The sequence below is a fragment of the Burkholderiales bacterium genome (genome assembly GCA_023511995.1).
Taxonomy (GTDB): domain Bacteria; phylum Pseudomonadota; class Gammaproteobacteria; order Burkholderiales; family Thiobacteraceae; genus Thiobacter.
In genome coordinates this window covers 1-41,528 of record JAIMAL010000022.1, presented here as the reverse complement: position 1 = coordinate 41,528, position 41,528 = coordinate 1, and the positions used below count along the sequence as shown (strand labels likewise).

Annotated in this window: 40 protein-coding genes; 14 read left to right on the top strand and 26 right to left on the bottom strand. The window is 64.9% G+C overall.

From position 1 onward, the window contains the following. Positions 1–66: 66 nt before the first annotated feature. From K6T56_10835 to smc, 13 genes are all read right to left on the bottom strand, one after another. Positions 67–798: a cytochrome c biogenesis protein CcdA gene (locus K6T56_10835; GenBank protein ID MCL6556847.1), complete on the bottom strand. Its 732-nt coding sequence runs from the start codon at positions 796–798 to the stop codon at positions 67–69. Further along, entirely contained in the window at positions 795–4,031 is a 3,237-nt protein-coding gene (locus K6T56_10830) for a glycosyltransferase (GenBank protein ID MCL6556846.1), read from the bottom strand. Before K6T56_10830 ends, K6T56_10835 begins: the two co-directional genes overlap by 4 nt. After that, the gene (locus K6T56_10825) at positions 4,028–4,612 is read right to left on the bottom strand and encodes an acyltransferase (protein ID MCL6556845.1); all 585 of its coding nucleotides are present in this window, start codon (positions 4,610–4,612) and stop codon (positions 4,028–4,030) included. The genes K6T56_10830 and K6T56_10825 overlap by 4 nt, the downstream gene beginning before the upstream one ends. A gap of 332 nt (positions 4,613–4,944) precedes the next feature. After that, complete coding sequence (locus K6T56_10820) at positions 4,945–6,060, bottom strand: DegT/DnrJ/EryC1/StrS family aminotransferase (protein MCL6556844.1); 1,116 nt, start codon at positions 6,058–6,060, stop codon at positions 4,945–4,947. Positions 6,061–6,331: 271 nt separating this feature from the next. Beyond that, positions 6,332–6,874, bottom strand: a complete 543-nt coding sequence (gene gmhB / locus K6T56_10815; GenBank protein ID MCL6556843.1) for a D-glycero-beta-D-manno-heptose 1,7-bisphosphate 7-phosphatase — start codon at positions 6,872–6,874, stop codon at positions 6,332–6,334. Beyond that, entirely contained in the window at positions 6,874–7,407 is a 534-nt protein-coding gene (gene def, locus K6T56_10810; GenBank protein MCL6556842.1) for a peptide deformylase, read from the bottom strand. Before def ends, gmhB begins: the two co-directional genes overlap by 1 nt. Before the next feature lie 2 nt (positions 7,408–7,409). Beyond that, complete coding sequence (locus K6T56_10805; protein MCL6556841.1) at positions 7,410–8,156, bottom strand: S-methyl-5'-thioinosine phosphorylase; 747 nt, start codon at positions 8,154–8,156, stop codon at positions 7,410–7,412. 122 nt (positions 8,157–8,278) lie between these two features. Then, positions 8,279–8,839, bottom strand: a complete 561-nt coding sequence (locus K6T56_10800) for a hypoxanthine-guanine phosphoribosyltransferase (GenBank protein MCL6556840.1) — start codon at positions 8,837–8,839, stop codon at positions 8,279–8,281. A gap of 83 nt (positions 8,840–8,922) precedes the next feature. Next, on the bottom strand, positions 8,923–9,291 hold the full coding sequence (locus K6T56_10795) for a DsrE/DsrF/DrsH-like family protein (protein ID MCL6556839.1): 369 nt from the start codon (positions 9,289–9,291) through the stop codon (positions 8,923–8,925). A gap of 21 nt (positions 9,292–9,312) precedes the next feature. Next, positions 9,313–10,203: a UTP--glucose-1-phosphate uridylyltransferase GalU gene (gene galU / locus K6T56_10790; GenBank protein MCL6556838.1), complete on the bottom strand. Its 891-nt coding sequence runs from the start codon at positions 10,201–10,203 to the stop codon at positions 9,313–9,315. 25 nt (positions 10,204–10,228) lie between these two features. Continuing rightward, positions 10,229–12,253, bottom strand: a complete 2,025-nt coding sequence (gene ligA, locus K6T56_10785) for an NAD-dependent DNA ligase LigA (GenBank protein ID MCL6556837.1) — start codon at positions 12,251–12,253, stop codon at positions 10,229–10,231. Positions 12,254–12,259: 6 nt separating this feature from the next. Continuing rightward, positions 12,260–13,342, bottom strand: coding sequence for a cell division protein ZipA C-terminal FtsZ-binding domain-containing protein (locus tag K6T56_10780; protein MCL6556836.1), 1,083 nt, complete (start codon positions 13,340–13,342; stop codon positions 12,260–12,262). A 12-nt stretch (positions 13,343–13,354) separates the two neighbouring features. Then, complete coding sequence (smc, locus tag K6T56_10775; GenBank protein MCL6556835.1) at positions 13,355–16,873, bottom strand: chromosome segregation protein SMC; 3,519 nt, start codon at positions 16,871–16,873, stop codon at positions 13,355–13,357. Positions 16,874–17,228: 355 nt separating this feature from the next. Here smc and queF point away from each other — a divergent pair, with 355 nt between their 5' ends. From queF to K6T56_10760, 3 genes are all read left to right on the top strand, one after another. Then, positions 17,229–17,648, top strand: coding sequence for a preQ(1) synthase (gene queF, locus K6T56_10770; protein MCL6556834.1), 420 nt, complete (start codon positions 17,229–17,231; stop codon positions 17,646–17,648). A gap of 90 nt (positions 17,649–17,738) precedes the next feature. Continuing rightward, positions 17,739–18,995 (top strand): FGGY-family carbohydrate kinase, encoded by a 1,257-nt coding sequence (locus K6T56_10765; protein MCL6556833.1) that lies wholly within the window; start codon positions 17,739–17,741, stop codon positions 18,993–18,995. 8 nt (positions 18,996–19,003) lie between these two features. Next, positions 19,004–19,519: a PilZ domain-containing protein gene (locus K6T56_10760; protein ID MCL6556832.1), complete on the top strand. Its 516-nt coding sequence runs from the start codon at positions 19,004–19,006 to the stop codon at positions 19,517–19,519. 132 nt (positions 19,520–19,651) lie between these two features. Here the strand turns inward: K6T56_10760 and K6T56_10755 are convergent, their stop codons facing one another. Beyond that, positions 19,652–20,032: a VOC family protein gene (locus K6T56_10755; protein MCL6556831.1), complete on the bottom strand. Its 381-nt coding sequence runs from the start codon at positions 20,030–20,032 to the stop codon at positions 19,652–19,654. Then, complete coding sequence (locus K6T56_10750; protein ID MCL6556830.1) at positions 20,029–20,505, bottom strand: DMT family transporter; 477 nt, start codon at positions 20,503–20,505, stop codon at positions 20,029–20,031. Before K6T56_10750 ends, K6T56_10755 begins: the two co-directional genes overlap by 4 nt. On the opposite strand from K6T56_10750, the gene dapC reads away from it, so the two are divergent. Genes dapC through prmB form a run of 5 tightly spaced genes read left to right on the top strand, consistent with a single transcriptional unit; the run spans position 20,488 to position 25,423 of the window. Next, complete coding sequence (gene dapC, locus K6T56_10745) at positions 20,488–22,140, top strand: succinyldiaminopimelate transaminase (GenBank protein ID MCL6556829.1); 1,653 nt, start codon at positions 20,488–20,490, stop codon at positions 22,138–22,140. The two genes, K6T56_10750 and dapC, sit on opposite strands and share 18 nt — an antisense overlap. Before the next feature lie 56 nt (positions 22,141–22,196). Further along, positions 22,197–23,018, top strand: a complete 822-nt coding sequence (gene dapD, locus K6T56_10740; GenBank protein ID MCL6556828.1) for a 2,3,4,5-tetrahydropyridine-2,6-dicarboxylate N-succinyltransferase — start codon at positions 22,197–22,199, stop codon at positions 23,016–23,018. A gap of 22 nt (positions 23,019–23,040) precedes the next feature. Beyond that, the gene (locus tag K6T56_10735; GenBank protein ID MCL6556827.1) at positions 23,041–23,388 is read left to right on the top strand and encodes an ArsC family reductase; all 348 of its coding nucleotides are present in this window, start codon (positions 23,041–23,043) and stop codon (positions 23,386–23,388) included. Continuing rightward, positions 23,385–24,518 carry a succinyl-diaminopimelate desuccinylase gene (dapE, locus tag K6T56_10730; GenBank protein ID MCL6556826.1) on the top strand — a complete coding sequence of 378 codons (1,134 nt, stop codon included), beginning with the start codon at positions 23,385–23,387 and terminating at the stop codon, positions 24,516–24,518. Before K6T56_10735 ends, dapE begins: the two co-directional genes overlap by 4 nt. Positions 24,519–24,523: 5 nt before the next feature. Then, on the top strand, positions 24,524–25,423 hold the full coding sequence (prmB, locus tag K6T56_10725) for a 50S ribosomal protein L3 N(5)-glutamine methyltransferase (protein MCL6556825.1): 900 nt from the start codon (positions 24,524–24,526) through the stop codon (positions 25,421–25,423). Positions 25,424–25,440: 17 nt separating this feature from the next. On the opposite strand, the gene K6T56_10720 is transcribed toward prmB, so the two are convergent. The 8 genes from K6T56_10720 to K6T56_10685 form a co-directional block, all read right to left on the bottom strand. Continuing rightward, complete coding sequence (locus K6T56_10720) at positions 25,441–25,962, bottom strand: DUF302 domain-containing protein (protein ID MCL6556824.1); 522 nt, start codon at positions 25,960–25,962, stop codon at positions 25,441–25,443. A gap of 100 nt (positions 25,963–26,062) precedes the next feature. Then, on the bottom strand, positions 26,063–26,845 hold the full coding sequence (locus K6T56_10715; protein ID MCL6556823.1) for a pseudouridine synthase: 783 nt from the start codon (positions 26,843–26,845) through the stop codon (positions 26,063–26,065). Further along, positions 26,838–27,584, bottom strand: a complete 747-nt coding sequence (gene scpB, locus K6T56_10710; GenBank protein ID MCL6556822.1) for an SMC-Scp complex subunit ScpB — start codon at positions 27,582–27,584, stop codon at positions 26,838–26,840. Before scpB ends, K6T56_10715 begins: the two co-directional genes overlap by 8 nt. After that, complete coding sequence (locus tag K6T56_10705) at positions 27,571–28,416, bottom strand: segregation/condensation protein A (GenBank protein ID MCL6556821.1); 846 nt, start codon at positions 28,414–28,416, stop codon at positions 27,571–27,573. The genes scpB and K6T56_10705 overlap by 14 nt, the downstream gene beginning before the upstream one ends. A gap of 53 nt (positions 28,417–28,469) precedes the next feature. After that, a complete protein-coding gene (locus K6T56_10700) occupies positions 28,470–29,672 on the bottom strand; it encodes a tryptophan--tRNA ligase (GenBank protein MCL6556820.1) in 1,203 nt (400 codons plus the stop codon). A gap of 9 nt (positions 29,673–29,681) precedes the next feature. Continuing rightward, a complete protein-coding gene (locus tag K6T56_10695) occupies positions 29,682–30,344 on the bottom strand; it encodes a site-2 protease family protein (GenBank protein MCL6556819.1) in 663 nt (220 codons plus the stop codon). Beyond that, positions 30,345–30,974, bottom strand: coding sequence for a threonylcarbamoyl-AMP synthase (locus K6T56_10690; GenBank protein ID MCL6556818.1), 630 nt, complete (start codon positions 30,972–30,974; stop codon positions 30,345–30,347). 37 nt (positions 30,975–31,011) lie between these two features. Beyond that, positions 31,012–31,860: a PHP domain-containing protein gene (locus K6T56_10685; GenBank protein MCL6556817.1), complete on the bottom strand. Its 849-nt coding sequence runs from the start codon at positions 31,858–31,860 to the stop codon at positions 31,012–31,014. Between the two features lie 174 nt (positions 31,861–32,034). Between K6T56_10685 and K6T56_10680 the strand changes: the two genes are divergently transcribed. From K6T56_10680 to K6T56_10660, 5 genes are all read left to right on the top strand, one after another. Then, the gene (locus tag K6T56_10680; GenBank protein ID MCL6556816.1) at positions 32,035–32,574 is read left to right on the top strand and encodes a septation protein A; all 540 of its coding nucleotides are present in this window, start codon (positions 32,035–32,037) and stop codon (positions 32,572–32,574) included. Next, positions 32,574–32,876 (top strand): YciI family protein, encoded by a 303-nt coding sequence (locus tag K6T56_10675; protein MCL6556815.1) that lies wholly within the window; start codon positions 32,574–32,576, stop codon positions 32,874–32,876. The genes K6T56_10680 and K6T56_10675 overlap by 1 nt, the downstream gene beginning before the upstream one ends. Next, on the top strand, positions 32,873–33,157 hold the full coding sequence (locus K6T56_10670) for a BolA family transcriptional regulator (protein ID MCL6556814.1): 285 nt from the start codon (positions 32,873–32,875) through the stop codon (positions 33,155–33,157). The genes K6T56_10675 and K6T56_10670 overlap by 4 nt, the downstream gene beginning before the upstream one ends. Continuing rightward, positions 33,154–33,993 (top strand): peptidylprolyl isomerase, encoded by an 840-nt coding sequence (locus tag K6T56_10665; GenBank protein ID MCL6556813.1) that lies wholly within the window; start codon positions 33,154–33,156, stop codon positions 33,991–33,993. Before K6T56_10670 ends, K6T56_10665 begins: the two co-directional genes overlap by 4 nt. 154 nt (positions 33,994–34,147) lie before the next feature. After that, positions 34,148–34,984 carry an HDOD domain-containing protein gene (locus K6T56_10660; protein ID MCL6556812.1) on the top strand — a complete coding sequence of 279 codons (837 nt, stop codon included), beginning with the start codon at positions 34,148–34,150 and terminating at the stop codon, positions 34,982–34,984. A gap of 24 nt (positions 34,985–35,008) precedes the next feature. On the opposite strand, the gene purL is transcribed toward K6T56_10660, so the two are convergent. Then, entirely contained in the window at positions 35,009–38,968 is a 3,960-nt protein-coding gene (purL, locus tag K6T56_10655) for a phosphoribosylformylglycinamidine synthase (GenBank protein ID MCL6556811.1), read from the bottom strand. Between the two features lie 68 nt (positions 38,969–39,036). After that, positions 39,037–39,243 (bottom strand): DUF3330 domain-containing protein, encoded by a 207-nt coding sequence (locus K6T56_10650; protein ID MCL6556810.1) that lies wholly within the window; start codon positions 39,241–39,243, stop codon positions 39,037–39,039. Between the two features lie 86 nt (positions 39,244–39,329). Between K6T56_10650 and K6T56_10645 the strand changes: the two genes are divergently transcribed. After that, positions 39,330–40,838, top strand: coding sequence for an NAD(P)H-hydrate dehydratase (locus K6T56_10645; GenBank protein MCL6556809.1), 1,509 nt, complete (start codon positions 39,330–39,332; stop codon positions 40,836–40,838). Between the two features lie 213 nt (positions 40,839–41,051). Here the strand turns inward: K6T56_10645 and K6T56_10640 are convergent, their stop codons facing one another. Further along, positions 41,052–41,459, bottom strand: coding sequence for a dioxygenase (locus K6T56_10640; protein ID MCL6556808.1), 408 nt, complete (start codon positions 41,457–41,459; stop codon positions 41,052–41,054). Positions 41,460–41,528 lie beyond the last annotated feature (69 nt).

Here is a 41,528-nt window from a genome sequence, read left to right as displayed (position 1 = left end):
ATCATGCGACGCCTGTCCATCTCATCACCTCCATTTGTCGCCGGCGGGCCATTGCCAACCTACCGGCTAGATCTGCGCTCCCAGACCTGCACTCGAGAAGCGGAAATAGCCGTTCAGCCGCTGCAGCGTGCCCGTGAAGAGGACGATGCCCATCACGATCAGCGTGACGCCCGCGACGAAGCGGACCGCGTCATGGTGCCGGTTCAGCCAGCGCAGCAGGCCCGGCGTGCGGGCCAGCGTCGCGCCGAAGGCGACGAACGGGACAGCCAAGCCCAGCGAGTACACCAGCAGCAGCACACCCCCTTGCACGACGGTGCCCGAGGTGATCGCCAGCGTCAGGATCGTGCCCAGCGTGGGGCCGATGCAGGGCAGCCAGCCGGCGGAGATCGAGCTACCGACGAGGAAGGAGCGCAGGTATGGATTGCCGGCCCGCGCCTCCCAGGTGGCGCCGAGGCCGCGGTAGAATGCCGGAATCTCGATGAGCCGGCTCATGTGCAGTCCCAGCACAATCAGAAACACGCCGCCGGCCTTCTGGAGCAGCGAGAGTTGGTCGCGCAGGATGTACCCGGCCAGCCCAACCGATACCCCCAGCGCGGTGAACATCAGCGTGAACCCGGCCATGAAGGCGACCGCGTGCAGCACCGGCGCCCGCCGGCTCGCGGCACAGGTCGCCGATAGGGAGCCACTGGCCAGGTTGCCTGCGTAAACTGGCGCCAGCGGCAGCACGCAGGGCGAGAGGCAGGACACTAGCCCCGCTAGGAACGCCACCAGCACGCTCACACCGCCGACTTCGATCACGGCTGAGGCTCCCTCGCCACGGAGAAGCCGGCCTCGCCGAGCTTCTTTACCAGGATCTCCTCGGTAAGGACGCCGACGTGCTGCCCGCGCAGCACGCCCTCCGCGTCGACGAACATCGTCAACGGCAGGCCCAGCAGCCGGGGGCGGTCGTGGAAGTTCACATCCCAGTCGATGACGATGGAGGTCTCCACCTGGTAACCCGGTCGCCGCAGGCTGAGGTGGGGATTGTAGGCCGGGTCACGGGCGAGCATCGGCATCCAGCGCGCCATCATGGCTGCCCGCTCGCGCTTTGCCCGCTCCTGCCCCAAGGCGAGTTTCATGAGATCGACGGCCTCACCCTTGAGGCTCGTCGAGCCGTGATGCACCACCGTGGCATAGGGTGTCCACACCACTTTGTAACCGGCCTTGCCCACTTTCAGGCAAAGGTCCACGTCGTTGAACAGCACGGGGAGCTCGATTTCGTCAAACCCGCCCACCTGGAAATAGACCGCCTTGCGCACCAGCATGCAGGCAGCGGTGACGGCGGAGTAGTTCTGATCCACCTGGGCACGGTTCATGTACCCCGGTTCATCCAGCCCCAGTTGGCCATTAAAGGGATGGTCTGCAAGACTCGTCAGCCCCAGCACCACCCCGGCGTGCTGCAACTTGCCCGTCTCCGGATAGACACACCGCGCCCCCACCACGCCCACTTCCGGGCGCTGGCCGTGCTGGAGCAAGCGCTCCAGCCACTCGGCCTGGACGATCTGGGTATCGTTGTTGAGCAGAAGCAGATATTCGCCCCGCGCCTCCCGTGCCGCCAGGTTGTTCATGGCGGAGAAATTGAACTCCGCGTCATAGCGCAGGATGCGGATGCGCTCCGGATAGCGGGCCTGCAGTTGCCCATAGTAGTCGAGCACGTCGGGGTCCGTGCTGCGGTTATCCACGATCAGGATTTCGTAATGGGGATAGGCGGTCTTCTCCAGGAGGCTTTCCACACAGGGCTGCAGGAATTCATATTTGTCACGGTTGGGAATGATAATCGTGACCAGCGGATCCCACTGCCGCGCGTAGATCACCCGATGGGTGCCCGCAGCATAGCCGGCCTCCACCGTGGCCTTCACGCCCCGGCGCTCGAGATGCATGGCCACCGCAAGACGCGCGGCTTCCTCGTTGGCTGACGCGGCGTGGGCCCGGGGAAGATGGACCAGCACATCCGCCACGTGGCCGATTGCCCCCTCACCAAAGGCATCGAGGAGACGCAGGGTCACGTCGTAGGTCTCCGCCCCTTGCAAAAGGGAAGCCCCACCGGCTGTGAGCAGCGCATCCGCGCGCACGAGCACGGGGCCGAAATAATCCATGGAGCGCGCCAGATCGAGGTTGAAGTCCGGCTTGAAGCGGGGTTCCCCGAACTCTCCGTCCGCCATCAGCCGGTCGTCGTCCGCATAGATCAGGCGCCAGTCCGGCCGGAGATCGATGTAATCGCCGAAGCGCAGAAAAGTGTGAGGCTCCAGGCGCGAACCCGGCGGCAGGAACCACAACCAGTGCGTGCCCACCGAAGCGGCCACGCCGTTGATGGCCTCCACCTTGGCCTCCGGCGAGTCCGCCTCGATCCAGAAGAGTTGTTCCACCTCGTTGAAGGCAGGATCCGGCGCCGGAAACGGCGCCACCACCACTAGCCGCCAGTCGCGGTAGAACTGGGCCGCCAGGGAATCGATGGTATCCGCCAGCAGCGCCTCCTGCCCCGGCTCGAGCACCAGCACACACACGAAGGCCGGCCGCTGCCCCCACTTCAACATCATCCGCTCGGCAAAGACCTCCGCATCCACCTCGGTCAGGGTTCGTTTCGAGCGCCAGACACGATAAGCTTCGCGCGATTCGGTGTCCGTGGCACAAGAACGCTCCCGGTGGTGTGTTGGCTGCGCCATTTCCGGCCCAGACAGAGGGAAGCCAAGACGAACCGCTTGCTCCCGAACATAGGCCCACGTGGCCTGTACCGCAGTACGCACCATCGGCCGACGTTGTGTCTGCCCCGGGTGGAGGCGGAATCTGGCAACTGGTTCGGCCACGTAGGCGAGATCGCCACGCGAAAGCAGGTGGAGGGCTAGGCACACATCGCCGATACCGACGCAAAGACGGCCGAACAGCGACATGACGTTGGGCTCGTCGATTGCCACGGCGTCAGCGCGGCGGAACAGCATGCAGGTGGGCTCGCCGAGCATATTGACGCCGCTGGACAGGATCCGACCGATAACGGCCGTGCCACGGAGGCGGCCGTCCACGTCCGCCAACGCAACCCCCAACACACCCGGCTCCAGCTCGACGCCGCCTTCATTGATCGGCACTCGACGACCGGCTGCAAGCCGCGCCTCCGGTGTGGCACGAAGCGCAGCCAGTAATCGGGCAACCGCATCCGGCGCAAGGGTATCGTCATCGTAGAGGGGTTTGATGAACTCACCGCGCGCGAGCCGGATGCCCTTTGTCAGATTGGCTGCCTCGCCCAACGGGGGCTCGTTCCGATAGTAGACGACCCGCTGATCGCACCGGCTATACGCGGCCGTGATCTTTTCCACCTTTGGCGATGCGCTATCGTCAAGGACCAGAATCTCGATGTTTTCGTAGGTCTGCGCCAGCGCACTCTGGAGACATTCGTCAAGAAACTCGGAGCGGAATGCCGGTATGACGATAGACACAAGGGGCTGTTCACCGAACCTCTCTCTCCGTTTCCGGAATTCCATGATCAGTGTGGATTCGACCCGGGTTTCAAGGCCGCAAAACATTTCGTCCTGGCTCTCGTTCAACATGCAGCGAACAGGGTCCTCTAGTCCCGCCAGCGCCGCCAAACGTGCGAGTTCTTCTTCATTCACGACCCAGGCATGGCCCCAGGCGCGCAATGCGATGTTAAGATACTCAGCACGATTGCGAATCCAATCATAGCCATATTTCTGCAGCCACGGTTGACGCCAATCGTGCTCGGCATATCTGCGTACGATCACATCGAGGTCGGGTGTCGCAACGCGGACACGTCCCCCCGGCTTCAGCACGCGTCTGCATTCGCGGAAGAAAGAAATGATGTCCTTTTGCGACAGGTGCTCAATGAAATGTTCGCTGTAGATACCATCGACTGTTCCGTCCTCGTAGGGCAACCCCCGCGTCACATCGCAAACGACATCGGCTCCCGGCTCGAGGTCGATATTGACAAAGCCCGGAAGTTTGACCTTGCCACAGCCGATGTTGAGATAAAGCGGTCCGCTCACGATGCCTTCCCTTCCGCCGTCCCCCGGCCGTAAGACCCCACCTTTGCCTCCAGTTCCAACAGTTTGCGACTGCGGTCACTCACCCGTCGCGCAGGTGCACCAAAGTACACCCCAAACGCAGAACAGTTCTTTTGTATCAGACTCAGCGCACCCACTGCCACACCCTCTTCAAGCGTGACACCGGGAAGAATCACCGTTCCACTACCCACAATAACATGACGCCCCAGAAAAACCGGCGCGTGTTGCACATTCCTCAACTCCGGGGGGACCGTAGGGTTAGTCAGTGACATCCCTGAGTAATCATCACTACTCGAGTAAATTGCAACTCGAGAGGACAAGCCGGCAAAGTCACTCAATTCAATACGTCCCTGTCCTATAAGTGAGCAGAATGGCGCGATATGCACATGGTTACCAATCACTATGCCCCCCTCACCCGCAGACAGAATACAGAAGTCGTCAATGCGAACATGATTACCGATGCGAATACGACTTGCGCCATAAAATCGCGCCCATTCCGAGATTTGTACATCTTCTCCGACCTCGGCGAACCCAAGTGCAATAATCTGTTCCCGTGTCAGCATATTTCTATTCCTCCTGTCTCAATTGGGCAGCATCTGGGATGGACGCCCCAGATTTCATCTGGGGCGCTCCTCACCTTGAACGACACGCAGCGGCCCACGTCGTCATAGACAGCGCCCAACTTCGTCACTCTATTTAAATAATTGTACTGAGCGAACAGCCGTCGCACTTTTTACGCTACATATACCTTAGCCAACGCAAATGCCGAACATCCCCGCAGCAAGCTCGAATCGTTACGCAATCTTGGCACAAGGCACACTTCCAAAATATGCAACGACAGCTGTACTACGCAGACTGCCCAATGACCTTACATCATGGTCTTGACACCGAGCCATCATTGCTCTTGCGCGATGAGCGAGGCAATAAATTTGACTTCCTCCTTCTCCAGACCGGGGTAAATCGGAAGGCACAGCACCCGCTCCGCTATCGCATTGGCCACTGGAAGATTGTCTCGCCCCGCAGAAGGCAGTGACCTGTACATTGGAAAGTTACTGATGAGCGGATAGAAGTAACGCCTGGGGTGGATTCTGTGCTGCTTAAGTTTCTGATACAGCATATCGCGCGTCAGCGGATATTGATCTTCAACCAGAACTGGAAAATAAGCAAAATTGGGTGTGATGCCTTCTTCGTAGCCCAGGCAACGGATACCGTTTACCGCCCCGAGCAGGGAACGATACATGCGATCAATCTCCGCGCGCTGCGCAATGGCCTTGTCCACATAGGCCAGTTGCAGAACGCCGAGGGCGGCGTTGAATTCGCTCATCTTGCCGTTGATTCCCGGAGCGACTACCGTCACCTCGTCTGCGAAGCCAAAATTTTTCAGGTAATCTATACGCTGTTTCATCTTGGGATCGTGACAGACAATCGCCCCTCCCTCAAAGGTATTGAATACTTTTGTCGCGTGAAAACTAAGCACAGAGAGATCGCCATGGCGCAAGATGCTGCCCTGGCTGTCTTGGACACCAAATGCATGCGCCGCATCATAAATCACTTTCAGGTTGTATATGTCGGCAATCCTCTGAATGGCCTCAACTTTGCAGGGGCGGCCGTAGCAATGCACAGCAAGAATCGCAGTGGTTTGAGGCGTAATGGCCGCTTCAATCTTTGTCGGGTCGAGATTCAACGTCAAAGGATCGATGTCCACAAAGCGGGGGCGTATCCCGTTCCAGAGAAGGGCATGTGCCGTTGCAACAAAGGAAAATGGGGTGGTGATCACCTCCCCGGTGACTCGGAGGGCCTGCAAGGCGACGATCAAGGCAATGGTGCCGTTGGCGAACAGGTTGACGTGTTCAATACCCAAATACGCGCAAAGTTTGGTCTCGAACTCGCGATGAAAAGGCCCCAGGTTAGTGAGCACCCGGCTATCCCATATCTTCTGCAAATAGGGAATGAATTCCTCCAAGGGCGGGAGGAACGGTTGGGTGACAAACGTGTCTTTTTCAGGGTTCATGCTCTCCACTGTCCTTGAGGACGCCGCCGGTCTCCAACACTGCCCATTCATGCGACAAGTGACGTCGCGACCGCGGGCCGGTCGACGCTTAGCTTGCAAATCCTGTTCCACCCATGGCAAGTCTTTGTCGCCGACATCTCTCGCTGTTGGCGTCCTCACTCCCGGCAAAAATTGCCGCAGCGGCAAGGGGGCGGAAACGTGGTCCTGGACTTTGCTACGGGGATTATCGGCGGCGCGCGGCCGGGCTTGAGGGTTGCGGGGGAGGCTACGCTCAGCCGAGGATCCAGTCCACGGCCCGGGCCACGTCCTGGGCGATGAAGGTGGCGGGGGGGATGTCTTTCTGCTCCTCCACGCCGTAGCCGGTGAGGACCAGGATGGGGGTCACGCCCACGGCGAGGGCGGCTTCCACGTCCGCCGCCTTGTCGCCGATCATGAACGAACGCTCAAGGTCGATGTCGTATTCCCGCGCGGCGGCAAGCAGCATGCCGGGCTCGGGTTTGCGGCAGTCACAGTCCCGTGTCCCGCCGTATTGGGGGTGGTGGGGGCAAAAGTAGTAGGCATCGATGCGGGCGCCGTGGCGGGCGAGGTCTTCGTCCACCTGCCGGTGCAGGCGCTGGACGTCGGCCTCGCTGTAGTAACCGCGGGCAATGCCGGACTGATTGGTGGTGACGATGACAAGATAGCCGCTTTCGTTCAGGCGCCGGATGGCCTCGATGGCACCGGGAATCCATTCCCAGTCCTCCCAACGGTGGAGATATTCCTTTTCCACGTTGAGGGTGCCGTCGCGGTCGAGGAATACGGCGGGGCGGGGCATTATTCGTCCTGAAGCGTCTGGCCGGGAAAGAGCACGTCGGTGAAGCCGAACCTGCGCATGTCTTTCATGCGCATGGGGTAGAGGATGCCGTAGAGGTGGTCCACCTCATGCTGCACGACGCGCGCATGGAACCCTTCCACCGTACGATCGATGGCGTTGCCCTGGGCATCGAACCCCTGGTAGCGCAGACGCTTGTAGCGCGGCACCACGCCGCGCAGGCCGGGCACGGACAGGCAGCCTTCCCACCCCTCTTCCATTTCCTCGTCAAGGGGGGTGAGGGTGGGGTTGATGAGCACGGTATAGGGCACCTCGGGGGCGTCGGGATAGCGGGGGTTGCGCTTCACGCCAAAGATGACCACCTGCAGCGGCACGCCGATCTGGGGCGCGGCCAGTCCTGCGCCGTCGTGGGCCACCATGGTGTCGTGCATGTCCTGGATGAGGGCGGCCAGTTCCGGCGTATCGAACCATTGCACCGGGTCGGAGACACGCAGCAGCCGCGGATCCCCCATGCGCAGAATTTCCCGCACCGCCATGGTCAGCTCCCGTGCAGGGCGACGAGGTGCTCCAGGATGACGCGCACCCGCTGCATGGCATCCTTGAGCACGCTTTCCACATCGGTGAGGCGGATGCCGCGGGCGCTGGCGCCCCGCCCCGCCGCATGGTTGGCCACCACCCCCAGATGGGCATAGCACAGCCCCAGCTCCCGGGCCAGAATCGCCTCGGGCATGCCGGTCATGCCCACCATGGTGGCGCCATCCCGCTCCAGCCGGTCAATCTCCGCCTTGGTTTCCAGCCGCGGGCCCTGCGTGCAGGCGTACACGCCGCCGGCGACATAGTCCTCCCCCGCCGCCTCCGCCGCGCGCATGCACAGTTGCCGCATGGCTTCGCAATAGGGCTCGGTGAAATCCAGGTGGACCACCGGCGTCTCGTTGCCTTCCCGGTAGGTGTTCTTGCGCCCCCAGGTGTAATCGATGATCTGGTCCGGAATGACGATGCGCCCGGGTGTGAGGTCGGGATGGATGCCGCCCACGGAGGCGACGGACACCACGTCTTTCACGCCGCGGGAAAAAAGCGCCCACATGTTGGCGCGGTAGTTCACCTCATGGGGCGCGATGGTGTGACCGTAACCATGGCGGGCAAGGAAGACCACCTCCTCGTTCTTGATGCGGCCGAAAAGCAACGCACCCGACGGCTCTCCGTAGGGCGTGCGGATCACCTGGCGGTGGGTGATCTCCAGATTGGCAAGCTGCGTGAGGCCCGTGCCTCCGATGATGGCGAGCATGATGGTTTCGGCTCCGGATGAAGGGCGTCATTTTACGCCTTTCCGCCACCCCCACGGGACATCAGCGGGGCTGCCAACCCCGCGGCGCAACATTGACGAGCCGGCAGTCAGCTGATCCCTGATCACTGATCCCTGCTCCCTTCCTTCATGGCGTAGATCTCCGGCAGGTTACGCCAGGCACCGTGGGCATCCATGCCGCAGCCAAAGACGAAGCGGTTGGGCAGGCGCAGGCCGACGAAATCCGCATGCAGGGGTTTGTCGCGGCCGGTTTCCTTTTCCGTGAGCACGGCGCAATAGACCTCGGCGGCGCCCATTTCCATTAGCTTGTCGCGGATGGCGGCGAGGGTGCGGCCCTCATCCAGGATGTCATCCAGCACCAGCACCACACGGCCCTTGACGCTTTCCCCGGGCAGGACCTTCCACACCAGTTCGCTGCCCTGGGTGGCCTTGCCGTAACGGCTCGCGTGCACATAGTCGAAATCAAGGGGAAAGGGCAGCAGAGGCAGAAGCTGGCCGCTGAACACCACTGCGCCGCCCATCACCGACAGCACCAGGGGATAGCGCCCGCCGAGTTTCTCCGTGATCTCCCGCGCCACCCGCTCGATGGCCGCGCTGACTTCCTCACGGCTGTAGAGGCGCTCTGCGTTTTGCAAAAGCGCCCATGCCTTCTCTGCGCCCAGCATGTTTTGTCCCTTTTCGTTCTTTCCGGCCGCCCGGCTGGCGCAGGAAGATGACTGCCCCTCGTCCGCCCACGCCGGTCGCCTGCTCAATAGGTGAAAGTCACCGTATCGTCTTCCATCGCGCGCTGGATGAGATAGGCACCGCCGACGGTTTCCTCGATTTCGGGAATGAGGTCCTCCCCCCATAACTCCAGCGTGGGGGTGCAGACCTTGAAGCGCACGCCGGCTTCGTGGGCATCCCGCATGAAGTCGTAGACCGTCTTGCCGGTGCCCTTCTTGATTTCGATGCGCTCGGCCACGCCCCGCTTTGCGAGCTCGCCGGCGCCGGCGGTAAGGATGATCTCCACGTCGTATTCCATGGCCGCCGCCACGGTCGCCTGAAAGAACGGCGCCCCCAGTTCCGCTGGGTTGCGCGGGTCGGTGTTGACCATCACGATCAGCAGCTTGTCAGCCATGATGTCCTCCCGGGAGGTTGATCAGGATCTGGTGACGAGTGTGTCCTGCACGTGAAGCAGGTGGTCCCGGAAGGCTTCGCCCACTTCCGGGTGTTTCAAAGCATAGTCGATGGTGGCGCGAAGGTAGCCCAGCTTGCTGCCGCAGTCGTAGCGGGTGCCGGTGAATTCATAGGCCAGGATGGGCTCCTCGCCAAGGAGGGCGGCGATGGCATCGGTGAGCTGAATCTCTCCCCCTGCGCCGGGCTGCACCTGCTTGAGCAGATCGAAGATGCGGGGGGTGAGGATGTAGCGGCCCACCACGGCCAGGGTCGAGGGGGCCTCCTCCGGCCGGGGTTTTTCCACGATACCGGTGACGCGGCTCACGCGCTCGCCCACGGGTTCACTGGCGACGATCCCGTAAAAGCGCGTGTGCGCCCGGTCCACTTGCTGCACCCCGAGGATGGTGCACTGGTGCCTTTCGTAGAGGGCCACCATCTGGGCAAGCGCCGGGGGCTCGGCGTCGATGAGATCATCGGCGAGGATGACGGCAAAGGGTTCCTCTCCCACCACCGGCCGCGCACAGAGCACGGCATGGCCCAGTCCCAGGGCCTCCGGCTGGCGGGTGTAGACGCAACTCACATTGGCGGGCAGCATGGCCCGTAGGGTGGCCAGGACGTTTTGCTTGCCGCGGGCGGCAAGTTCGGCTTCGAGCTCGTAGTTCTTGTCGAAATGATCCTCGATCGCCCGTTTGCCGCGACCGGTGACGAACACCATTTCGGTCAGACCAGCGGCGATGGCCTCCTCCACTGCATACTGGATGAGCGGCTTGTCCACGATGGGCAGCATTTCCTTGGGGCTTGCCTTGGTGGCCGGCAGAAAGCGGGTGCCCATGCCCGCCACCGGATACACTGCCTTGCTGAGTCTGTTTTTCATGGGAGATGTCCTTTGCCTCCCGGGATCATTCCGCCTCGCCGAGGAGGCGCTTAAGTCCGTCCTCGTCAAGAAGGGGGATGCCAAGCTCGGTGGCCTTGGCCAGTTTGCTGCCGGGGTCGGCCCCCACCACCACGTAGTCGGTCCTGCTCGACACGCTGTTGGTCACCTTGCCGCCGGCGGCTTCGATTTTTTCCCGCGCCTCCTCCCGCGTCCAGTGGGGCAGCGTGCCGGTGAGCACGAAGGTCTTGCCCGCTACGCCAGGAACCGACTTTTTGCCTTTGGCCCGGCCTTCCTCCCAGCTCACGCCCAGGCGACGCAGCTCATTGATGACCTGCCGGTTGTGGGGCTCGGCGAAAAACTGCACGATGCTTTCGGCGACCACCGGCCCCACTTCCGGCACCTGCATGAGGTCTTCCTGGCTGGCCTGCATGAGGGGCTCCAGCGCCCCGAAGTGGCGGGCGAGGTCCTTGGCCGTGGCCTCGCCCACGTTGCGGATGCCCAGGGCATAGATGAAGCGGTCGAGGGTGGTGTGCCGGCTGCGGTCGATGGCCTTGAGGAGATTCTGCGCCGATTTGACCCCCATGCGCTCGAGGCCGGCAAGGGTGTCGAGGTCGAGGCGGTAGAGGTCGGCAGGGGTCTTCACCAGGCCGCGGTCGACGAGCTGGTCCACGAGTTTCTCGCCCAGCCCCTCGATGTCCATGGCGCGCCGACTGGCGAAATGGAGCAGCGCCTGTTTGCGTTGCGCGGGACAGTAAAGGCCACCGGAGCACCGCGCCACCGCCTCGCCCTCCAGGCGCACCACCCGCGAGCCGCAGACGGGGCAATGGGTGGGCATGCGGAAGGGCCGCGCATCCTTGGGCCGGCGCTCTTTGACGACGCTCACCACCTCGGGAATCACATCCCCTGCCCGGCGCACGATCACGTAGTCGCCGATGTGGATGTCCTTGCGACGGATTTCGTCCTCGTTGTGCAGGGTGGCATTGGTGACGGTCACGCCCCCCACCTGCACGGGCTTGAGGCGCGCCACGGGCGTGAGCGCGCCGGTGCGCCCCACCTGCACATCGATGTCGAGGATCTGGGTGATCTCCTCCTCCGGCGGGAACTTGTGGGCGATAGCCCAGCGCGGTGCGCGGGCGACGAAGCCCAGCTCCTCCTGCGCCGCAAGCTCGTTGACCTTGTACACCACGCCATCGATGTCGAAGGGAAGCGTCGGCCGCCGGCTGCCCATCTCCCGGTAATAGGCAAGAAGACCGTCGAGCCCCCGCACCACCCGGCGGTCTTTGGTAACGGGAAAATGGAGACTGGAAAGCCAGTCCAGCACCTCGCTTTGGGTGCGCGGCAGGCGCACCCCTTCCACGGCGCCTAAGGCGTAGGCGAAGAAGGTGAGCCTGCGCGAGGCGGTGATTTTCGGATCGAGCTGGCGCAGGGAGCCGGCCGCGGCGTTGCGTGGATTGGCAAACTCCTTTTCGCCTTTCTCCCGCTGTTCCCGGTTGAGCTGTTCGAAATCCCGCCGCAGCATGAGCACCTCCCCCCGCACCTCCAAAAGCCGCGGCGGGTGCGTGGCGTAAAGGCGCAGAGGAATGGCGGCGATGGTGCGCACGTTGGCCGTCACGTCCTCACCGGTGGTGCCATCGCCGCGGGTGGCGCCGCTTGCCAGCACACCGTTTTCATAGACGAGGCTGATGGCAAGCCCATCGAACTTGGGTTCGCAGTTGTATTCCACCCGTTCCAGGCCCAGGCCTTCCCGCACGCGGCGATCGAAATTGGCCACGTCCTCCTCGGTGAAGGCGTTGTTGAGGGAAAGCATGGGCACCCGGTGACGGATTTCGCGGAATTCCGCGGCGGGCGCGCCCCCCACCCGCTGGGTGGGGGAATCGGGGGTGACCAGTTCGGGATAACGCGCCTCCAGCGCTTGCAGCTCGCGAAAGAGGCGGTCGTATTCGGCGTCGGGGATTTCCGGCGCGTTGAGGACGTAATAGAGATAATCGTGGTGCGCAATTTCCTGCCGCAGTTTGCGCACCCGTTCGGCAACCTCGCGCGGCGCGGCCATGGGCACTCAGGAGAAAAGCCGCAGCGCCCGCGGGCTGCCTGCCGGAATGCCCCGCGCCTCCATTTTGGCGTAGAGGGCGGCAAGCTGTTGGCGGATCTTCGCCACGCCCTCGTCGGTGAGGGGCCGCAGGTTGTCATCCACCAGACTGCCCTTCAAGGCATCGGCGAGATGCCGGGCGAACTGCATCATCTGATCGAAGACGCGCAGCCCACCCGCCACGCGGGGCACATCGAAAAGCAGGGTCACACCATGGGTGGAAAACTGGCGCATGTTCTCCGCCTCGAAGGCGGCGGGTTCCTGGTTGGCAAGCGCATAGAGGACGTGGCCGGCTTCGTCCCGGTACTGGAAGGTGCCATCGGCAGCAAGGCGCAGACCCGCGGCCTCCGCCAGCGCGCGCAGCTTCGTGCCGGGGAAACTCGCTTCCCCCATCGCCACCACGTTCACCCCCACCAGCACGTCCACATCGGCGCAGAATTCATCCAGCGCCTGCGCCGCCCTCAGGGTGGGCGCTTTCTCCGGTAACTGGGCCACGGCCAGAAGCCGCGCGGCGGCCTCCTGCGCCTGATTCAGAAACCGCTCCAGTGTCTCCGGACGCACTGCCCCGGCGCGGTCGGCAAGCTGAAGCGCACCCACCGCGGCGGCGATGGTCGCCCCTTCCTCCACCCCGGGCAGCGCAGCCCACTGCCCCTCCCGCGTCTGCACGAACCAGGCGCAGGGCTTGTCCCAGGGCATGTCGGTGGCGAGGGCGGCGCGCACGCTGGCCGCCGGCTGGGGCTCGGCCAGGGTCAGACGCACCACGCAGGAAATCTCCCGGTCCACCTCGGACGGCCATTCGCCGCCGCCTGCCGCGGGTTTCTTCTCAGCGGGGGGCGGCGCCTCCAGCGGCGGCGCATCCGCCTCGCCGGCGGAGAGGGTGGGTTCGATGCGTTCGTCCGCCGGCGCATCACCCAGCAGCACGTCGGTGCGCTGGGCCTGGAAACGCTGCTGGGCGAGCTTGCGGAAACGGCGCTCCTGCCAGGCGTTGTAGGCGATGACGCCGAGGATCACGACGACACCGACGCCAAGCAGACTCAATTGCAGATCGTTCATTGGGGCTTCCCGTCAGGCAACGGCCTTTTCCTGCATCTTCATCGCATCCTCCACGTCCACCGCCACCACACGGGATACGCCGGGCTCGGGCATGGTGACGCCGATCAATTGCTGCGCCATTTCCATGGTGATCTTGTTGTGGGTGACGAAGAGGAACTGGGTGTGTTCCGACATGCGCCGCACCAGCTCGCAGAACCGCCAGGTGTTGGCATCGTCCAGCGGCGCATCCACCTCGTCGAGGAGGCAGAAGGGCGCGGGATTGAGGCGGAACAGGGAGAACACCAGCGCCAGCGCGGTGAGCGCCTTCTCCCCGCCGGAGAGCACATGCAGGCTGTTGTTGCGCTTGCCCGGCGGCTGCGCCACGATCTGCACGCCGGCATCCAGCAGGTTGTCGCCGGTGAGGATGAGTTCCGCATGCCCGCCGCCGAAGATGGAGGGGAAGAGTTCCCGGAAATAGCCATTGACGGTGTCATAGGTCTGCTGCAGCCGTTCCCGGGTCTCGCGGTCGATGCGGGCGATGGCGCTTTCCAGTGTCTCCACCGCCTGGCTGAGATCGGCGGCCTGGGTATCCAGGTAGGCCTTGCGTTCGCTGGCCGATGCCAGCTCCTGCAGCGCGGCGAGGTTCACCGGCCCCAGGGCCTCGATGTCCTGCTTGAGCCGCGCAATCTCCCGCGCCAGATGATCGGCCCTGGCTCCTTTTTCCACCTGGGCGGCAAGCCGGTCGAGGTCGGCGCCCGCTTCGGCAAGCTGCTGGGCGGCCTGTTCGTCGTTAAGCCGCGCTTCCTGTTCCTTCAGGCGCGCCTGCTCGAGGCGGTCGCGCAGGGGGTTGAGTTTCTGCTCCAGGGCCAGGCGCTCCGCCTCCACCTGTCGCAGGGCTTCGCTCGCCTGGTTGAGGGCATCCCGGGCCGCGGCCTGCCGTGCTTCCGCCCCGCGACGGGCATCCAGCGCCGCATCGAGGGCGGCGCGCAGCGGGGCTTCGTCGAGGCTTGCCAGCTCATGGGCAAGCCGCGCCCGCTCCGCGGTCAGCCGTTCGGCATTTTCCCGGGACAGGCGCTGCAGGTTTTCCAGCTCCCGCAGCTTGGCGGCACAACTTCGCTCGTTGAAAACCGCCTCCTGGGCGAGCCGCTCGGCCTCGGCGAGGCGGTGGGTCTGGCGGTTGAGTTCCGCCTCCGCCTCGTCGCGCGCATGCTTGGCATCGGCCAGATGTTCCAGCAGGGTTTCGATTCGGAGGCGCAGCTCCCGCAGGGCTTCGGCACTGTTTTTTTTCTGTTCCTCCTCGCGAACCAACGCGGCCGTCACTTCCGCCAGTTCCTGCTCGATCGCCTTGGAACGCTGTTCGGCCTGGGCTTCCATCTGGGCGAGCTTCTGCACCTCCAGTTGCAGTTGGTGCAGCTCCTGCTGCTGGCGGCTGATGTCGGCCTGGTGTGCCGCCATCTCCCCCTTGTGGGCGGTTAGCGTGGCCTCCGCCTGCTCCACCGCCCGCTCCGCCTCCCCTTGGCGTGCGCGTTGGCTTTCGATCTCCCGGGTGAGGAGCTCGATTTCCCGCTGCCGCAGCAGCACCCCGTGCAGGGCCGACTGCTCGCCGTGGAAGCTCAGGCCATGGCGGCCAATGACGTGGCCCGCCTGGCAGACGATGACCTCACCCGGCGCAAGCCGCCCCCGCAACCGGAGCGCCTCGCCACAATCGGCCACGGCGTAGACCCCCGCCAGCCACTCGGCGAGGACCCCACCGCCTTCGCCCTTCCAGCGCACATAGGCAGCAAGGGGCGTGAGATCAGAGCGGGGCGCCGGGATCTCCGCTTCCTCGACAGCTTCGGCGAGCACCACCGCCGCCGGCGGCAGGTCGGCAAACCAGTCTGCGGCGCGGTCGATGTCGTCCACCACCACCGCCCGCACCCGCTCCCGCAGCACGCCCTCCAGGGCCACGTCCCAGCCGTTATCGATGTGGAGCTTCTGCCAGAGCCGGGCGAGACTGGCCAACCCATGGCGGGCGAGCCAGGCGGCCAGCCGCTCGTCCTGGTCGGCGGCCGCCTGCATCTGCTCCAAGGCCTGGCGCCGCGCTTCCAGGGAGGCGAGCTCGCGCACGCTCTCCTGCAGGCGCCGCTGCGCCTCGCGCAGGGCGCGCTCCAGCTCCGGCTGGCGCTGGTGCAGACCGGCATAGACCCCACGCAACGCCTCCAGGGTACCGGTGAGCTCCCCCACCCGCGCGCGGAGCGCTTGCAACCGCTCCCGGTCGGGACGCACAAGCCGCGCCGCCTCCTCCTTGAGGCGCTGGCTGCGGGCGGCAAGTTGTGCCAGGGATTTTTCCGCGTGGGCGTAATGCGCCTCCTCCACCCGCCGGCTTTGCTCCGCTTCCGTCAGGCTGCGTTGCAGCTCCTGATGCCGCCGCTGCGCCGCCTCGAAGGCCTGCCGCGCCGCCGGCAGGCGTTCCCGCTCCCGCGCCACGGCCTCCTGAGCCCGCGCCACCTCGGCGCTCGCCGCGGCCAGCTTCTCCCGCCAGTCGGCGAGTTCCCCGGCAAGTCGCGCCTCGCCCTCCCCCGCCTGGGCAAGCTGGGCTTCCAACTGCTGCTGCCGTTCCTGCATGCGCGTCCGGCTTTCGCGCTGGTGCTGCAATTCCTGCTCCAGCCGCGCCACCTCCGCATTGGCGGCGTAAACCTCCGCCTGCACCTGGTGCAGCCTATCACCGGCCTCGTAGTGGGCGGCGCGGGCCTGGGCAAGGCGCGCCTCGGCCTCGCGCAGACGGGCGGTTTCCGCCTCCAGGTCATTCAAGAGGCGCGTCACCTCCCGCTGCATGCGCTCCCACTGGGCGTGGGCTTCCTGTTTGCGCAGGAACCAGAGCATCTGCTGCGCCTCGGTGAGCGCATCGTTGAGGGCGGAATAGCGCCGGGCGACCTCGGCCTGGGCGGTGAGTTTTTCCAACTGGCCGGCGAGCTCCTGGCGGATGTCGTCCACCCGCAACAGGTTTTCCCGGGTGTCTTTGAGCCGCAGCTCCGTCTCTCGCCGGCGTTCCTTGTAGATGGAAACGCCAGCCGCCTCCTCGAGGAAAATACGCAGCTCCTCGGGCTTGGCCTCCACCACGCGGGAGATCATGCCCTGCTCGATGATGGCGTAGGCCCGCGCGCCCAGCCCCGTGCCCAGGAACATGTCGATCACGTCGCGGCGGCGGACGTGCATGTTGTTGATGTAGTAGTTGGATTCGCCGTTACGCTCCAGCACCCGCTTGACGGAAATCTCGGCATAGGCCGACCACTGACCATGGGCACGGCCCAGACTGTTGTCGAAGACGAGCTCGACGCTGGCGCGGGAGACCGGTTTGCGGCCGCCGGAACCATTGAACAGCACATCCTGCATGGATTCGCCCCGCAGGTGTTTTGCCGAGGATTCCCCCAGCACCCAGCGCACCGCATCGATGACGTTGGACTTGCCGCAGCCGTTGGGACCGACGATGCCGACCAGTTGGCCAGGGACGTGAATGGTGGTGGGATCGACGAAGGACTTGAATCCAGCCAGCTTGATGTGGGTCAGACGCACGGATGTTTCTTCTCGATTGGGGGCGGAGGCTTGTGCGCTCCGTCCTTTATGGCGAAGCGTCCGCCTGCCTGCGGCGTCGCCGCGGAATGACGTATAATCTCAGATTTGTCATGAGGTCGGCCTGTGCCTTTGGCGATTTGGCGAGTCAAATAACCTCTGCCTCGCTAGGAATCCCGCCTGCGCGCGCCCTGGCGGCCGTCTTTCGGCATCTTCGCAGCCGTGCTCCTCGCCCATAGGCACGGGCTTTTGGCTCGTCGCCCGTGCGCGAATCTGCTCGAAACCCGGCTCGCCATCCTCGCGCGCCCTAATGACAAATCTGGGATAATTCTACCCCAATTCCCCCGAGATTCGAGCGATGCCCAGCCAACCCTCCAAATCCCTGGAAACCTTCGACAATCCCAAGCCCGAGCGGGACTACCACATCCACATGGAAATCCCGGAATTCACCTGTCTTTGTCCGAAGACGGGCCAGCCGGATTTCGCCACCCTCATCCTTGACTACATCCCCGACCGCAGGTGTGTCGAGCTCAAGAGTCTCAAGCTTTATATCTGGTCCTTCCGCAACGAGGGGCATTTTCACGAGGCGGTGACCAACCGTATCCTGGATGATCTGGTGGCGGCCACCCAGCCGCGTTTCATGCGTCTGACCGCCAAGTTTTATGTGCGCGGCGGGATTTTCACCAATGTGGTGGCCGAATACCGCATGCCGGGCTGGCAGCCCGCCCCCCGGGTGGACTTGCTGGATTTTGCGCCCCAGTCCAACATCCGCGGCTGAGATCCCCGGCTTTTGCGCCCCAGACTGCCGCCTTTTTCCCGTTCGCGCTAGTATACTGACCAAATTCAATAAAAAACGACATCCGCCTCCATGAGCAACGACCTCTCCCTGGGCCTGGATTTCGGCACCAGCGGCGCCCGGGCATGCGTCATCGACCAAAACGGACGCGTGGTGGCGCGAGCCCATGCCCTCTATGACATCCACGACTGGATGAGCTGGCTGAAAGCGCTGGCCTGGCTGGTGGCGGATCTGCCCAAGAACGTGCGCCATCGGCTGGGGGCCATTGCCGTGGCCGGCACCTCGGGCACGGTGTTGCTGACGGACGCCACCAACCGGCCCCTCACCCCGCCGCTGCTCTACGACGATGCACGCGCCCGGGCGGAAGCGGAACGCATCCGCGCCGTCGCGCCCCCTGGCCATATCGCCGCCATGCCCACCTCGGCCCTGGCCAAGGTGCTGTGGTTGCGGGCCCAGCCGGGCACCAGCCGCGCCCGCTACTGCACCGACCAGGCAAGCTGGATCGCCGCCATGCTCACCGGCCGGCCGGGGCTGTCCGACTACCACAACGCCCTCAAGCTGGGTTTCGACGTGGAAAACCTGAGCTGGCCGGAATGGGTGCGCAGCCTGCACATCGCCTCCCTGCTGCCCCGCGTGGTGGAGCCGGGTGTGAGTCTCGGCATGGTGCCCCTGGAAGTGGCGGTGAAGCTGGACATCCCGGACGACTGCCTGGTGCGCGCGGGCACCACGGACAGCATCGCCGCCTTCATGGCAGCGGGTGCCGCGGAAATCGGCGATGGCGTCACCTCCCTGGGCTCGACCCTCGCCATCAAGCTTTTGTCCGCCCGTCCGGTGCAGGATGCAGGAAGCGGCGTGTACAGTCACCGTTACGGCAGCCGCTGGCTGGCAGGCGGCGCCTCCAACAGCGGCGGTGCGGTGTTGCGCCAGTTCTTCGATGACCGGCAGCTTGCCGAACTGTCGCGGCGAATCGACCCGGCCACGACAAGCGGGCTCGACTACTATCCCCTGCCGGCCCCGGGGGAGCGGTTCCCCATCAACGACCCCACCCTCGCACCCCGCTTAAGCCCGCGGCCGGAGGACGACGTGCGCTTCCTCCACGGCCTGCTGGAAGGTATCGCCCGCATCGAGGCGCAGGGATACCGTCGCCTCGTGGAACTGGGCGCAAGCGTGCCAAAGCGCGTCTTCACCACCGGCGGCGGGGCAAAGAACCCCGTGTGGACGGCCATCCGCGCGCGCCTGTTGGGCGTGCCGGTGGTGCCCGCGCGCCACACCGAGGCGGCCTACGGGGCGGCACGCCTGGCGCAGCAGGGTACCCGGCTGTTGAGCTGACGCCCGCCATGGAAGCTTCCGGGGTCACGCTGGAACTTGCGCTGCCCTTGCGCTGGACGCCCCGGGAAAGCTTCCCGCCGCAGGAAGTGGCGGAATGGATGCGGGGCAACGTGGCGCTGCTCAAGGCCCTGGCCGCCTTCGAATGCCCCACCCGCGAGACGGAACCGGAAGCGGGGATGGACCCTGTCCTGGCGCGCCTGGAAGCCAAGATCGACCTCGCCCTCACCCTGCTGGGGGAACTGGCCCGCCGGCACCAGCCCCTGCCCGAGCCCGTCGCCGTCACCCTCACCAGCGCCACCGTGAGCTGGACGGGCAAGGCGCCCGCCCCGCAGACTACCGGCGTGCTCACCCTTTATCTTTCGCCCCCGCTTCCCTGGCCGCTGCAACTGCCGGTGGAGATTCTTCCCGCAGGCGAGGATCGCGTGCACGCGCGGCTCCTTTACCTGGACGAGGAAACCCAGACCTGGCTCGACCGCACCCTCTTCCGCCATCATCGGCGACGGCTTGCCGCCCGCAGCCGCTGAACTCCTGCGACACCATGTCGCATTCCCGCCGGTTTTTGCGCCCGCCCCAAATGCCCATGGCCTCCACGGCTTGACCATCCTCGCCGGGTATCCGTCCAGCCACAGCCAAGGCATCGAAACTCTACGCCGGCATCAGCCTCGTTTTCTGATTTCGATGAATTCCAGGGCGTTGCCGTCCGGGTCGCGCAGGAAAAGCGCTGCGCGGCCGGAACGGCTGCGGGTGTAGGGCACGCCGGCCGCCGCAAGCGCCGCTTCCAGGGCCGCCATGTCCTCCACGGCGAAGGCCACATGCCGGTCGTGGCCACCATGGGCGGGGCGGCCCTCGCGGGGATCGGGACTTTCCAGGGCGAGGAGATGGATCTGCTGTTCGCCCACGTCATACCACACCCCTTCATAGCCGAGATCAGGCCGCTCAGGATTGGGCACAAACCCCAGCACGCCCTCGTAGAAGGCCCGCGCGCGAGCGAGATCCTGGACAAGAAAGGACGCATGCAGAATGGCATAAGGTTTCATCGGCTGTGCTCCATGCGGCCGGAAAGCAGGCTTGCCGCCACGATCATGGCCCCGCCCAGCCACTCCCTCCAGGTCAACACTTCATCCACGAGCCACCATGCCGCCACGGCCGCCACCACCAGCTCGAAGAGCAGAATGACGATGGCACGGTTGGCCGGGGTATGGGTGAGCCCATACTGCATGGCCACGGTGACAGCAGCCAGCACAATCCCCAGCACCCCCACCCATCCCCATTGCACCTGCAGGGCGGCGAGCGCGCTGCCGAAATCAGGTGGTTCCACCATCAACACCGCCATCGCCACCACCAGCACACCGAGCCAGACGCTCAAGGATTTGGCCTTTATGCTCAACACCTGCGCCCTGCGGCTCAGCACGTTGGAGCAGGCGAAGGCCAACCCCGCCGACAGCCCCAGCCACTCCGCACCATTCTTCGGCCAGGGAATGCCCAGGGCCGCATGCCACAACATGATCATGGCCCCGGCCAGGGACAGTGCGATCACCCCGTAACCGGCGGCGGAAAGGCGCTCGTCGAGGAGCAGACGGGAAAGAAGCACGGTCCACAAAGGGGCGAGATAGAAGAGGAGCAGCACCCGCACCACCTCGCCGTGGATCACGCCCAACACATAGGCGAGATTGGCCCAGCCGGCGGCGAGCCCGATGCCGGCAAGGAGGAGCGTGCCCCGCCGGAATTCAGTCATCGCCCGCCAGGTGAAAGGCAGCCCGAGGAGGGTTGCACAGAGGAAGACGATCAGGATGGCCAGGGGGCCGGCGAGTCCGGCGGTTTCCAGAAGACGCAGGGGATACCAGACAAGGCCCCAGGCCGTGGCGCCGGCGATGAGACCCGCCACCGGGGACAGACGTCGGTTTGGGATCACTTCAGGCTCCGGCTTATAATTCGTTTTTTCTTCTTCGCCATCGTGAACCCCGATCTCGCCAAGCTCAAACCTTATCCCTTCCAGCGCCTGCGCCAGTTATTGCACGGGGTGACGGCGTCGCCGGATTTTACCCCGATCAATCTGTCCATCGGCGAACCCAAGCATCCCACACCGGCCTTCATCCGCCAGGCCATTGTGGACCATCTCGATGGGCTGGCCGGCTACCCCTCCACCCATGGCATGGATGCCCTGCGCGGTGCCATCGCCCGCTGGCTGGAAAAGCGCTATCGCCTGCCCCACGTCAATCCGGAAAACCAGGTGCTGCCGGTGTTGGGCAGCCGCGAGGCGCTGTTCGCCTTTGCCCAGGTGATCGTGGACCGCCAGACCAGGCCGGTGGTCATCTCCCCCAATCCCTTCTACCAGATTTACGAGGGGGCGGCGCTTTTGGCCGGGGCACAGCCCTACTATCTCGCCACCACGCCGGAGAACGGCTTCCGCATGGACTTTTCGCAGGTGCCGGAGCACGTGCTGGAGCGCACCCAGCTCGTCTATGTCTGCTCGCCGGGTAACCCCACCGGCCGGGTGCTGACCCTCGATGAGTGGCAGACTCTGTTCACCCTCTCCGACCGCTACGGTTTCGTCATTGCCGCCGACGAGTGCTATTCGGAAATCTATTTCGACGAAGCCCGGCCGCCCCTCGGTGCCCTGGAGGCCGCGCATCGCCTGGGCCGCGACGATTTCATCAATCTGGTGGTGTTCAGCAGTCTGTCCAAGCGCTCCAACGTGCCGGGCATGCGTTCCGGCTTTGTCGCCGGCGATCGGGAAATCCTGGAGAAATTCCTGCTCTACCGCACCTATCACGGCTGCGCCATGAGCCCCACCGTCCAGCACGCCAGCACCCTCGCCTGGCAGGATGAGGCCCACGTGGCGGAAAACCGGCGGCTCTACCGCGCCAAGTTCGCCGCTTTCCGCAACACGATCGGCGATGCCCTTCCCCTCACCGTGCCGGAAGCGGCGTTTTACTACTGGGTGCCGACCCCCATCGATGACACCGAATTCACCCGCGCGCTGTACCGCGAATATAATGTCACGGTGCTGCCGGGCAGTTTCCTCGCGCGCCTCCAGAACGGTGTCAACCCCGGCGCGAATTTCGTCCGCATCGCGCTGGTCGCCCCGGAGGCGGAGTGTCTGGAGGCGGCCCGGCGGATCAGGGAATTCGTGAAAAACCTCTGAAGCAAGACGGCCCCTCTCCTTCACGCAACCCGACACCAGCATAAGGAAACACCACCATGCAGGAACTGCAAGCCATCATCGAAGAAGCTTACGAGCGCCGCGCCGACATCACGCCGCGCACCGTGGACGCCAAGACCAAGGAAGCGGTGGACACGGTGATCGATCACCTCGACCGTGGCACCCTGCGCGTGGCGGAGAAAATCGATGGCGACTGGGTCACCCACCAGTGGATCAAGAAAGCTGTCCTGCTTTCCTTCCGCATGCAGGACAACTTCTTCATCAAGGGTGGCTTCACCAATTATTTCGACAAGGTGCCCTCCAAGTTCGCCGACTACAACTCCCGCGATTTCCGCGAGGGCGGCTTCCGCGTCGTGCCCCCCGCCACTGCGCGCCGGGGCGCCTACATCGCGAAAAACGTGGTGCTCATGCCCTCCTATGTCAACATCGGCGCCTATGTGGATGAAGGCACCATGGTGGACACCTGGGCCACCGTGGGCTCCTGCGCCCAGATCGGCAAGAATGTGCATCTATCCGGCGGTGTGGGCATTGGCGGCGTGCTGGAGCCCCTCCAGGCCAATCCCACCATCATCGGCGACAACTGCTTCATCGGCGCCCGTTCGGAGATCGTCGAAGGCGTGGTGGTGGAGGACAACTGCGTCATCTCCATGGGCGTGTACATCGGCCAGAGCACCAAGATTTACGATCGCGAGACCGGCGAAATCCACTACGGACGTGTGCCCGCCGGCTCCGTGGTGGTGTCCGGCAGCCTGCCCTCCAAGGATGGCAAATACAGCCTCTACTGCGCGGTGATCGTGAAAAAGGTGGATGAAAAGACGCGGTCCAAGGTGGGCATCAACGAACTTTTACGCGGCGTGTGAGAGCCTGCGAGAAGGGTGCGCGATGAAAGTCTATGGCATTCCCAACTGCGACACGGTGAAAAAAGCCCGCGCCTGGCTCGACGCCCATGGCATCGCCTACGAGTTCCACGACTGGAAAAAGAACGGCGTGGACCCGCAACTCCTCGCCCGCTGGATGGATGCCGTGGGATGGGAACAGGTGGTAAACCGCAACGGGGTGACCTGGCGCAAGCTTTCGGAGGCGGAAAAGGCGCGCGTCAGGGACAAGGATTCCGCCATCGCTTTTCTCCTGGAAAAGCCCAGTGCCATCCGCCGCCCCGCCTTCGAATACGAGGACAAGCTGGTGCTGGGCTTCGACCCCGACACCTACGCCCAGGTCTTTGGCAAATGAGCGGTGACACTCGGGCGCTGGCGGAGGCGCTCATTGCCAGAGCCTCGGTGACGCCGAACGATGCCGGCTGTCAGGACCTCCTCGCGGCGCGGCTTGCGCCCTTGGGTTTCCATATCGAGCGACTGCCTTTCGGTGAGGTGGCCAACCTCTGGGCGCGCCGGGGCACCGGACGCCCGGTGGTCTGCTTCGCCGGTCATACCGATGTCGTGCCACCGGGGCCGCGGGAGGAGTGGCTGTCCGATCCCTTCCTGCCCACGGTGCGCGATGGCCGGCTCTACGGCCGCGGCGCCGCTGACATGAAGACCTCGCTTGCCGCCTTCGTCACCGCCATCGAGGGATTCGTCAGCGCCCATCCCCATCATCGCGGTTCCATCGCGCTCCTCATCACCTCCGACGAGGAAGGGCCGGCGGTGGATGGCACCGTGCGGGTGGTGGACACCCTCGCCGCCAGGGGCGAGACGCTGGATTACTGTGTGGTGGGGGAACCCACCGCCGTCGAGCGTCTCGGAGATACCATCAAAAACGGCCGCCGCGGCTCCCTTTCCGGGCGGCTTTTGGTGCATGGCATCCAGGGTCACGTCGCCTATCCGCACCTGGCGAAGAATCCCATCCATCTCGTCGCGCCCGCCCTCGCTGAGCTCGCGGCCACCGAATGGGATCGCGGCAATGAATACTTCCCGCCCACCACTTTCCAGATTTCCAACATCCACGGCGGCACCGGCGCCACCAACGTCATCCCGGGCAGTGTGGAGATCCTCTTCAATTTCCGCTTCTCCCCGGCGAGCACAGTGGATGAACTCAAACAGCGGGTCAAGGCGCTCCTCGACCGTCACCGCCTCGACTACATCCTCGAGTGGGAATGTTCCGGCCAGCCCTTTCTCACCCCGCGGGGGGAACTGGTGGCGGCGGTGGAGTCGGCCATCCGGGAGGTCACCGGTCTCACCCCCGCCCTTTCCACCAGCGGCGGCACCTCGGATGGGCGGTTCATCGCCCGCATTTGCCCGCAGGTGGTGGAGGTGGGCCCGCCCAATGCCAGCATCCACAAGGTGAACGAATCGGTGGCGGTGGCGGACATCGAACCGCTGGCGGCGATCTACCGCGGTATTCTGGAGCGTCTGCTGTGTCGCTGAATGCACTGCTCGCCCGCGCGCGCAAGGAACTTTTCACGGTGCGCGACCTGCTGCGCTTCGCGGTGAGCCGCTTCAACGAAGCCGGCCTCTTTTTCGGCCACGGCACCACCAATGCCCACGACGAGGCGGCTTATCTCATCCTGCACACCCTGCACCTGCCCCTCGACCGACTGGAGCCCTATCTGGACGCCCGCCTGCTGCCGGAGGAGGTGGAAGCGGTGCTGCGCATCATCGAGCAGCGGGTGACCACGCGCAAACCCGCGGCCTATCTCACCCACGAGGCCTGGCTGGGCCCCTACCGTTTCTATGTGGACGAACGGGTGATCGTCCCCCGCTCCTTCATCGCCGAGCTGTTGCAGGAGGGACTCGCGCCCTGGGTGGACGATGCGGCGGCCATCGAGACGGCCCTGGACCTGTGCACGGGATCGGGGTGTCTAGCCATTCTGCTGGCGGAGGCTTTTCCCCAGGCGCACGTGGATGCCGTGGATCTCTCCGCCGAAGCCCTGGAGGTTGCCGAACGCAACGTGGCGGACTATCACCTGCAAGCCCGGGTGAGTCTCATCCGCTCCGATCTTTTCAAGGCCCTCAAGGGCCGTCGCTACGACGTGATTGTGAGCAACCCGCCCTATGTGGACGCGCAGGCCATGCAGTCCCTGCCGGCGGAATACCGCCACGAGCCCCGGCTCGCCCTGGCGGGCGGGGAGGATGGCTTGGATGCGGTACGGCGCATCCTCGACGAGGCCGCCGGTTATCTGAATCCGGGTGGCCTGCTCATCGTCGAGGTGGGGCACAATCGCGCCCGCCTGGAAGCGGCATTCCCCCACCTGCCCTTCACCTGGCTGGAAGCGGGCGGCTCCGACGAATTCGTCTTCCTGCTCAGTCGCGAAGACCTTCGGCCACGCTGAGCCTGCGGCTGCCTGCCTTAGAGTTCGCCGTTGGCGGCCGCGCGCATGATGTTTTCCAGCATGTCGCGCACCTCGATGGCCTTGGCCTTGAGCTCCGGCTTCAGATTGGCGGCGTTGATGAGCAGGTTGAGGTCCATCATCACCACCCAGCCCTGCCCTTTTTCGTCCTCCACCAAAGCGATGCGGCAGGGCAGATAGGCGGCGAAATCCAGGCTGTAGTCCAGCATCTGGCGGGCCGTCATGGCATCGCAGAACTGGAAGATGGTGGCATAACGCGAAGGCTTGCCGGTGATCGCCTCCACCTGCCTGGAGAGCGGCAGCTCCGCCACCAGCTTCATGTTGAGGGCATTGGCGCGCAGCTTCATGGACTGCTCCGCATCTTCCAGGGACACGCCCTTCGCCAAGGGCATGCGGATCACCGTCTGCGCCAGGGTGAGCGCGGGCGCGGCGGGGCGGGAAGCCTTGCGCACCGAACCCGCGTGGGCGGCGGGAAGCACGAGGATGGTGGAGAGGAAAAGGAAAACGAAAAGCCTGCGCATAGTCAAAGTCCCCGATGAGGTTACACGATGAAGGAGGCCCGATGCGCCCTTGCGTCGGGCCGGATTCCGCCAGCATAACAGAAAAGACGGCCGCGCCCCTTCAGCCTGCGCGGCGCGCCCGTGGTCGGGCAGACTCACGGCGGGGCGGGTTGAGCCCCACCTCCTGCAACAGGGCCGCCACCTGCGCCCGGTCAAGTTCGAGAAACTGCCCGCGCCGCAAACGGGGCGGCAGCCGCAGGCTGCCGTAACGCACGCGGATGAGGCGCGAGACCATGAGCCCCACCGCCTCGAAAAGGCGCCGCACTTCCCGTTTGCGTCCTTCGCGAATCACCACGTGGTACCAGTGGTTGGCCCCTTCCCCGCCACGATCCTCGATGTGTTCCAGGCGGGCCGGCTGCCCGTCGATCTCCACGCCGGCCAAAAGTCGCTGCACCTGTTCGGCGCCAAGACGCCCCATCACCCGCACGGCGTATTCCCGCTCCACCTGGTAGCGCGGATGCATGAGCCGGTTGGCAAGCTCCCCTGAGGTGGTGAAAAGGAGTAACCCGCTGCTGTTGAGATCGAGGCGGCCCACGGCGATCCATTTGGCGGTGCGTAGCCGCGGCAGGTTGCGGAAGACGGTGGGCCGGCCCTGGGGATCGGCCTTGCTGACGATCTCCCCTTCCGGCTTGTTGTAGAGCAACACCCGCGGCAGCCGCCTCTCCTTAAGACGCAGGCGTACCGGCTTGCCATCGACGAAAACACGGTCCCGGGCGGTGACGGTCTGGCCCAGCGTGGCAATGCGACCGTTGACCTTCACCCTGCCGGCGCGGATCCAATCCTCGATCTCCCGCCGCGAGCCCAGCCCCGCCGCGGCGAGGACCTTCTGCAGACGTTCAGACATCGGCGGCTGCCGTCTCCGCACCGCGGCCGCCCAGATCCTCGATCACCGCCTCGATGGTATCCCCCGCCCGCGCGCCCGCGGCATCCTCCGCGCTTTCGATGCTCTCACGTAGCACCGGCTCACCGTCGGCGGCGGCAGTGGTGGAGGCCACCTCTGCCTCGCCCGCCTGTCCCTCATCTTCCCCGGAAGCCGCCTCCGGCTGCGGCAGAAGCAGGGATTCATCGGCCACGAACTGATCCAGGGCCGGCAGCTCCTGCAGGGAACGCAGGTTGAGGTCGTCCAGGAACTGTTTCGTGGTGGCATAGAGAGCGGGGCGTCCCGGCACCTCCCGGTGCCCAACCTGATCGATCCAGCCGCGCGCCTCCAGGGTCTTCAGGATTTGCGGCGAGACGGAAACGCCGCGGATGGCCTCGATATCGCCGCGGGTGACCGGCTGGCGGTAGGCGATGATGGCCAGCGTCTCCAGCACCGCCCGGGAATACCGCGGGGGTTTCTCCGGATGCAGACGGTCCAGATACACCTGGTATTCCGGCTTGGTCTGAAAGCGCCAGCCGCTTGCCACCTGCACCAGCTCCACCCCGCGGTCCGCCCAGTCGGTGCGCAAGGCGTCGAGCACCTTGCGCAGATTGTCGTGATCGATTTCCGTGTCGAAGAGCCGGGCAAGCTGCTGCAGGGAGAGGGGTTCCTGGCTGGCAAGCAGGGCCACCTCCAGCACCCGCTTGACCTCATCGAGATTCAGGTTCTGGTTCATCGCTGTCGTCGTCGGCGAGTTTGACGTAGATGGGGGCATAGACTTCCGCCTGGGTGATGCGGATTGCACCCTGTTTGGCAAGCTCCAGGATGGCGAGGAAGGTCACCACCAGTTCCGGCACGCCGGCGGCCGGATTGAACAGCTCGCTGAATTCCTTGTACCCCTCCACGGAGAGCACCCGCAACAGCCGGCTCATGTGTTCCCGCACCGAGAGTTCCTCGCGGGTGATGCGATGGTGCACATTGCGTCGGGCGCGGGCAACGATGGCTTCCCAGGCGGCGGCGAGATCGGCCGCACTCACTTGGGGGAGCCTTTCCCCGGCGATTTTTTCCACGTACACCCGCACGAGCTGCAGGTCGCGGCCCACCTGGGGCAGCTCGTCAAGCCGGCGCGCCGCGTACTTCATCTGCTCGTATTCCAGCAGCCGCCGCACCAGCTCCGCCCGCGGGTCCTCCGGCTCCTCCGCCCCCTCCTCCCGCGGCGGCCGGGGCAACAGCATGCGGGACTTGATCTCGGTGAGCATGGCCGCCATCACCAGATATTCCGCGGCGAGCTCCAGTTGGCGGGCGCGGATACGCTCCACGTATTCGATGTACTGGCGGCACAGCTCCGCCATGGGAATGTCCAGGATGTCGAGATTGTGCCGGCGGATGAGATAGAGCAGCAAATCCAGCGGCCCCTCGAAGGCCTCCAGGATCACTTCCAGCGCATCGGGGGGGATGTAGAGGTCCGCCGGCAGTTCCGTCAGCGGCTCGCCATAGACGCGCGCGCGAATACCGGGCGGGTGCACCGCGGCGGGCGCGGCAGAGGCTTCGGTCATCATTTTGGTCATTTTACCGGAGTCGGCACCGGCCCCGCCAAGGCGGGAAGGGCTCAGTCGTAGTCGAGGCCCATGGCGGCGCGCACCTCGCGCAGGGTTTCCTGGGCCAGTTCCCGCGCTTTTTCGCAGCCGTCGGCGACCAGATTGCGCACCAGCGTGGGGTCCTCCTCATAGGGTCGGGCGCGCTCGTGCATGGGCTTTTGTTCCTCGAGCACGGCATCGATCACCGGCTGCTTGCACTCCAGGCAACCGATGCCGGCCGTGGTGCACCCCTCCCGCACCCACTGCCGGGTGGCATCGTCGGAGTAGACCAGGTGGAACTGCCAGACCGGGCATTTTTCCGGTGTACCAGGATCAGTCCGGCGCACGCGGGCCGGGTCGGTGGGCATGGTGCGGATTTTTTTTACCACACTGTCGGGTGCCTCGCGCAGGCCGATGGTATTGTGATAGGACTTGGACATTTTCTGGCCATCGAGCCCTGGCATGCGCGAGGCCTCGGTAAGCAGCGCCTCCGGCTCGGGCAGGATCATCTTGCCGCTGCCCTCCAGGTAGCCGAAGAGCCGCTCGCGGTCGGCCAGGGAAAGATTCTGGGCTTCGCCGATCAGGGCCTTGCCCGCCTCCAGCGCCCCTTCGTCGCCTGCCTGCTGATAGCGGGTGCGCAGCTCCTCGTACAGGCGCGCCTTTTTCGCCCCCAGCTTCTTCACCGCCAACTGGGCCTTCTCCTCGAAGCCCGGCTCCCGCCCATAGAGGTGATTGAAGCGGCGCGCGATCTCCCGCGTGAATTCAATGTGGGGCACCTGATCCTCCCCCACCGGTACCCGGGTGGCGCGGTAGATGAGGATGTCGGCGCTTTGCAAAAGCGGATAGCCCAGGAAACCATAGGTGGAGAGGTCCCGGTCGGCGAGTTTCTCCTGCTGGTCCTTGTAGGTGGGCACCCGTTCCAGCCAACCCAGGGGCGTCATCATGGACAACAGCAGATGCAGCTCCGCATGCTCCGGCACCCGGGACTGGATGAAGAGCGTCGCACTGGCCGGGTTGACCCCGGCGGCCAGCCAGTCGATGACCATGTTCCAGACGTTTTCCGCAATCGTATGGGGGCTGTCGTAGTGGGTGGTCAGCGCATGCCAGTCCGCGACGAAGAACAGGCACTCGTATTCATGCTGCAGACGAATCCAGTTCTTCAGCACCCCGTGATAGTGGCCGAGGTGCAGACTGCCCGTCGGGCGCATGCCAGAAAGTACACGTTCAGCAAACATGGAGGCATCCTAAACGGCGAACAGAGTGAGCAGAAGCCGGGTGGTGAGGACCACCAGGGGCCATAACACGGCACCCAGCACGCCCGTCACCAACAGCACGACCAGAATCATGAGGCCATAGGGCTCGATGCGGGCGAAGCGGTAGGCATAGGGGTTTGGCAAAAGGCTTACGGCAATGCGGCCACCATCGAGCGGCGGCAGGGGAAAGAGATTGAGCACCATGAGGATGACGTTGATGAGGATGCCCTTCTCGGCCATGGCATAGAACCATTCGCCCACGCCACCGGCGGGGAAATTGCCGCTCACATTCGCCACCATGATCCACAGGATGGCCATCACCAGATTGGCCCCCGGCCCTGCCGCCGCCACCCACAGCATGTCCCGCTTGGGATGGCGCAGGCGGCTGAAATTGACCGGCACCGGTTTTGCCCAACCGAACAAAAAGCCCTGCCCCGCCAGCGCGGTGGTGAAATAGATCACCAGGGGCACCAGGATGGTGCCCACCGGGTCGATGTGGCGCAGCGGATTGAGGCTGATGCGGCCCGCCGCCCATGCCGTCGGATCGCCGAAATGCCGCGCCACGTAACCATGTGCCGCTTCGTGCAGCGTGATGGCGAACAGCACTGGCAGCGCCAGCACCGAAACCTCCCGCAGGATCGAGTCGAAATCCATTCAGTGCTCCAGACCAAAGGACGCCAGGCTACCCCGGCCCTTGCGCAATACGACGGGGCTTTCTCCGGTGAGATCGATCACCGTGGTGGGCTCCACGCCGCAGGAACCCGCATCCAGGATGAGGGCCACGCGGTTGCCCAGACGTTCGCGGATTTCCTCCGCATCGTTGAGGGGCAGCGCCTCCCCCGGCAGGATGAGGGTGGTGGAAAGCAAAGGTTCTCCCAGAGCTTCGAGGAGGGCAAGCGCCACCGGATGATCCGGCACCCGGATGCCGATGGTGGCCCGTTTCGGGTGCTGCAGCCGGCGAGGCACCTCCCGCGTCGCCTGCAGAATGAAGGTATAGGCACCGGGCGTGTGCGCCTTGAGCAGCCGGAACTGCTGGTTGTCCACCCGGGCATAGACGGCGATCTCCGACAAATCCCGCACCATGAGCGTCAGATGGTGCTGCTCGTCGAGGTCCCGGATGCGCCGCAGCTCCCGCTCCGCATCCTTGTCTCCCAGGCGACAGCCGAGGGCATAGCAGGAATCCGTGGGATAGACGATCACGCCACCGTGGCGCACGATGTCCGCCGCCTGCCGGATCAGGCGCGGCTGCGGGTTTTGCGGGTGAACGGAGAAATACTGCGCCATGGGGGGAGGAGAGCCGCCGCCTTGCCGCGGCCCATGCTCAGGCGGCCGCCGGCAGCACCTCGGGCCAGTCCTGCCAGATGGGGGTGAGCCCCTCGGGCAACGCCGGCAGCCGCCCCATGTCCACCTCGTTGTGGCCCGGTCCGTGATAGTCGGAGCCGCGTGAGGCAAAAAAACCGAATTCCCGCACGAGCCGGGCGAAGCGCTCCTGTTCCGCTGGGCGCTGGCTGCCGGAAACGACTTCGATCCCCTCCCCGCCAAGGTCGCGGAATTCGGTGAACAATTCATGCACTTCGACGGGGGTAAGGTCATAGCGGCCGGGATGGGCGATAACCGCCAGGCCCCCGGCGCCGTGAATCCAGCCCACCGCGTCCTCAAGCGAAGCCCAGGTGTGCTCCACATAGCCGGGCTTGCCCCTGACCAGATAATGGCGGAAGACGCTGCGCACATCCGCCGCATAGCCCCGCTCCACGAGAAAACGCGCAAAATGGCTACGGCTGATGACCTGCCCGCTCACCGCGGCGGCAGCCTCAAGACTGCCGTGGATGCCGATGCGGTCGAGCTCCTCGGCGATGCGTCGGGCGCGGGCCAGACGCGAGGCGCGCAGTTGCGCCAGGCCCGCATTGAGAGTGGGGTCGGCCTCGTCGATCCGCAGCCCCACGATGTGCACGGTTCGGCCCCGCCAGGTGACGGAGATTTCCACCCCGCTTACCAGGTGGATGCCCCACAGGGCCGCCTCCTCCCGTGCTTCGGCAATGCCCGCCACATCGTCATGATCCGTCAGCGCCAGCACGCGCACGCTCTGGGCGCAGGCGTGCCGCACCAGCTCGCGTGGGGTGAGCAGACCGTCGGAAATCGTAGAATGGGCGTGCAGATCGACCGCTTGCATGACATGGCTGCCGGATGCGGCAAATCATAACAAAAACGCCGCCCCCCGTCTGCCACGCGGAAAAATTGGGACTGGCGCCTGCGCCGTGCTACACTTCACGCCGCAACCGTTTCCGGGCCGGGCGCAAAGTCACGCTTTCCCGGGGCGCGCCGTTCATCCACGCCGGCTTCCCCCATGAAGTTTTTCTTCGATCTTTTTCCGGTCATTCTCTTTTTCATCGCCTACAAGGCCTATGGGATTTACACCGCCACGGCGGTGGCGATCGCCGCCACCTTCGCCCAGATCGGCTGGATGTGGCTGCGCCACCGCAAAGTGGATACCATGCTCTGGGTGAGCCTGGTGCTCATCGTTGTTTTCGGCGGTGCCACCCTGTGGCTGCATGATCCCGTCTTCATCAAGTGGAAGCCCACGGTGCTCTACTGGCTCTTTGCCGTGGTGCTGCTGGCAGCGGAACGCCTGTTCGGCCGCAACCTGATTGCGGCCATGATGAAAAACCAGATCAAGCTGCCGGATGCCGTCTGGCACCGCCTCAATCTGAGCTGGGCGACCTTTTTCGCCTTCATGGGCGGTCTCAACCTGGTGGTCGCCTATCGTTTCTCGGAAGCGGCATGGGTCAACTTCAAGCTGTTCGGCTTCCTGGGCATCATGCTGGTGTTCATTTTGTTGCAGGGGCTGATGCTGGCCAAATACGTCGAGGAAGGGGAAGGTTCCTGATGTTCTACGCAATCTGGGCGGAAGACGTGCCGGACAGCCTGGCCAAGCGGCAGGCGGCGCGTCCGGCACATCTTGCGCGGCTCGAGGCCTTGCAGAACGAGGGCCGTCTGCTGCTGGCGGGCCCCTGTCCCGCCATCGACAGCGTGGATCCCGGGCCGGCGGGCTTCACCGGCAGCCTCATCGTCGCCGAATTTCCCTCCCTGGAAGCGGCGCGCGCCTGGGCCGAGGCCGATCCCTACGTCGCTGCCGGCGTCTATGCGCGGGTCACGGTCAAACCCTGGCGCAGGGTGTTTCCCGCATGAGCACCATCGAACAGATGCGGCACCGGCTCGCTGCGCTGGCGCCGCAACACCTGGAAATCATCGACGACAGCCGTCTGCATGCCGGTCACGCCGGGGCACGCGAAGGCGGGCACTACCGCCTTGTCATCGTCTCCGAACGTTTCCAGGGTCTGCCCACGCTCGCCCGCCATCGTCTCGTTTACGAAACCCTGGCCGAACTGATGCAGAAGGGTATTCACGCCCTGAGCATCAGCGCAGCCACTCCCGATGAATTTTTTTCCACCCGAGAGGAGACTCCATGAAATCCGCCACCACCCGTGTGCTGTTCGCCCTGTTCGGCACCCTCTTCACCCTCACCGCCTGCAACGCGCAGCCGGCCGCCAAGAACGGCAACGAAGCCGCGGCCGCCACGGTCAACGGCACGCCCATCAAGCAATCCCTCATCGATGCCTTCATGCAGCAGCGTGCCGCGCAAGGCGCGCCGGACACGCCGGAAGCGCGCAAAGCCGTGCTGGAGGAGCTCATCAGCCGGGAGGTAGTTCGCCAGGCGGCAGTCCGGGAAGGCGTGGACAAGCGTCCCGACGTGCAGATGCAACTGGATCTCGCACGGCAGAACATCCTGCTCAATGCCTACGTGCAGGACTACATCAAGAAGCACCCCATCACCGAGGACATGATCAAGGCCGAATACGACAGGATCAAGGCCCAGATCGGTGACAAGCAGTACCACGCCCGCCACATCCTGGTGGCGGAGAAGAAAGAAGCCGAGGCCATCATTGCCCAGCTCGCCAAGGGTGCCAAGTTCGAGAAACTCGCCGAGCAGAAATCGAAGGATGCCTCTGCACGCAATGGCGGCGATCTCGGCTGGAACGTGCCCGCCGCCTACGTGAAACCCTTCGCTGATGCTCTGGTGGCCCTGAAAAAGGGCGAATACACCAAGACCCCGGTGCAAACCCAGTTCGGCTGGCACGTCATCAAGCTGGAGGACGTGAAGGATGCGCCCAAGCTGGATGAAATCCGGCCCCAGATCACCCAGCGCCTGCAGCAGCAGCAGATCCAGCAGCTCGCAGCCGACCTGCGCGCCAAAGCCAAGATCGAATACGCCAACCCGCCCGAAGCCAAGACCGAGAACAAGTAACCCAAACGCAAGCCGCGCCGGCTAGCCCGGCGCGGTTTTTTTCGCCCTGAGCCGGCATGGCCCTTCACACGACTGTCATCGTTCCACCCTAAAGCTCTTCACCCGACGCCCGATAATGTCTTCGCGACGCACTTCTAACTCAGGGCGACAAACCATGAATCGCGACACGACTCCCGGTCCGGAAATTGAAGCCCTCTTCGCCAAAGGTATCCACCTGCCGCCGCAGCCAAAAGTGCTGGCGGAGATCGATGCCCTGCTTCAGCGCAACGCCTGCAGCCTGCGCCAGGTCGCTGCCGTGGTGGGGAAAGATGCCGGGCTCACCGCCCGTGTGTTCAAGGCAGCCCACTCTCCCCTCTTCGGCGTCGGCCGGGAGGTGAGCAGCCTGGAACAGGCCCTCTCCCTCCTGGGTCTCCAACCGGCTTTGGTGATCATCAAGGGGGCGGCGCTGCGGGAGGCAGTGGGTGGCGAAGGTGGATCCCTCGAGGCTTTCTGGGAACGTGCCAACGACATCGCCCTGCTGTGCGGCCTAATCGCGCGGCGGCAAGCGGACGTGCTGGGCATTCCCGCCGGCGAGGCGCATCTGGCGGGCCTCTTCCACGACTGCGGCGTACCCATCCTCATGCAACGGTTCCCCGGCTACTGCCAGAACCTGCAACACGCCTGGCCAGACCTCGAGCAGGAGGATGCCGCCATCGGCACCTGCCACGCCGCCGTGGGTGCGCTTTTGGCGCGCAACTGGAAGTTGCCGGAAGCGGTCTGCCGTACCATCCGCCACCACCATGAAGTGGCCGACGATCTGCTCGCCGATCTTCCCCTTTTGGCGGTACTGCTCGCTGCCACGCATCTGCGCAATCTGTTCTACGGTTACGCCGAAGCTGGCTGGGAGAAAACCGAGCCGGCGGTGCTGGCCGCCCTCGGTGTGAGTCCCCTCACACGCAACGAGTTCGTTGACGAAATGCTCGCCCAGTTCGAGGAAAACCTCACCGCTTGATTTGCGCCGGGCAAGCGGCCTCCCTCAACCCACCCAGCGCCGCGCATTGCGGAACATGCGCAGCCAGGGGCCGTCCTCGCCCCAGTCGTCCGGATGCCAGGAGTACTGCACCGTGCGGAAGAGGCGTTCCGGATGGGGCATCATGATGGTGAAGCGCCCATCGGGCGTGGTGAGGCCGGTAATCCCTCCGGGGGAGCCGTTGGGGTTTAAGGGATAGGTTTCCGTGGGTCTGCCGTGGTGGTCCACGTAACGCAGGGCCACCAAGGCCTGCGCCCGTTGTCTTTCGTCGGCGAATTCCGCATACCCTTCGCCGTGGGCAACGACCACTGGCAAGCGGCTGCCCGCCATGTCGCGCAGGAAGAGCGACGGGCTGTCCGTCACCTCGACGAGCACGAACCGGGCCTCGAACTGCTCGGATCGGTTGCGCACGAAGTGGGGCCAGTTTTCCGCGCCTGGAATGATTTCGTGCAGATTGCTCATCATCTGGCAGCCGTTGCACACGCCCAGGGCAAAAGAATCGCCGCGCGCAAAGAATGCCTGGAATTCCTCCCGGGCCCGGGCATTGAAAAGAATCGACTTCGCCCACCCTTCGCCCGCCCCCAGCACGTCGCCATAGGAAAACCCACCGCAGGCGACGAAGCCAGCAAATGCCCTCAGAGAAATACGGCCATCGATGATGTCGCTCATGTGCACGTCCACCGCCTCGAAACCCGCGCGGTGGAATGCTGCCGCCATTTCCACTTGGCCGTTCACGCCTTGTTCCCGCAGGATGGCCACCCGCGGCCGCCGGCCCGTGGCAATGAAAGGGGCAGCAATGTCTTCACCGGGGTCGAAGGTGAGGTGCACGGAAAGCCCTGGATCGTCGGCCACGAGCAAGCGATCGTATTCCTCTTGGGCGCACTCTGGATTATCCCGCAGCCGCTGCATCTCGAAACTCGTCCGCGCCCAAAGCCTCTGCAGGGTGGCGCGGGGTGCGGCGTAAATCTCGTGGCCCTGGCGCAAGAAACGGATGGTGTCATCTCCGTTGAGGGTGCCGATCACGTGCAGCTCGCTACGCAGACCGGCATCGATGAAGGCCTCGAGCACCGCCGGCGTATCGGCGCGGCGAACCTGCAGCACCGCCCCCAATTCCTCGTTGAAGAGCACGGGAAAGATGTGCGCCGAATAAGCGCCGGGGGCAAGGTCCGGTTCCGGCTCACCGCGCCGCTCCACCCCGGCGCGGATGTGATCGAAACAGAGCTCGTCGAGGTCCACGGTGAGCCCCGTGTGACCGGCGAAGGCCATTTCGCACAGGGTCACGAAAAGCCCCCCATCGGAACGGTCGTGGTAGGCGAGAATCCTGCCGGCCCGGTTCAAGGCCTGCACGGTTTCGAAGAAGGCTTTAAGCTTGTCGGGATTGACCACATCCGGACAGCAATCACCCATCTGGCCGTACACTTGGGCCAGTGCCGATCCCCCCAGGCGGCCGCGACCGGCGCCTAGATCGATGAGGATCAGATCGGTCTCGCCCTGATCGGTGCGCAGTTGGGGCGTGAGGGTTCTGCGCGCATCCTCGACGGGAGCAAAGGCGGAGACGATGAGGGAAAGCGGTGCCGTCACCTCCTTGCGTTCGCCGTTTTCTTCCCAGACCGTCTTCATGGACAAGGAATCCTTCCCCACCGGGATGGCAAGACCCAGCGCGGGACAGAGTTCCAAAGCCACCGCTCGCACGGTATCGAACAGGGCCGCATCCTCTCCCGGATGGCCGGCCGCCGCCATCCAGTTGGCGGAGAGCTTGACCTTGCCGAGGCTTTCGATGGGTGCCGCAGCGAGATTGGTGATGGCTTCGCCCACCGCCATGCGCCCCGAAGCCGGCGCATCGATGAGGGCAAGTGGTGTGCGTTCGCCCACGGCGAAGGCCTCGCCGAGGTAGGTGTCGTAGCCTAGGGTAGTCACTGCGCAATCGGCCACAGGGACCTGCCACGGCCCCACCATCTGGTCACGGGCGGTGAATCCTCCCACGGTGCGATCACCGATGGTGATGAGGAACGTCTTGGCAGCCACGGCAGGCAGACGCAACACTCGCTCCACCGCCTCGGCAAGCTCCATGACGCTGAAATCGAGGGGCGGCAGGCGTCGCAAGAGGTGGCTTGCTTCGCGCACCATCCGCGGCGGCTTGCCGAGGATGACCTCCAGGTCCACATCCACCGGCCGGTTGCCGAAATGGGGATCCTCCACGACAAGACGCGACGCTTCCGTGGCTTGGCCCAGCACGGAGAAGGGGCAGCGCTCCCGCTCACAGATGGCTTGGAAGCGTTCCAGTGCGTCCGGGCGGATGGCGAGCACGTAACGCTCCTGCGCCTCGTTGCACCAAATCTGCATGGGCGACATGCCGGGTTCCTCGATGGGAATGCGGCGCAAATCGAGACGCGCGCCGCGGCCGCTGGCGTGCACCAGCTCGGGGAGCGCATTGGAAAGGCCGCCGGCACCCACGTCGTGGATGGAAAGAATGGGATTGTCTGGTCCCAACTGCCAGCAACGGTCGATTACCTCCTGGGCACGGCGCTGCATTTCCGCATTGCCCCGTTGCACGGAATCGAAATCCAGATTCTCGGCATTGGCCCCGGTATCCATGCTGGAGGCCGCGCCCCCGCCCAGACCGATGAGTAACCCAGGCCCGCCCAACTGGATGAGCAGGGCACCGGGCGGAACATGCGCCTTGTGCACGTGTTGTGCGGAGATGTTGCCAATACCCCCGGCGAGCATGATGGGCTTGTGATAACCCCGCACCTCCCCCGCCACCCGCTGCTCGAAGGTGCGGAAATAGCCGGCGAGGTTGGGACGTCCGAATTCGTTGTTGAAGGCCGCCGCGCCGATGGGGCCTTCCAGCATGATGGCAAGGGGCGAGGCGATGCGCCCGGGGCGCCCGTAGGGATTAGTCTCCCAGGGCTGCTCGAAACCAGGGATCACGAGGTTGGAGACGGAAAAACCCGTAAGCCCTGCCTTCGGTTTGGAGCCAGTGCCAGTGGCCCCTTCGTCGCGGATTTCCCCCCCGGCGCCGGTGGCCGCACCGGGATAAGGGGAGATCGCCGTCGGATGGTTATGCGTCTCCACCTTCATCAGGATATGCGTGAGATCGCTGTGGAAGCCGTAGACGCCGCTTTGCGGGTCGGGGAAGAAACGAGCCACCTCGGCCCCTTCCATCACCGCCGCGTTGTCGGCATAGGCCACCAACGTGCCTTCGGGATGCCGGGCATGGGTTTCGCGGATCATGGCGAACAGGGATTGGGCCTGCCTTTGTCCATCGATGATCCACTCGGCGTTGAAAATCTTGTGCCGGCAGTGTTCCGAATTGGCCTGCGCAAACATCATGAGCTCGACGTCGGTGGGATTGCGGCCAAGCCGGATGAAGGCCTCCACCAGGTAGTCGATTTCTTCGACAGACAAAGCAAGCCCCATCTCTCGGTTGGCCGCGACCAGAGCGTTGCGCCCGCCTCCCAGAACGTCCACGGTGGCAAGCGGCTTCGGCACGTGATGGGCGAAGAGCGCCTCCACCCCATCCAGGTCGGCGAGCACGGTCTCCGTCATGCGGTCGTGGATCAATGGCGCCAGCGCCGCCCGTTCGTGGACCTCCAAGGGCACCCAGCCGGGTTTGCCGAAATACCAGGCTACCCCGCGCTCGATCCGCTCCACCGCCTCCAGCCCGCAGTGATGGGCGATGTCGGTAGCCTTCGACGACCAGGGCGAAATGGTGCCGAGGCGGGGCACCACCAAAAGGAGGTCACCGCGCGCATCCCCTCCTGCCGTCGCCGGGCCGTAGGTGAGCAGCCTGCCCAGGCGTTCCCGCTCCTCAGCCGTCAACGGCCGGGAAAGCGCGGCAAAGTGCCAGAACTCGGCATGAACCGCCGTGACCGAGGGAACGACTTGGGCGAGGGAGTGCTTGAGTTTGTCGAGACGAAAAGGGGAAAGGGCGCTACGTCCCCGCAGCTTGAGAATCTGGGACATGTTCGGGTTTCGGCTGACGAAACCCGGATTTTAACCGAAACCGTCCTGAGCGAAGACCGGGGCGCGGCTCACGCCTTCATGCCAGCCTTTTCCTTCCACTTCGCCACGCACTCCAGACCGCAGAAATACTGCACGTAGTCTGGCCCTTCCGCGGTGAGCGCCACATCGGCCGGAATCTCTGACAGACAGGTGGCGCAGGATACGACTTGGCAGGCTTCGGTCTCGTCGCAGTTGACGATGGGTGCCCCACTGGGCGTATGTTTCTCGGCTACCATGGCGACCTCCTTTTTCCTTCGGCGGATAGCCCGCATGCTATATTGCGGCAGGCTCTTGCAAGTCTTTAGACAGCACGAAAGGCCAAATGTCCGAACCGCTGCCCATCTATCCCACGGCCGGCATCCGCGCCCTGGAAGCCGCCCTGCCCGCCGCCCGGCCCAGCCTCATGGAACGCGCCGGGCTCGCCGCCGCGGAGCTTGCCCGCGCCCTTGCCGAAGACGGGCGGCCCATCCTCGTTTTCGCCGGCCCGGGCAACAACGGCGGGGATGCCCTCGTAGCAGCGCGCCATCTCAAGGCGTGGTTCTACCGGGTGGATGTGGTATGCGCCGCCGATCCGACCCGCCTGCCCGCGGACGCGGCGGCAGCGTTTGCCGCCTGGCGGGCGGCGGGTGGCGGTTGTCTCAGCGAACCCCCGCGCGGCGGCGACTGGGGGCTTGTCATCGATGGCCTGTTCGGCATCGGCCTCACCCGGCCGCTTGGCGAACCCTATGGGACGTGGGTAGCCCAGATCAACGAGCAGGCAGCCCCCATCCTCGCCCTCGACATTCCCAGCGGCCTCGACGCAGACAGCGGCCTGGCGCTGGGCCCCACCGTACGGGCGCGGCACACCGTCACCTTCCTCGCCCTCAAACCCGGCCTGCTCACCGCCGATGGCCCCGATCATTGCGGCACGCTTCACCTGCGTACCCTCGACGTCCCGGCATCCCTCTTCCCCCCGCCGCCGGGCCGGCTGCTGGAAACCGCCATGGTGCGGGCGTTCGTGCGGCCGCGGCCCCGCAACAGCCACAAGGGCCGCTTCGGCACCGTCGCCGTGCTGGGTGGGGCGCCGGGGATGACGGGGGCCGCTCTCCTCGCCTCCCGCGCCGCCCTCGCCGCCGGGGCGGGTCGGGTCTATGCGGGGTTGCTCCATGAAGCCGCTTTGACGGTGGATTGCCTGCAGCCAGAACTCATGCTTCGGTCGCCGGCGACGCTGCCGGGGCTCGAGCCGGTCAACGTCATCGCCGCCGGCCCCGGCCTCGGCACCTCTGCAGCGGCGGTGGAGTATCTGCGGGCCGTCATCGGGCGAACGGTCCCCCTGGTGCTGGACGCCGATGCCCTCAACCTCATTGCCGCCGACCCTGCCCTGAAGGAAGCGGTGAGTCGGCGCAGCGCCCCCACCTTGATGACACCCCACCCGGCGGAAGCCGCCCGGCTGCTGGGCACGTCGGTGGAACAAGTGCAACGCCAGCGGGTGGAAACGGCCAGCCGCCTCGCCACCCGCTTCAACGCGTGGGTCGCCCTGAAGGGAGCGGGGACCGTCTGTGCCGGTCCAACCGACTCCTGGTTCATCAACACGAGCGGCAATCCGGGTCTTGCCAGTGCCGGCACCGGCGATGTCCTCACCGGCATCGTGGCAGCGCTCTTGGCGCAGGGTCTGGGCCCCCAGGAAGCCCTCCTCGCGGGTGTCCACGTCCACGGCTTGGCCGCCGACCGCCTGGTGGAACAGGGCATCGGCCCCATCGGGCTCACCGCCTCCGAACTGATCGGGGCGGTACGACGGCTACTCAACGAGTGGGCCTACGGCCTGAGCCGCCCTGCGGACGGGGTTGCCTGAAAGGCGATATCGTCTGGAAAGGCTGCTGCGTGCGGCTGGTAGGGGGTGTAGGCTTTCTTGTCCCCGGCGACGGTGACGCTGCGGGGACGGCGTTCCACCCCGTCGCGGCGGGGTCGGCAATCGCACTGCCGGGGCTGTTTGCGAAGTGATGGAACATCGAGCTAGCCATTGCCGTTGGCCCTGGGTGGGTGGAAAAGCGCGCTGGAAACGTGTTCAGCCGAAACGGAACGCACTTTGGACCGCGCCCAGGACGCGATCCTCGAAGCACTTCATGCCGCTGTCCGCGCCCCCCGCACCGGCGGCAACCAGAAGCGGGATGAGGTGCTCTTCGCGCGGATGGGCATCCCGTGCACCGGGTGCGCGAAACCATTCCGACAATCGCCGCGCACGCTCGGTGGCATCGGGGTGGACCACCGTGTCGGTGAGCCAGGCATCGAATTCGCATCCATGAATGGCTGTCGCGCCACCCCTTAGCGCGCGCATCATCACGCTCATGTTGTGGTAGGTGTTGCCGGAACCGATGATCAGCACGCCTTCATCGCGTAACGGCGCCAGCGCTTGCCCAGCCGCAAGATGCACCGCCGGATCGAGGTCGGCGCGCAACGACAGTTGCAGGTGGATTCAATCTCGAAGTGCAACGCGGCTGTATGATTGCATAAATACCTGATGAGGTGTTTTCCAGTTCAGGCG

What these genes read in the sequence shown, in the direction of transcription:
- K6T56_10825 (MCL6556845.1), bottom strand. Translation starts at nt 4,612, where the DNA reads ATGCTGACACGGGAACAGATTATTGCACTTGGGTTCGCCGAGGTCGGA.
- K6T56_10820 (MCL6556844.1), bottom strand. Translation starts at nt 6,060, where the DNA reads ATGAACCCTGAAAAAGACACGTTTGTCACCCAACCGTTCCTCCCGCCC.
- gmhB (MCL6556843.1), bottom strand. Translation starts at nt 6,874, where the DNA reads ATGCCCCGCCCCGCCGTATTCCTCGACCGCGACGGCACCCTCAACGTG.
- def (MCL6556842.1), bottom strand. Translation starts at nt 7,407, where the DNA reads ATGGCGGTGCGGGAAATTCTGCGCATGGGGGATCCGCGGCTGCTGCGT.
- K6T56_10805 (MCL6556841.1), bottom strand. Translation starts at nt 8,156, where the DNA reads ATGCTCGCCATCATCGGAGGCACGGGCCTCACGCAGCTTGCCAATCTG.
- K6T56_10800 (MCL6556840.1), bottom strand. Translation starts at nt 8,839, where the DNA reads ATGCTGGGCGCAGAGAAGGCATGGGCGCTTTTGCAAAACGCAGAGCGC.
- K6T56_10795 (MCL6556839.1), bottom strand. Translation starts at nt 9,291, where the DNA reads ATGGCTGACAAGCTGCTGATCGTGATGGTCAACACCGACCCGCGCAAC.
- galU (MCL6556838.1), bottom strand. Translation starts at nt 10,203, where the DNA reads ATGAAAAACAGACTCAGCAAGGCAGTGTATCCGGTGGCGGGCATGGGC.
- ligA (MCL6556837.1), bottom strand. Translation starts at nt 12,253, where the DNA reads ATGGCCGCGCCGCGCGAGGTTGCCGAACGGGTGCGCAAACTGCGGCAG.
- K6T56_10780 (MCL6556836.1), bottom strand. Translation starts at nt 13,342, where the DNA reads ATGAACGATCTGCAATTGAGTCTGCTTGGCGTCGGTGTCGTCGTGATC.
- queF (MCL6556834.1), top strand. Translation starts at nt 17,229, where the DNA reads ATGCCCAGCCAACCCTCCAAATCCCTGGAAACCTTCGACAATCCCAAG.
- K6T56_10765 (MCL6556833.1), top strand. Translation starts at nt 17,739, where the DNA reads ATGAGCAACGACCTCTCCCTGGGCCTGGATTTCGGCACCAGCGGCGCC.
- K6T56_10760 (MCL6556832.1), top strand. Translation starts at nt 19,004, where the DNA reads ATGGAAGCTTCCGGGGTCACGCTGGAACTTGCGCTGCCCTTGCGCTGG.
- K6T56_10755 (MCL6556831.1), bottom strand. Translation starts at nt 20,032, where the DNA reads ATGAAACCTTATGCCATTCTGCATGCGTCCTTTCTTGTCCAGGATCTC.
- dapC (MCL6556829.1), top strand. Translation starts at nt 20,488, where the DNA reads ATGCCACAACATGATCATGGCCCCGGCCAGGGACAGTGCGATCACCCC.
- K6T56_10750 (MCL6556830.1), bottom strand. Translation starts at nt 20,505, where the DNA reads ATGATCATGTTGTGGCATGCGGCCCTGGGCATTCCCTGGCCGAAGAAT.
- dapD (MCL6556828.1), top strand. Translation starts at nt 22,197, where the DNA reads ATGCAGGAACTGCAAGCCATCATCGAAGAAGCTTACGAGCGCCGCGCC.
- K6T56_10735 (MCL6556827.1), top strand. Translation starts at nt 23,041, where the DNA reads ATGAAAGTCTATGGCATTCCCAACTGCGACACGGTGAAAAAAGCCCGC.
- dapE (MCL6556826.1), top strand. Translation starts at nt 23,385, where the DNA reads ATGAGCGGTGACACTCGGGCGCTGGCGGAGGCGCTCATTGCCAGAGCC.
- K6T56_10720 (MCL6556824.1), bottom strand. Translation starts at nt 25,962, where the DNA reads ATGCGCAGGCTTTTCGTTTTCCTTTTCCTCTCCACCATCCTCGTGCTT.
- K6T56_10715 (MCL6556823.1), bottom strand. Translation starts at nt 26,845, where the DNA reads ATGTCTGAACGTCTGCAGAAGGTCCTCGCCGCGGCGGGGCTGGGCTCG.
- K6T56_10705 (MCL6556821.1), bottom strand. Translation starts at nt 28,416, where the DNA reads ATGACCGAAGCCTCTGCCGCGCCCGCCGCGGTGCACCCGCCCGGTATT.
- K6T56_10700 (MCL6556820.1), bottom strand. Translation starts at nt 29,672, where the DNA reads ATGTTTGCTGAACGTGTACTTTCTGGCATGCGCCCGACGGGCAGTCTG.
- K6T56_10695 (MCL6556819.1), bottom strand. Translation starts at nt 30,344, where the DNA reads ATGGATTTCGACTCGATCCTGCGGGAGGTTTCGGTGCTGGCGCTGCCA.
- K6T56_10690 (MCL6556818.1), bottom strand. Translation starts at nt 30,974, where the DNA reads ATGGCGCAGTATTTCTCCGTTCACCCGCAAAACCCGCAGCCGCGCCTG.
- K6T56_10685 (MCL6556817.1), bottom strand. Translation starts at nt 31,860, where the DNA reads ATGCAAGCGGTCGATCTGCACGCCCATTCTACGATTTCCGACGGTCTG.
- K6T56_10680 (MCL6556816.1), top strand. Translation starts at nt 32,035, where the DNA reads ATGAAGTTTTTCTTCGATCTTTTTCCGGTCATTCTCTTTTTCATCGCC.
- K6T56_10675 (MCL6556815.1), top strand. Translation starts at nt 32,574, where the DNA reads ATGTTCTACGCAATCTGGGCGGAAGACGTGCCGGACAGCCTGGCCAAG.
- K6T56_10670 (MCL6556814.1), top strand. Translation starts at nt 32,873, where the DNA reads ATGAGCACCATCGAACAGATGCGGCACCGGCTCGCTGCGCTGGCGCCG.
- K6T56_10665 (MCL6556813.1), top strand. Translation starts at nt 33,154, where the DNA reads ATGAAATCCGCCACCACCCGTGTGCTGTTCGCCCTGTTCGGCACCCTC.
- K6T56_10660 (MCL6556812.1), top strand. Translation starts at nt 34,148, where the DNA reads ATGAATCGCGACACGACTCCCGGTCCGGAAATTGAAGCCCTCTTCGCC.
- purL (MCL6556811.1), bottom strand. Translation starts at nt 38,968, where the DNA reads ATGTCCCAGATTCTCAAGCTGCGGGGACGTAGCGCCCTTTCCCCTTTT.
- K6T56_10650 (MCL6556810.1), bottom strand. Translation starts at nt 39,243, where the DNA reads ATGGTAGCCGAGAAACATACGCCCAGTGGGGCACCCATCGTCAACTGC.
- K6T56_10645 (MCL6556809.1), top strand. Translation starts at nt 39,330, where the DNA reads ATGTCCGAACCGCTGCCCATCTATCCCACGGCCGGCATCCGCGCCCTG.